Genomic DNA, 42,165 nt, shown 5'->3' on the forward strand with positions numbered 1-42,165 from the left:
ATGTGGAGCAGAGTGCGCAAAGCACTCAGCGGGTGACCTGCGGAAATGGGAGCGCCCCCGACGGTTGGTCGTCGGGGGCGCTCGCTGCTTCTGCTGTCAGGTCAGTGTGACGTGCCACTTCCCGCGAGCGAGGAACGTAGCGCCGTCCGGGCGGATGAACACGCGGGCGCCACGCACCGGCAGCTCGCCTTCGTTGAGCCAGTAGGTGCGGCACTCGTCGAGCGCATCCCACAGCCGCCGCGGCCCGCCTTGGTGGACGGTAGGCCGATCGCTGCCGATCGCGGTTGCGCGAGCCCAGGAGCCGTCAGCGTGCGCCATGAGCGCCGTGCGCTGGTCGCCGTCCTCGCGGTACTCGTGCGCGATCCCAGGGACGGTCAGCTCCAGCATGGATGCGAGGTCCCAGGCGTCGACGACGCTGACGACCGGGTACGGGCCTCGGCTCACGTCGTCGCCGTCGTGCACGGCGGCCTTGTTGAGCAGGGCTCGCGCGTCGTCGGAGTAGCCGCCGCTGCTGTGGCGTGTGGGCATGAACCCGGCCCGGTCCCACTCCACGCGACCTGTGGCGCCCCCATCGGCGGTCTTCTCGGCCGTGATGATCAGCGACGTGCCCGCGAGCGTGGTTACGAGCCGGCCGCCGAGGCACAGCGCCCGTAGCCACGCGGAGGGGATCGGGCGCACACCGACCGTGGCGACCACTCGATCGATCGATCCGGCCTCCACGGGCAGCGGGCCGGTAGCGTCAGCCTCGATCAGTGCAGGTTCGAGGCCGATACTTGCGAGCCGGTCGCGCGCGGCCTTGATCAGATACGCGTCCACATCGACGCTCGTTACCTGCTCAGGGGAGAGGCGGCGGGCGAGTAGCGCGGTCCCGTATCCGCTGCCTGTGCCCACGTCGAGCACGTTGTCGCAGTCCTCAATCTGGGCGTGCTGGAACATGCGCACCAGCAGCGAGGGCAGCGTCGCCGACGAGGTGGGGGCGCCGTACGGGCGGTCGACGGTGGTTGCGCGGTCGGCATGCCGCCCCTCGACGCTGGTCACGAGGGAGATATCTCGGTAGGCGGCAGCCTGCCACGCCTCTGGGTCGGTGGGCCCGTCGTGCAGTTCCCAGCCGTCGACGCCGCGGTCCCACCATCGGGGCACGAACTGGTGCCGGGGCACTGTGGCGACGGGGTGGGCCCATCGCGAGGCGCGGTGGGTGACGTGGTCTGCGAGAGCTTCCGCAGGTGTCTTCCAGTTCACGCGGTGACTCCGAGCGTGAGAGCGGGGCGCATTGCCCCTCCGATGCTGTCGTAGGCGGGGGGACACGCCTCTGTGTTGGCCGGGTCGCAGTCCCCGGAGTCATCCGGTGGGCAGCCGTCGGCGCGGGGTAGGGGAACCTCCGCGGATAGGTCTGCCCAACGTGCGCTGTGCAGAATCTCGGCGAGGCGCTGCTCGCGGACGTTGCCGGCGACCATGAATCGGGACAGGATGCAGCCGGACACATCGCCGTCGGGGGAGACGCTGACGCGCTGCCGGAAGCATCGCCCGCACAGCTCGCCGACGGCGGGTTCGGTGGCTGCCTGCTCGGCGGCGCGGCCGACTTTCCGAGTGCGGTCGATCTGGATGCGCTGCACGCCGAGGTGGCGCAGCTCGGCGGCGGCCTGGTCGACGCGCTGCCTGTCGATGACCTCGACGATTCCGGCTCGCATGGGGATGCCGCGCCGCACTGCCTCGGCGATATTGGCCCGGATGCGGTCGAGGCTGCCGCGGGTGCGCGTGATGGTGTCGTGCTGCTCGGGGTCGTCGGTGTAGAACGACGTTGCCAGGCACACCGCTTGGCGCTCGAACCGGTCCCACAACGAGGGCCGAATGTGAGTGAGGTTCGAGTACACCTCGATGCCGAGCTCGGCGTCGGCGGCGTAGTCGATGAGCTGGGGCAGATAGGGGTTCAGGGTGGGTTCACCGCCGATGAACTGCACCATCGGGATACCAAGCTCGGCGATGTCTGAGATGACTCGCTGCCAGTCGTCGCGGGTCATGCTGCCCTGCGGCGTGCGGGGGCTGCTGCTGGTGCAGCAGTGCAGGCACGCCGCGTTGCAGGTTCCTGTGATCTCCAGCTCAACGGACCGGATACCGGCGAGCGCTGTTTCGGGCATGCGCGTTCCCTTCGTCGGTGTGGATGTGCGGTGCGACCCTCACCCGTCGGTCGCCTGGGTGGTGCGATGGTGTGCCCCCGGCCGGCGGCGGTTTACGTCAGGAACCCGCCGTCGGCCGGAGGCTGCCCGCCCGTGCCGGGCACGCTGGGGTGTCTCTCCGGCGCGGGCGGGAGTCAGGAGGGGCCGCGAAGGGCGGCAGCGATGACGAAGCCGGTGCCGAAACCGATCGCGAGCAGTAGGAAGGGTCCGGCGATTCCGCAGGTGGTCATGACGCGGTGGCGAAGTGTGTGCATCACAGGGTGTGCTCCTTTCGCTCGTTCCACAGGCGCGTGACCTCCGCCGCGAGCTCTGGCGGAGCGTGGCGGGTGTTGGCGTACTGGCTCGCGTGGAAGAGGCACATGCGCAGGCCGTGCGGCGGTCCCGAGCCGCGTTCGATGACCGCCACTTGCACGGTGTCGTCGCGGTCGGCCTCGCAGTAGGCGCACCAGCCGCGCAGGGCGCTCAGCGCGGCACGTCTCACCGTCGGGCCCCCTCGGCGCGGTCGCGCGTCGCGCCGTTGGCGGCGATGCCGGCCGCGTGGCGCTCGGCCTCCGTGGCAAGTCGTGCGGCGCTGGGCGGGCAGTCCCATTCGGTGCCGCCGCATGGTCGGCGCAGTAGGAGGTAGGGCCCGTTGTTGCCCATGACGCGGCCGAGCTCGCCTTTGCGCCGGTCGATGACGTACGCGCCGATGCGGTAGCTCATAGAGGTACCTCTTCGTGTCGTTCGAGATCACGGCGGTGGGCCGTGGTCGAAATTGACCGCCCGCGGCGTGCGTCAACGCCCGTACTGACGAGACGAGTTGTGGCGCCGGGGTTCCCTCAGCTTCCGCCTGCGAGCGAGAATCTGCAAGCTTTCATTTGAAGAATTCGCGCCGGATTCTCGAATGAGTGAGATGCATTGCGAATGTGGATCGGCAATGCTTTCATTTTGAGTGCCAGAGATGCCTCATTATGAGGCGAGGGAGGGGTAACGGTGGCGGAGCGCCCGACCGGCTCGACGGTCCCTAGACGGCAACTAGGGCGATACCTACGTGAACTGCGCAACCAAGCACGTCTAACAGCAAAGGCGGCAGCGAAAGCTCTCGAATGGTCCGACGCGAAGCTCTGGCGGATCGAGACCGGGCAAACCTCGCTCCGTAGTCTCGACGCAGAGGCCATGTGCCGGATCTATGGCGCCTCGCCAGACATGACAGAGGCACTGATGGGGCTGGCCAAGGAGACCAAAGCGCGCGGGTGGTGGCACAGCTACGGCGACGTGATCCCCGAGCGATTCGACATCTTCATCGGTCTGGAAGAGGCAGCGTCCCGCATCGACTGGTACGAGACAGATCTCGTGCCGGGACTGCTGCAAACCGAGGCGTACGCACGGGAGATCATCAGTGCGGCGCATGAAGACGAGGAGGAGGTGGAGCAGCGAGTCCAACTACGGATCGCCCGACAAGGGCTGTTGACCCGTACGACAGAACCTCCAACGCTGCGCGTAGCGCTCAATGAAGCAGTTCTACGGCACTCGGTGGGTGGCAGCGCGGTCATGGGAGGCCAGCTACAGCACATGGCCGAACTGTCCACGCTAGCCAATGTCAAGCTGCGTGTCATCCCCTTCAGCGCGGGGCTGCATCAGGGCGTACTCTCAGGGCAGTTCGGCGTCCTACGCTTCCCCGCTTACGGCGAGCGGGAGCCGGAGCCGCCGACGGTCTACGCCGACGGATACACCGGAGACCTCTACCTCGATAAGCCGGCCGAAGTCGCACGCTACGACGCAGCGTTCGCGAACATCTGGGAATCAGCACTCACGGAGGAGGCATCGCGACGCCTTCTCGTCGAGATGGCAGGGAGTCATGAATAGGACGTGTGAACCGACCCGCGACGAGTGGGTCAAGTCCAGCTACAGCAATGCGAACAGCGCGTGTGTCGAGCTACGCATCAGCCGGTCGACGGTCGGCATGCGGGACAGCAAGCAGCAGGGCGGCCCTGTGCTCACTGTCGGGGCTGCTGCGATGCGTGCGTTTCTAGGGGCTGTCGCCGACGGCCAGCTCGGCCGGTAGCCCAACGACAGAAGCCCCCCGCCCCGGCAGCGCGCCGGGACGGGGGGCGTTCCACTGCGCCTACGGTTCGAGTGTGTCGCGGATACGGGCGGCCACCTCGGCATGCCCTTCCGCCTCCAGCTCGGCGGCGAGGTCGAGCGCACGGCGTACCGTCGCCTCGGCCTGCTCGGCACGGTCGGCCTCCCGCGTGGCCATCTCCCACGCGACGGACCGCTCGCGGCGTAGCGCGGTGATCTCCGGATCGCGTACGAACATGCCGCGCCCCGCGATGACCGTTACCGCGTCAGCGGCGCGCAGCTCGGCGAGTCCAGCCCGGACGGTGGGCCGTGTGACGCCGAACTCGTCGGCGAGGGCGTCCTCGGACGGGAGCGCTGTACCGGGCGGGTACGTGCCGTCGGCGATACGGGCCCTGATGGTGCTCTCAATGGCGCGGTACTTCGGCGTTGTCACAGGAGCAGGATGCCACGCCACTCGGGCCGAGGGGGCGGTCACTGTGCGGCCGTATACAGGGACACGAGCAGGCCAGCGATGGCGACGAGCGCGGCCACGCTCGGCAGCGGCCACCGGGACCGCTCCAACTGACTGAGTCGCTGCTCGTGATCCTTGAGCGCTTCGTCTGTCTGGTCGCTGCGCTGCACCAGCAGCGCGAGGGCGCCGTCGGTCTTCGCGAACCCGACCTCGACCGACCGCCGTAGTCGTTCGAGCTCAAGGGTGACCGCGGCAGGGTCGGACGGGGTCGGAGCGGTCATCGGGTGCTGTCGCCTCCCTGCTCGACGATGCCGAGGCCGACGCGGTCGAGCAGCTGCTCGACGGACGGCAAGGCCATCACGCGGGACAGGCCGCCCGCGACGGCGAGCGCGCCGGCCACCCACGGCAGAGACTCGGGGATGCCGGACGCGTCGACGATGGCAGGCATCGCGACGGCGAACGCCACCACACCCTGAATGACGGTGCGCACGGTGCGCTTCGCGGCGTCGGTCATGAGTCAGTCCTCCGGGGTCGTGAGTTTGCGGCCGAGTCTGTCGAGCGCGGTCTGGGCGCCAGCCTCGGCCGCGGCGCGGATCTCGGCCGCCGTGAGTCCACCGCCGCCGAGGGCGTCGGCGAGCTTTTCGATCGTGGCGGCCTGTGCGCCGAGCTGGGCGAGAATCGCGGTGCTGTTGTCGGCAGCGATGTGCGCGTACGCGTAGCCGGACCCGAGCGCGGTACGGACGGAAATCTCGCCGTCCTGCAAACCGACCTGCTCGGGGAATGCCTTGGGTACCCACTCGTTGAGCTCTACGGCGTCATCGAGCTTCATCTCGTCGTCCTCCTGGTGCTGGGCGCCGCCTGCCCACGCACGCAGCGCGGCACGGTCGGCGAACTGGCCGATGTTGGTGTCGATGGGGTTGCTTGTGTACTGGTGGAACAGCCATTTCGCGCGCACGCTCGGCGATCCGGGGCGGCCGTTGTACTGGGCAATCCACAGCGCGTCACCCGCGTTGCTGGTGGTGTCGCGGCGCGTCCAGTAGTCGACGTTGCAGTACAGGCCGACTCGGTGAGTGCCGCCGCGGAGCCGCTTGACCTCGGCGAGGAAGCGGTCTTTGTCCGCGCAGCTCACGCGCGGGTCTTCCCAGTCGGCCCACAGCGGATCGCCCTCAACGCTGGCGGCCTGCTCGACGAAGTACCGCGCTTGCGCGGTCATCGAGCCGGGGCGCAAGAAGTGATAGAAGCCCACAACGAGGCCCGCGTCGCGGGCCCGCTGCGCCTGCGCTCGCATCTTGGGGTTCGTGTAGCTGGTGCCCTCGGTGGCCTTGACGAACACGAAGTCGAGGCCGCGGGTGCTGTAGGTGCTCGACTGGTACGAAGCCACGTCGACGCCCTTGACGGTCATGTGTGGGTGCCTCCTGGGCATGAAAAAGCGCCCGGCGCGGTGCGCGGGGCGTGCGAGGTGCGGTGGGGTCAGTGCTCGTCGTCGTACGGCGACAGAACGGGCGAGGTGGTGTCGTCGCCGATGTCTGCGGCGGCCTCGCCCTTGACGCGGTTGCCCCAGCGGCGCACGCCCGAGACCGTGCTCGTGATGCTGATGGCGAAGACCGCGAGCGGGCTCGCCGGGCCCTTGGTGTACGAGTTGCCAGTCAGCGTCAGTCGGTTGATGCCGGACGTACAGCGGAAGCCGTAGCCGCTACCACCGGTACCGGCGCCCGTGACGGAGTTGTTCGACACGACGATGTTCGCGCCTCGCAGTGCATGAATGCCGTTGACCGCGCACGACGTGATCAGGTTCCCGTCGAGCAGCATGTCGGTGCCGTTGTCACACGAGATTCCCGATCCGCCAGTGTTATCGACCCGGTTCGAGGCGACAACGCCGTCGGCGATCCACTCTTGCGAGATCCCCGTGTTGCCGATGGACGACAGCACGTTGCCAGTCACGGCGTACCGGGATACGTACTCCAGCCTGACGCCGTTCTCACTCCCGCCGCTGCCGTCGATGGTGTTGCCGGTGATCGCGAGGCTGTACCAGCGGCCGGAATCCTCGCCCTGCACATAGACGGGCTCGCTGTAGCTGCCACCGTCCGTGAACACGTTGTCGGCGATCACCAGACCGGTGGAGGGTTGCGACGACCCGCGGTCGACCCCGTCGGCGTCGGTGCGGTCGGCGGTCTTGCTGCTGTCGAGCGTGCGCGCCCACACACCGCCGCCGCACTGCGTGAAGGTGTTGCCGGTGATCGTCGACTCTTCCCAGATGTACGGCTTCACCGCGTACTGCGAGCACTGCTCGAACGTGTTGTTGGTGACCTTGATGCGGCGATGCCAGCGGCCCCAGGTCGCCGAGTGCGAGCCGACACCCGACGGCCACGCCACCGTGCCCGCCGTGCCGGACGGGCCGACGTAGCAGTCACGCATGACGAGGTCTTCCGTCGGCGTCGAGTCGTACGGGCCGAAGCCACCGAAGACGGACGCGCGGAACGCGCCGTCGACCTGTACCGCCTCGGAGAACGACCGGCCCCCGGTGTCGACGTAGCCGCGGAACGAGCAGCCAGAGACGGTCGCGCCCTTCGTGCTGTTGAGCTCGATCGCGTGATAGCCGGCCACGTCCCGGATCTCCAGATCCCGGATGGTCACATTGCGGGCGTGGCCGATGCTGATGCACATGTCCGGGTCGGTCGGGAACGCGGGTGCCTGCATGTCCCACAGCCCACCCTCGATGATCAGGTCACCGTGCCCGGAGTACCCGCCGTACGCCTGGCTGGCGTCCCCGTTGAGGAGAAACGTTTCCGGGGCGCCCCGCAGGAACGACGCGCCCGGGGCGAGCGTGAGCCGCGTACGGCGGTAGATGCGCAGTGGCAGCGTGGCGCACCGGTACGTGCCGGGCGGGACGATGATCCAGCCGCCGCCCCCGTCGCGCGCGGCATCGAGGGCGGCCTGGAGCGCGGGGGCGTCGTCGGTCGTACCGTCGCCCGTGGCGCCGTACTCGGGCGCGGTCGGGTCGATGACGGGCAGTTCGGCAGTCCCCAGCGGCGGAAGCTGCGCGGCGGGCACTTTCCCGCCCGTGTCGAGCTCGGCGACGCCGGACGGGGCGCCCTTCTCCGAGACAGCGACGGCGCCCACATCGGCGGCGCTGTAGGTCGGCCGCTGCGCGGCGGGGAGTACGCCCGCGTCGTCGAGCTGAGCGACCCCGCCCGGTGAGCCCGGGGCGGTGTCCGGCACGGCGCCCACGTCGGCCGCGTCGAGGATGATGTCGGGCCCCAGATCACCATTCACGGAGTTGACCGAACCGTCGCCCGGGTCACCCTTGGGCCCCTGCGGGCCGACCGGTCCGGGCTCACCCTGCGGCCCAGCCGGGCCGACGGGACCCTCGGGCCCAGCCGGGCCGATGAGCGAGTCGAGCCACTGCACGGGCGTGCCGACGAAACCCTCGGCGACGGCGATCTCGTATGCCGAGGCGCCGCGGACGTAGTTCGGATTCGCGGGGTCGGTCGGGGCCACGTCGGCGAGGTCGACCTCCGGGTCGTTGAGGGGGAGCAGGAGAGAGTACGAGCGGTTACTCGCCACGCCTGCGAGTGCTTCCGTCACGGTGTACGACCAGCCGACCGGGTCCATACCGGGGGCGTCCGTGGCAGGCAGCACCACGGCAATCGCGCCGGATGCGTCGAGCTGGGCCTCGACCGGCCCGTCGAGCATTACGTCGGCTGCTCCGAAGGTGAGCAGCGCGGGGGCCCGGAAGATCACCCGACCCTTGAGCGGGGTGCCGTCCGGCCGCAGGTAGCGGGCGGTGACTCGGACTGTGGGGATGGACTCGGGCAGCGTGGCCAAGGGGGTGCTCCTTACGGGGCGGGGATGGTGGGCGCTTCGTCAGCGCTGAAGGTGTTGCGGGTGAACGCTGCGATCACGTCGGTTTCGACGCTGCCGGCACCCTTGGTGCGGTGGTCGATTCGCCAGTTCACGTAATCGAGGTAGTCGAGACCGTCGAGCGGATACGTGATCGTCCGCGAGGTCGAGGTGTCTGCGGCGGCGTCGTACTCGGCGAGTACGCGTTCGACGCCGCCGGGCAGGGTCATCACGACGCGCACTTGCCCGCCGCCCGCGCCCGCGTAGGTGATCAGCCGCAGGTATGCGACGGCGTTGTGCACGGGCCCAGCACCGCGCCAGCCGATCAGATAGCCGGCGGAGCTAGTGACTTGGGCGCTCGTGGGGTACAGCGGGACGGGCATCCAAGGGCGGCCGAGCCAGCGGTCGGCGTACGCGTCGTCGGAGACGATGATGCGTCCGTCGCGGCTGAACATGCGGATCATCTGGCCGGATGCCTGGCTCTCGTCGCCTACGGTCAGTGCGCGCGAGCCGTCCTCGCGGCCGAGACCGATGCCCCAATCGCCCTCCGCTGTCTGTCCGACGACGAACGTGCGCACGTCGTCGGGGGTCTGTGCGACGAGTTGCCCGCCGCGGCCGATCACCACATCGCCACCGAGTACGGAGTCGAGTGCGGGCCGGATCTGTGACCGACCGCGCAGCGTGCGCACCTCGCGTTCGAGCTTGGCGAGACGGTCGAGGATGTCGCGAGGGACGTGCGCCATCACGGCACCTCCAGATACAGGCGTGCCGTCTCGGGGCGGCCACGCGCGGGCGGGGAGACGGACATGCCGACGACACGGAACCGTTCGTCGAGCGGTCGGGGGTGCCACAGATCGCGGATTCGGACGCGCACGGTCGCGCCGATCAGCGCGGGGCTGACCAGCCCACCGAGAAGTACCTCGATCTCGGGTATCTCGACGGGGCGGCGTGCGGCGGCAAGGTCGGCGCGTGCGTGCCCGTCGAGTACGTCCTGGCGCTCAACCGTGCTGTAGTCACTGGTGCCGTCGAGCCGCGGCCACCCGTTCGCGAGGTCATCCTCGGCGGTCAACAGTGGCGAGGTGAGTGGCGCCGAGTCCTCTGTCTGGTTGCGGTTGATGGACGCGCCGCGTGACTGCCAGGCGGTAGCCATCTCGGTGGCGTCGGACGGCCACGAGTACGACACGATCGGCCCGGGGTGGTCGAGCACCGCATCGGCCGCGCCCGTTCGCAGCGTCGGGTGCCCGAGCTGGAGCCGCCGCGCCCGGGTGCGGTCATCGCGTCGATACGAAGCAATGCGCCACTCGAACCCCTGCTCTGCCTCGGCGAGCTGGTCGAGCAGGTCACCGATGCTGTGCAGGTCGTACCGGCTGTACTCGCGGTCACGCAGCACACCAGATAGACCCGGGTCGGCCTCGATACCGAGGTCACCCCCGGGCGTCGCCTGCACGTAGGCGAGCAAGTCGCGCACGATGTCGAACTGATCGCGGGCGGTCGCGGCGTAGTCGTCGACCAGCAACCGGCGGTAGAGGTAGGACTCCCAGCCGCCAGCTTGAATCTCCGCGCCGAGATTCCCGCGGTCGTCCATCCCAGGTTTACGGGTCCACAGGATGCCGCCCCACCAGATATCCGGGCCACGCTCGACCCACAGACCGGTGCGGCCCGGGGTGAGCGCCCGGCGCGCTCGCTGCGCAACCTCAGCGTTCGGAGTGGGCACAACGCCGCGCAAGCTCCCGGTTTTGCCGATGTAGTCGTCAAGGGCGAGGCCCTGTACGGGAAGAGAGTCGACGAGCCGGTCGGTCAGCAGGTCCGTAAGTAGCACGCGGTAGGTCGTTGAGGGGGTCGGGATCACGGCACCCCCTCGGGATCACTGCACGTAGGTGGCGCTGATGCGGAGGTTGTGACCCTTTTCGAGGACGATGCCGGGCGACCACGTCCGCAACGTGACCTGTCCGTCGGGATCGCACCGTGCGCTGCCGTCGCCGTAGCCGTCCGTCGCCACCGCCTCGTAGGCGAACAGCGGCGCCCAACCGTCAGGCAGGGAGCCGACGAACGAGTCGGGCAGGTTGGAGGAGTCGGACAGGTTGCCGCCCGTGCGGGACAGGTACACCGACCACGTCACCGTGCCGTTCCGGCGCCGGGCGTTGAACGTGTTCACTGACCAACCGGTGCCCGCCAGAAACCCGGTGGTGACGGACTCGGCGGGGATCTCCGGCGGCCGGTACGGGCGCCACGCGTCGCCCGCAGCGTCCCACCGCTCCAGCACCCCGCCACGGTCGCGGTACGCGCCGTCGTACGCGCCCTCGTCGTCCGTGGCACCGCGGGGGACGATGCCACCCATGCCCACGGTGTACCGGCGCCGGTCCGTGAGCGCGCTCGCCCAGTCGACACCGCCCGTCGAGGCCGCCGCGCCCGCGCGCACCCGCACGTCCCACAGCGGCAGCGACGCGGGCGGCAGCGCGGGCGGTGTCGGGGCGCCCGCGGGCTCCCCCTGCACCAGCTCGACCACGGCCGCCGTCTGTCCCTCGGTGTCGTACATACCGTCGAGCACGCGCACGATCACGGTGTCGATGCGGTCGAGGGCGTCGCCGGGGGCGATGTCGACCAGCTCGGGCGCGTCGATGACGACCGGGTACGGGCCCTGCGCGGCGGTGCCCTGCACCACGGCGCGGCCGACGCCGATCTGTAGCGTCATCGCGCCGGCCGGGGCGGCGAGCAGCGGTGCCCCGCCCGGGATGACGCCGCCACGGCTGGTGAGCTCGCCCTCGGGCGTCACCGTGCCGACGGGGGCTACGCGGGTGTCCTCGCGGGTCTGCCCCTGGGGCAGCAGCCATGCAGCGCGCACGGTCATGCGGTCGTACTCCTTACCAGAAGGCCGAGCGGTACCGGACGGTCACGGACGCGCCGGGGGTGCCGGTCGCGCGCAGGACGAGAGCCGTCTCGCCGGGGGGAAAGGTGAATGTCTGCTCGGGCACCGAGCGCGCCGTCGCGGCGTACAGTCGCGAGGCGGTGCCGTTGAGGGTGGCCGTGCCCGCGAGGGTGTCGACGACGAGCAGGTCATCGGCTCCGAGCGGGAGGTCGTATTCGAGGGTGTCGCCGTTGCCGATGTTCGTCAGCGCGGGCCGGTCCATCGGCCCCCGGAACTCGATCACGGGGTGCGTGGCGGCGTCGCCGCGGTTGTGGACGGTCATCGTGCCGGACTCGCCGGGCTGTCCGAAGTCCAGCGGCCACACCAGCGGCCAGCCGAGGCCCGGTTCGCGCGCGGGCAGTCCAGCGCTCGCGGTCTGCTCGGCCAGCGCGTACCGACGCGGGTCTGTCGCCTCGAACTCGATCGCGGCTCCCGTGATGGTGCCAACGCGGTACCCGAGTCCGGCCGGGATCGCGCGCCGCACTGCGCGCGCGTAGGAGAGCAGCGGCCCCCGCTCATCCAGCCACACGATGAGCGGCAGTTCGTCGACGACGGGCACCGTGCTGCGGTTGAGCGCGGCGACCGCGGCGCCGATGGTTGCCCGCGGGGCGCGCACGGTCAGCCCGTCGAGGCCGATCGTGCGCGCCTGCGCGAGCAGGGTTCCCGGAATCGCGCCGTGCGCATCCGGGCGTGAGACGGTGCCCGAGTCGAGCGCGGGCAGTTCCTCCCATCCGGTGATCTGCCGCCACCGGTACGGGGTGCCGGGGCCGAGCAGCAGCTCGCCGTACTGCACGTGCCCCGGGCGGGTCACCAGATCGCCGAGCGCCACGGTCACCCCCTTGCCTTCGCGAGCCAGGCGAGCGCGCGGGCGTTGTCGTCGGGTGAACCGTGCTCGGCGGCGTGCCAGTGTTCGACCGCGACCAGCGGCCCGCCAGCTCCAGCCACGCCGAGGGAACCGGCTGCCCCGAAGGGGCCGGCTCCCGCGAGCGCGGGCGAGAGCTGGGGGACAGGGGGCGGAGTAACGAGGGTGCGCATGGTGCGCGCGACCGCTCCCGCCCCGCCCTCGATGCCCTGCACGATGCCCGCCGGAATCCAGCGGCCGATGTCGCGCGCCATGACGCGGCTCGGGGAGGAGATCCCGAGCGCCTTTGCGACCGGACCCGGGATCATGTTCTTCGCGAAGCTCATGAGCTTGCTCTTGAGCCAGCCGCCCATGGACTTCACGCCGCGCAACAAGCCGCGCACAACGTCCTTGCCCTTGCCGACCAACAGGTCTTTCAGGTTGCCGACGGCGCGGGCGAGTTTGCCGGGAAGATCATTCGCCCACGCGATCGCGTCTCGGCCCTTCTGAACCAGGCCATCCTTGAACTTCCGCATGGCTTCGACCGCTCGGTCGCGGAGCTTCCCGGCGAGCGGGCGCACCGCGTCGAACGCGCGTCCCGGCAGCCCTGTGAGCCAGCGGACAGCCGCAGCGATGCCCTTGCCGACGAGGGAGGCGAGTTTCGACGCGGCCTTGCCGACCAGCTCGGCCGCGTTCCCGGCCGCCTGCTTGGCCAGTTGCCATGCCTTGCTGAAGTCGCCATGCAGCAGCGCGACGATGGCCTCGATGGCCGGTACGACCACATCGGTTACCGCAGCAGCGAGGCCACCCGAGAGCGTTCCGGCCAGCTTCCCGATCAGCTCGATCAGCGGCTCGATGATCGGCATGAGTGCGTTCAGGGCGCCGATCAGCAGCTCGCCGACGGCAACGATCAGCGGGGCCAGTGCGACCAGCAGTTCGGCGAAGGTTTGGCCGAGTGTGGCCAGGGACGGTGAGAGCGCGACGATCAGGTCTGCCAGGATCGGCAGGATCGTTTCGGCAAGATCAGCGAGCACCGTAGCTATCGGCTCGATCACGCTCGGCAGTACGGACAGCACTGGTTCGAGGGCGTCCGCGAGTGCGGCTACGAGCAGCATGACCACCGGGGCGGCGGCCTCGATGATCGTCTTTACCGCGTTAATGATCGGAATCAGGGCGGGCAGGACAGAGGCGGCCAATTTGCCTATAACAGGCAAGACCGGCGAAAGGGCATCAATTAGGACACCGAACGCGTCCGCGGCGGCGTCCAGGACTGGGCCCAGCTCCTCAACGATCGGCATCAGCGCTTCGCCGAGCCTGCCGACCAGTCGCGCCAGCGGCGGCCCGAGCTTCGCCAGCGCCGGACCCAGCGCACCGGCCAAGCTCGCCACCAGCGGCCCCAGGGCTGAGACGAGCGCCGAGAGAACCGGCCCGCCCGCCTCAGCGAGTACCCCGACAAGCTGACCGACGGCGGGCAGGATGTCGCCTACCGCGCCGAGTAGGCCGCCCAGACCCTCAGCGGCGCCACCGGCGCCCGCGGCTACGCCCTCGAAGAAGCCGCCGACACCATCACCGACCGCGGCGAGCCCGGTAGACAGGGCATCGATCACCGGCCGGGCGGCCTCGACCGCGGTGACGAGCCCAGGCATGGCGCCCTTGGCGAGGCCGCCGATCCCATCGACGAGCGGTTCGATCAGCGGGGCGACGCCCTCGAAGAGCTGCCCAATCTGCGGGGCGAGGTCGTCGAAGATCCCCTGTAGCTGTCCAGCCGCCGCGACGAAGGGTTTCACCAGCGGCTTTGCGAGCTCGGCCGTCTGCTCCTTGACGTGCTCGGCCATGTCGCCGAACGCGTCTTTGACCTGCTCGTTCTCCTTGAGCGCCAGGGCGCCCAAACCGACGACAGCGAGCGGCACAGCGGCGAGCGCGCCCGCAGCCACCACCGCTGAGGCCGACAGTGCGAGGGCGGCCGTCTTTGTGGTGCCAAGCAGCGGCCCGATGCCCGCGAGACTGCGCTCTGCCCGCTCCGCTCCGCCCCCGATGCCGTCGCCGAGCGAGGCGCCCATGTCGGCGCCGGCCGCGGCGAACCTGCCGCGTAGGTCCCGCAGTCGGCCGTCGGCGTCCCGCTGGAGCCCTGCGAGGTCGGCCTCGGTCCGGGCCACGCCACGGCGGGCGCCGGAGTCGTCGAGGTCGATGAAGCCGACGAGTTCGCCGATGGTGAGGGCCATTGGGCACCCCCCATCGGCGCCCGTCGGGGCGCGCTATTCAGTTGTGGTTGTTGATCATTGCCCGGTCAGCCGGGCGATTTCGACGGGGTCCGTCACCGTGCGGGGCGTGCGTGCCCATGCCTGCGCGAACCTGCTCTCGGCGGGTAGACCGCCGAGCAGCACCAGCAGCCGGCGCGTTGAGACCGTGGCGAGCTGTTGTGGGGTGGTTCCGTACTCGCGGGCGAGGTCAGCCTCGACCGCCGCCCAGTTGGTCAGGACCGCGCGCCAGAAGTCGGCCGCTTCGCCGTGCTCTTCTTCGGGCGCGCCTTGGCTTTTCCCTTCGCGGCGTCACGCCGCTGCCGTTCGGCGTCAGCCTCGGCGACGGTCATGGAACCGGGCTTGCGGATGTTCTCGGTCGCCCACAGCAGCAGCGTCCCGAACTGTGGGTCGTCCATACCATGTGCGACGAACGTGTCGAGCGCGTCACGGCCGAACAGGTAACCGACCAGCGTGCGCACGTCCTCGGGGTTCTTGGATGCCTGCAACCGCTGCACCAGGAGGGCGAACATGCCGCCGAGCTCGCGGGGGAGCCGCCACTCGCGCCCGTATAGGCGGAACGGCATGCCGGTGCGCACGGGCTCGGGCTGCTCGGCGAAGAACGCGTCAAAGTCCGCGAACTGCTCGGGCGACTCGTCCGGCTCGGCCTGCTCGTTGTCGAGCTGGTCGTCGGTTGTCACTTGGTGCCGCCCTTCGTGTCAGCCGCGGCGAGCGTCTTGTCGCCCTGCGTATCGGTCGCGGCCAGTGTGGTGAACCCGGCCGGGACGGTGACGGCGGCAGATGTGGGCGCACCACAGCGGGTGAACGTAGCCGCCCAACTTGTCTTGTCGTTGGTCTCGCCGCCGGCCTCGCCCGGCGTGACGGTGCACTCCCACACCGCCCACGTCGTTTGCGAGGTGTGCCGGTAGCGCATCCGGCCGCGCGACTCCTCGCCGAGCCGGTACGCCCACACGTCGTCGATGTACGCCTGCCCGGGGTCCTGCGTTCCGGACGTGGCCGCGTACAACCCTTCGAGAGACAGCGTGGCGCCACGCTGCATCACGTCCTGCTCATAGTGCCCCTCGCTGTCGAACGTCGTGGTGTCGGCCGTCTCCTCGTTCTCACCCGGGTTGACGTTCCAGCTCTTGAGCTTGCCGATACGCAGCCACGTGTCGGGGGCCGCGTGATCCTCGACCTCGAAAATCCAGCCGCGGGCGTCGATGGGCCTGCCTGCCATGGGCGCCCCTCCTTTCAGATTCGGTGCTTGGTGGGGGCCGACACGCTGATGTCGTAGTTGCAGACGTGTTCGTGTCGGCCGGATGAGTCCGGGCCCATGGGGGCGGGGGTGCCGCGCGCGGCGGCGAGGATGAGCCACGTGCCGTCGGGCAGCTCGACGCCCGCCAATCCGTGCAGCTCGCTGTAAATCGCCTCGGCGCGGCGGCGGGACACACGCGGGTCGGGCCCCCCGCGGGTGCGCACCTGCAACCTGCGGTCGTCGAAGTCGTTGCGGGCGTCCTGCTCGCCACCGTCGTACAGCCACAGCGCGACCGCCTCGGCCGGTTCCGGGGGCATGGTCTCGACGAACAGGTCGCCGCTCGTGCCGGTTGGGTCGTAGATGCCGTGGCCGGTGGCAGCCAGATAGCGGGCGAGCCCGTCGAGCAGGTCAGCCACGGAGCGACCTCCGCAACTGCGCGGCGATGATCTGCGCGACCGCCGCGGCCTCTTCCGTCAACGGCCCTTCGAGGTACTTCGCCGTGCGCCCCGCGTCGTGCCGCCATGTCAACTCTTCGTGTTGGCGGACGGCATACACGGTGTCGTACGACACGGCGGCCGTGAGCTGCTGCTCGTCGACGGTGGCAACGCCGGAGCGTTCGAGGGTGGCCTCTTCGATCGGGACGCGGGCCCGCGAGACGGTGAGGACATGTTCGGCGCCCAGGCGCAGGCCGCGGAGGGCGCCGGCGCGGGTGCCGCGTAGTGCGGCGTCGCCGTTCCAGCGCAGACGCGTGCGCATCATTCCGCGCTCACCTCCACTGATTCGGGCACCGGGAGTCCTGGCGCGGTGTGGTGCGCGACGTTCAGCGCCCGCGTGATCCGGCCGGACGGCAGGGTGATGCGCGACTCGGCCGGGCAGTCGAGATCCGGCTCGGCGATGATCTGTGCCGTGCTGGTGACTTCGCGGCCTTCCTTGTCCCGAACGGTCTTGACGGTTTCGGCGACCAGGGCGCGCACCGCGACCGCGGGCCCGTACGTGGGCCCGTACGCGGAGTCGCCGCGGTACGGCTCGACCGTGATGCGGTGGCGCAGCAGCCAGCCGGGGACGTTCACCAGATCACCCCCGGCAGCAGTCCGGCGCGGCGCAGCGCGCGGTGCGCGCGCGGGGCGAGGCCGACATCGCCCGCGGCTGTCGGTCCGTCCTTGCGGCCGGACAGGGATACGGGCCCGATGCTGACCGAGTCCCACCGGCCGGCCGCGCCGGTGCCGTCGTCACCGGTCGCCAGTTGGTACTCGACCTGTGCACACGTGGCGTCGGCAAGGGCCTGCACTGTGTCGGGGTGCGTCGGCATGCCCGCGGCGTCCGTGGCGTACAGGGCGGCGAGTAGGGCGTCGTCGACATCCTCGGACGCGCGGGCGAGCAGTCGTTCGGCGCCGGGCGGGGCCGGTTGGCCGGTCCACGCGCTGAGCTGTTCGGGGGTGGCGTAGACGCGGCCCACAGGTCACCCCCTCGGCTTGCGCGGGCGCCCCGTGGCCTTCCTGTCCGACGGGGCGCTCGCAGACTTGGACGCGTCGTCCGACGTGGTGTCGGACGCGCCGTGGTGGTAGCGGCGGAGCATCATCACGCGGCCCCAGTGGCGAGCGTGCCGACGCAGACGCCCTTGTCGTCGAGCCGCTTCACCGCGTAGTGCATGTTCGTCGTGATCACGTTGGTGCGCTTGAGAATGTCGCGGTCGTGCTCGACGATCGGCCGCCGCTTGTAGAGCAGGCCGAGGCTGTTCTGCTTGAGCAGCAGGAACGTTCCTGCGGTAACGCGGTCGGTCACGATGACCGGCATACCGGCGATGGCGCCGATCGTGCCCGTGGTGACCGGGATCGAGGTCCCCAGCTTGGCGGCGTCGGTGAACTGCGCGTCGTCCCACACCTGCGTGCGCTGCGCGGAGTTGATGAACAGTCCGGCGAACTCGGACGGGTCGAACTCGTCACCGAACAGGGCGGCGGCGTGGTTGATCACGCCCCATGAAAGGGCGGTCTCGGTGGCGGTGTACCGGTAGGGGTTGCCGCCGCCCTGGGCGGTCTCGTCGGCCGCAGCCTGCCCGATGAGGTCCGCGTCGACCTTCCGGGCGGCGAGGATGCCGAACTGCCGCTGCGCCTCCGACCGGGGGTCGCCGAGCGCGTTCAGCATGGCGTTGTCGCTGATCTCGACGGCCTTGCCGGCCTCCTTGATGGTGGCCTTGCTGCTGGTCTGCCCCATGACGGCGGTGGACATGGCGACGGCCTCGGTCAGCTCGTCGAGCTCGCCGAGCGCCCCCCACTTGGGGAAGTTGATGCTGTCGCCGGGCTGGCCGACGAGCGTGCTGTCGACCATGACGGCGGACGAGCCACCGACGCGCACGGCGCCGGCGAACTTCGCCTGCGCCATGTCGGCCCACACCTCGGGAACGATCAGGTTCGCGGCCTTGGTCTCGGCCATGACGGGTGCTCCTTCTCTCCGGCGCGGTGCCGGGCGGTTGGGGATGCCCGGCGGTGGGCGCCGGGGTCAGGAACCGGCCAGGCGCCGGTATGTGTCGGGGTCGGACTGGTACAGCTCGGCACGCTGGGCGTAGTCCATGGCGGCGAACTGCTGGGCGGTGACCCCCTGCGACGGGGGCCCGGAGAACTCGGCACCGGAGCGCGGCGGCCCTGCGGGCTGCTGGACGGCGAGCTTCGGATTCGCTGTCACCGCGGCCTCGACCGCGGCCTTAACGGCGGCGGTGTCGGTCGGGTCGAGCTCGGCGACAGCGGCGGCGAATGATCGGCTGTCGAGCAGCGCATCGGGGTCGCCCCCGGCCTCCCGCGCGGTGCGGTAGACGGCGAGCTCGACGGCGGTCTGTCGGGCCTGTTCCTGCGCGGCAGTGAGCTGCTGCGTCAGTTCCTCCGGGGTGGCCTGCTCTCCGGCCTTGGACGGGTCGAGGATGCCGAGCAGCTGCTGTGTGAGCTCGGCGCGTGCGTCGTCGGCAGCTTTCTGCTTCGCCGTGACGCGGGTCTTACCGGCCTCTTTGCGGGCGTCAGCGAGCTCGGTCTCAAGCCGTGCGATCTGCGCGGCGGTGTCCTCGCCCTGCTGCTGTCCCTCCCCGGTTGGCGGTGCCGCGGGCGGGGTCGGCTTCGGCGCGGTGCCGGTCGGGTCCTGCCCGCCCTCGCCTGCCGGTGCGCCCTGCTGCTGGCCGCCGGGGGTGCCGTTGTCGTCGCTCATGGGGTGCCCTCCTGGGGCTGGTGGGCCCGCTCCTGGCGGGCGTGTGGTCATAGCAGTGAGGGCCCGCACCTGGCGGGCCCTCGGGGTCGTGCTGTCAGGGGTGGTACTACTCGGCGCGGTCGCGCGTGGCGAGCGGCCGGGTCTCGGCGTAGCCGCGAATCCATGCGGTGCGCAGCAGGGAGTCACGGGGGTGTGGGCAGGCGGTCGGGCGGTCGCCGCGGCGGCCTGCCTCTCGGCCGGCGGTCACGGCCCGGACGATGTCCTCACGCGTACCCATCGGCGCTACCTCCGCTGCTGGTGTTCGGCCTCATTCTGCCGAGCCCGCTCGGCGGCTGCCGACCGTATGCCGGTGGCCTGCTCGATGAACTCGGCCTGCGTCATACGGCCGTGCTCAGCCCACCATGCCTTGAGTTCGTCGGACGCGCGCGCGTAGGCGATGCGCGCGGGACCGCTGAACAGACTGATCGGGTCGACGCCAGCCATCTCGGCGCGCTTGTTCAGCAGGTAGCCGCGGCAATCTTCCTCGGCCGCGAGGTACTGCGCGTACACGTACTCGTCGTACAGCTCCCGCGCCTCACGGCGCGTGATACGCCGCTCCTCCTGCTCGTCGTCGGACGTGTCCGACGCGTCATGCGTTGTGCTGTCGGACGTGGACGGCTCGGCGTCGGACGCCCACGCACCCCACTCATCCGGGCCGGGCGCGGGCGCCATGACTTCGGCGAGTGCGTCACGGTTGGCGAGCAGGTCGGCGACCGCGTCGGACGTGTCCGACGGGGCCGGGAGCGGCACGCCGTCGCGGCGGTCCATCTCGGCGGCGATGCGGGCGAGCTCGTCGGCGGTGGCGTACTGCATACACCATGCGAGCTCATCGTCGGACACGTCGACCAGCTCGGCGAGCAGGTGTCCGCCGGGAAACAACCGGGCGAGGGCGTCGCGTCGGGCGGCCTCGGCGGCGAGCAGCGCCAGCGTTGCCGGGTCGGCGTTGCGGGCGCGGGCGGCCAGCTGCGCGTCGGACAGTCCGACCAGTTCGGGCCGGACGCCGGGGAGGCTGGCGGCGCGGTCGCGCTGGTCCATCTCCGTCATGACGCGCAACGCGTCGGCGTCGGACAGGTGCCCGTACGCGCGGGCGAGCTCTTCGTCGCTGAGCGCGGCGAGGTCACCGTCGGCCAGGGCGGCGCGGGTGCGGGCGAGCAGTTCCTCGCGGTCGCGTCGGTCGGACTCGGCCTCGACGCGGGCGAGGGCCCGCTCGTCGAGCAGGTTCGAGCGTGCTGCGGCGGCGAGCTGGTCGTCGCTCATTTCCCGCGCGCTCTGCTCGTCGCCCGACCACAAGCGGGCGGCTTCGACCTGCTCGGCCGTGGCTTCGGTTCGCTTCGGCGGGAGGTTCGAGGCGCCGGGCTGCTCGCGGCGCCGCAGGCGGCGCAAGTCGGGGTGCGCGGTGAGGTGGTTGCGCATGGCGCCCTGCCACTGTCTGACCTTCGCCTCGGCGGCCTTCTTCGCTTCCGGGGTGACGGCTGCGGCGGCGCGGCGCTTGTATTTGCGGATGTGCCGCTCGATCTCGCGCTGACGCTGCCCGGCCTCGTAGCCGCTCGGGTCGCTGACGGCCTGCTCGGTGCGCGTGATACCGGGCGCGTACGCGCTCACGCTGTGGCGGCAGTTGGGATGCTGCAAGCCTGCGAGGCGCGCCTCGTCGAGCGCTCCGGCCACCTTCACGGGCACCATGCGCCCGTCCTCGATGGCGTGCTCGACCGTGCGCTTGCCGGTCGGTCCGTTGATGGCCAGTACGCGGCCCTCCCACGGGCGGCAGAGAGGGCACTCGCGCGGCGCGTCCGAGACGATGACCAGGTCGATACCGGCGTCGGACAGGGTCCGCATGTGGGCCTCTGTCGCGGCGCGCGCAACGGACGTACGGACGGCCATTTCCGCGTAGCTGGTGAGCTGCCATCGGCGGCCGGCCTTGTCGACGAACGCCCGGATTCCCTCGTCGGCGAACCGGCGCATGGCGTCCTGTGTGGCCTGTCGACGGGTGCCGGTGCCCAGTAGGGGCGTGGCGGTGACCTCGGCGACGATCGCCCGGAACCGGTCGACGACTGCCCGCAGAATCGAGCGGTGCGTCGAGGTCACCACGTCGACCGCTTCCTGTGCGAGGCGGTCGACGGCCTGAGCGTTCGGGGTCACGTCGTCGACCAGGGCGCGGGCGTCGTCGGACAGGGCGCCCAGTTCGGCGACCGCGGCGCGGTGCCCCGTGTTGTACGCCTCGGCGACCACGTCGAAAACCTCAAGGGTCACGGCCTTGCCCAGTTCATCGACCACGCCCTGTGAGGCGCGGCGCAGCTGGGCAATGGCGGCGAGCTTGCGCTCGGCCCACCCTGGGGCGTCGAGGCCGGCGGCGAGCTGCCGAGCGATGATGCCGAGTAGGCGTTCCTCGGCCCCGGCGTACAGGTCGCGCGTGCCGGCGGCGAGGTCTTCGACCATGCCGGGGTGAATGGGCATCTGTCACCCCCTCGCGTGATGATGGGGCCATGGCCTATCGCCCGTATCCCAACGTCGAACGCGCTCGCCGGCACATCGGGGGTGACTACGACGCGCCCGTGCCGGGCCGGCCGCATGACTGGCAACGGCCGGCCGACGGGTACGGGCGGGTCTGCACGCAGTGCCGCATGGCCCGTAAGTTCTGGGCGGGCGGTGCCTGCCCTGGTGTCCCTCTCGGGTCGGGTCAGTACGTCTGACCGATCACGCGGCCATGGGGAAGTTTCCGACGGGGTCGGGCGCGCCCGCGCCGGTCTCGGCGAGGATCGCGTCGACCTCGGCCTGTACATCGCTGTCGTCCCACTCCGGATGCAGCACCTTGACCTTGGTCTTGGTGGAGACAGCGCCTGCACGGTTGAGCAGGTCGAGCGTTGTGGCGGTCTGCTGCTCGGACTCGGCGACACCGTCTCCGAACTCGACGTTGGGGCGTTCGGGGGTGATGCGCTGCCCGAACTGCACCGCGTCGAGCTGCAACATGACGTGCAGCATGTCGGCCAACGGATGCCTGACGTACCCGGCCTTCTTCTTCCGGGTCACCATGCTCCGGGCGTCCCGACTGTCCGACTCCGTCGCGGTGATGGGCTGCCCGCCGCCATCGAGGCCGAAGGACTGGGCGCTGTAGCCGGCGGACTGGGCGGCCTGCCGCATGAGCGCTTCGGCGGTGCGCTGGTGCTCCTCGACGCGGATCTCGAACTGAGCGAGCGTGATGCCGTTGCCCTCGGTCGGGGGCATGCGCAGACTCGTCCACACTTCGCGGTCCTCGTCGAAGCTCGCGCCTTCTCCGGGGCCGTTGTCGCGCAGGTAGCCGTCCGGAACGATCAGCCGGGCGCGGGCGAGCCTGATGTCGCGCATCCAGCTCGACCACGTCTCGTCGAGGCTGGCGAACTGGTCGTAGATCGGCGCGGCGTAGTCGCTGCGCCCGAGCGGGGCGCCGCGGTGCCTGCGGTTGGGCAGCATGTTCGGCACGTAAGCGGCCGTGAGGTTGCGAATGCCGGTGCTGATGGACTGCCCGTCGCCGTCGGTGTCGAGGCTGTCGACCAGCTCGGCCGTGTCCGGGTGCTCCGTGAGCGGCACGGGCCGGCCGACGGTGTCGGCGGTGCCCTCGTACAGCGCGTGCGTGATGCGGCCCGGCTCATGCCGCTCGAAGTGGCGCAGCACGGTGTGCGCGTCGTCGGTCGTGAGCTCGCGCCAGAACGTGACGGCGCGCAGCATCCCATATCGAAACTCGGGCAGGGCTGCGTCGGGTTGCACCACGTCGAGTATCGGCCGGTCGACCAGCTCGCGGTCCCACGTTGCGCGCAGGTAGACGCTGCTGAGCGCGGCGGCCTGCTCGGCGCCAGAGATGAGCGTCTGCTGTACGCGGCCCTCGTCGAGCAGCACATCGAGCCGCGCTTGCGTGTTGGTATCTGTGACGGTGATTGCGGGCATGTCGGCGAACAGCAGGTCGGCTGACGTGCTGGCGATATCGCCGGGCAGGGGAACGTGCAGCCGGTTGTCTCGGCGCGGGTGGTGGTCGAGGGACTTGCGGCCCCACAGGCGGCGACGCTCGGCCGGGCGCGGGTGGGGCTCGTAGATGCGGGCGAGACGGCGCCGGTCACCGGAGTACCAGGCGTCGTCGAGGGCGATCTCGCGGTACACCTCTGCCCACTGCGGGGGCGGCCACGGGGCGCCGGTCTCAGGGAGTGGCATCCGGGGTCACCTCCTGGTCGTTGAGGATGTCGGCGGCGGCGCGGAGGAATCCGGCGACTGCGGGGCGCAGGGGCTCGCCGGGTTCGAGGGTGAGCTCTCCCGCGTCGACCGTGTGGTCGCCGACGGTGAGTCGTATGGGGAGGGTGAGTGGTGCGGTTGCGGCCATGGGGCGGCTCCTTACGCGGCGAGGCTGAGCAGGTGCCGCCATTCGTGAGCGGTGGAGTGGAGGGCGTACCGCAGCGCGTCGCATGAGTGGTCGTCCACCTTGAGCGGCTTGTCCTCGCCCTTTTCGGTGGCGGCGGGGTCCCAGCAGTAGCCGGCCATCTCACCGAGCAGGCCCTCACAGGAGCGGTGTACGAGCAGGCGGCCGGACGCGAGCAGTGCGGCCACGGACCGGATGCCGTCGGTCACGTCGTTCTGCGCGCGGGCGATACCCGGGAAGCCGTCGGCCCACATCTGCGTGATGAAGCTCGCGGCGCTGGGGTCGATGAACGTCCACTCGGGCGTCACGCCCGCAGGCGCGTCGGGGGCCGCGTCCGGATGACGCCACGTGGCGAGCCAGTTTCGCACGGCGGCGCTGTACTGGGCGTCGGTCATCTGCCGGTGCACGCGGCGGGAGTCGTGCCGCCACTCGCTACACACGTATAGGCGGCCGTCGACGCCCTCGCCGAGCAGCAGCGCGGCAAACGCGTTCGTGGTGCCGTAGTCGGTGCCGGCCCAGTAGCGGCGCATCTGCGGCAGCTCGTCGACGACGTGCTGTCCCTCGTCCCACATGTCGTAGATGGCGCCCTCGGCGACGACCCATGCGCCGTCGATCATGCGGCGTCGCCAGAGGCCGACGTACTCGGCGGCGAGCGCGTCGACGTAGGCGCGGGACAAGCTCGGGTTGTCGCGCAGCTTGAAGTGCCACGCGCGCATGTCGAGCTCGTGCGACCGGTCGAGGTAGCCGGTCTTGAGCCAGTGGCGGGGCGAGTCCGGGTTCGTGGTCGCGTACAGCCTCGCCCCGGGTACGGAGAGCCGGGCGAGTAGCTGCGTCCAAAAGCCCTCGGGCATGAGGGTGGCCTCGTCGACGTACGCGAGTTGCGCCGTCAACCCTCTGAGCCTGCCCTCGGCGCGGGCGTCTGCCGCGCCGATCAGGTGGACGGTGCGGCCGAGGATGGTGGCAGTGGTGGCGCCGCGGGTGTGCTGCACGTGCCGGGCGAGCGGCCCGAAGAGTGCCACGTCTTGCAGGGGGTCGAGGCAGTTGCGTTCGATCGTCTGGAGCGACCGGCCACAGATGATGATGAGCCCGGACGGGCCGGCGGTGGCGACGGCGATCACGAATGCGAGCAGGCTCGCGATGGTCTTGCCGCTGCGCACGCTGCCGTGCCAGAGGTTGATGCGGGCGCGGGCCTGCCCGATGCTGCGCAACTGCTTACGAGACAGGGGCAGAGAGTCGAGGTCGAGCACTGCGGCTCACCTCCTACTCGGCGCCCCCGTCGTCCGCGTCGTCATCGGCTGCGCGGGTCAGTGCCTCGCCGAGCGCGCCGAGCATGCTGCGCACCTGGTCGGCTCCCTCGCCTCCCTCGGCGGGGGCCAACTTGAGTGACTGCTGGATGGCGGTGCCGGTCGCGGCGATGATCTGCCGTTGGTCGGCGAATCGCGGTTTGTCGAGGTGCACCTCGTGCCATTCGCCATCGCGGCCGGCGAACTCGCCGTAGGTGGACGGCTCCCACAGTTGGGCGCGGAGTCGTTCGGCGTCCTGGTGCAGCGTTTCGGCGAGCTGGGCGCGGCGGGCGGCGAGGTCGATGCGGCGTGCCTCGGTGGCGGCGATGACCTCGGGTCCGCGGTCGAATGTGAGGTCGAGCTCGCGGGCGATCTTCGACACGGTCGAGGGGGAACGTTTCAGCTCGCGGGCGATCTCGTTGCGCGCCTTGCCCTGCGCGTGGAGGCGGCGCACCTGCTCGCGGTCGTCGTCTGTGATTGGGCGCGGCATGGGTGGTCACCTCCTCGCGCGGGCATGCGAAACGCCCCGCCACTCGGGGGTGTGGCGGGGCGCTGGTGTCTGTTTCCGGGCATGCCGGAGACGGCCCGATTAGATCACAGTCCGATAACGGCCTGCAAGGTCAGTAGCGCGGGGGCGGCTGCTGGCCGGGGTACGGGGCCTGCTGCTGGGGCTGGCCCCACGCGTACGGCTGCTGCGGCTGTGCGTACTGCTGAGGCGGTGCGGGTGCCGGCCCGGCTGGCGGGGCGTAGTAGCCGGGCGCGCCCTGGGCGCCGGGCACGGGACCGGAGTATCCGGGGGGTACGTCCATGACTGTGAGACGGCGTCGACGTGCGGCAAGGAAGATCGGTGTCCACAGGCCGACGGTGAAGAGCATCATCGTCCAGTGGAAGCCGATGGCCACCCACCCCATTTTCCGGCGCTGCTTGATTCTGGGCATGGTCCCCTCCCGTGACGACCGCGTGTGTGTGATGTGACTTTCTGGTGTGCCTGATGGTTGTACGGGCTGGGAGGGGAACGGCGGGTGCGGCTACTGGTGTTCGAGGGCGGCGCGCAGTGCGGTAACGCTCTCGTACGCGATCTCGGTGTTCATGTACTCGTGGTCGGCGTGCACGAGCCACGGGCCCCGGAGAGTGATCGTGTCGTTGTCGCGCTCGACGGTCCACTCTCCGGGGGGTGTCGGTGCGGACCCGTCCGGCGGGAGCAGCCACTCGGGGTCGAGGGGCGCGGGATTGGACTTCTGCCACTCCTGCCATGCCCGGTGACCGGTCACTTGGGCGAGGGTGGCGAGCAGGGCGGCCCGGTCGGCGCTGGGCAGGGTGACGGCGTACCGGTCGACGCGGTGGACGACTCCGTGTGCGTCGTTGTTGGCGCGGTTGAGGTAGAAGGACTCGCGTCGTACCTCGGTGCTGTACGGGCCCATCTCTGGGGTGGGCTGCTGGATCGCTCCCATGGCTGGTGCTCCTCTCGGTGGTGGTCAGCGTAGGGCGGGCGCTTCACGCGTTGCGCGGTTTCTGCGGGTGTGTGAGCGCCTGCCGTGCTGGCGTCTCGGCGACGCGGGGGTAGGCGGTGTGCGCCGGGTTGGGCACCTGTTCGGGCGTCCCGTCGGACAGTGCGTAGCGCACGCCGATGATGTGGGGCGCGGTGCCGCCGGGCGCCTCCTGGTGGTCCCATGCGCGGCGGTAGGCGTTGGCGAGCAGGTGCACGGCCAGGCGCACGGGGTCGGCCGCGTTGCCGTGGGCGCGCATGAGTACGGCGAGGTCGTCGCGCATGTCCTCGTCGAGCACGCGGACGGAGACGGCGCGGCCGACGGCGGGCGGGGTGGCGGTGCGGCGGCGGTTAGGGTTGGTGTCAGCCATGGCGGGGGTTGCTCCCGGTGTGGTGAGTCGGGCCCGTCCGGTGGTGGAGTCACCGTGTGCGGGCCCGCGCTGATTTCGGGCTCTCTACTTGCTGTCGTCCTGCTGCGCCTGGTGCCTGGCGACCGCCCCGCGCAGCGTTTCGAGGTACTGCTCGACGGCCTCGCGGTCCTGCTCGGGCACGTCTCCGAGCGCAGCGGAGTAGCGGGCGAGAGTTTTGCGCGGGTCGCCCCCTGCGTCCGCCTCGGCCTTGACGGCGTACTCGCACAGCTCCTTGACGCGCTTCTGTCGCTCCTCGCGGAGAATTTGGTACACGCGTGACTGCGTGAGGCCGAGCTCGTCGGCGATCCGCGCCGGCTTCATGCCGCGGTCCGCCTCGGCCATGACCACGCGGGGCGTGACGGCTTGGGCGGCTTCCCCGGCGAGGCGGAGCGACCGCACGTCGTCGAGGGTGAGCTGATCGGCGAGGCGGTCGAGGTAGTCGTCGAGGGTGTCGGCGGCGTCGGCGCTGTAGGCGGCTGCGATGTCCTTGACGTATTCGAGGGGGTCGGCGTCGGTCGGGTTGGGGTCGCCTGCCAGGGCGCGCGCTGCCACCGTCTTACGCTCGTACTCGTCGAACAGGGCGTACATGCGGGCCATCAGTTGAGCGCTGGGGGAGGTCTCCACGGGGATGCCTTCGGCGTTGAGCTGGGCGGCGATCCGCTCGTACCTGCGCCGGTTGTGGGCGGCGCTGGCCGGCCGGTCCTCGGGGAGCAACCCGCGGGCGGCGAGGTAGCGCTCGGCTTCGGCGCGCTGCTCGGGTTCCGTGGCTGGGTGCTCGGATGCGTCCGGGCCGGTCGGCTGGTCGTTGGTGTCCATGCGGTGCTGCTCCTGTCGATGGGCGAGGCCCGCCCCGGGCGGGGCGGGCCGGTGGGTGGCTACTGGGGCCGGTGGGCGAAGACGCACTGCGAGCTGCGGAGCATCGTCTCGACAGTCCAGCCGCGGCGGCGCAAGCGGTCGGCAAGGCAGTCGAGGGCCGGGCCGTGCGGCATCTGGTCGCGGCGGATGATCCGGCCTCCCTCCAGCCAGTAGACCGCGACGCGGTCGCCTTCGCGGGGGTCGACCATGTATCCGCGTACGTCGGTCTCGGCCTCGGTCGGCTCGGTCACGTCGTGGTGGTCCGTGAGTCGGGCGGCCTTGAGTCCGTCGAGGGCGGCGCGTGCGGCGCGCACGTTCGGGTGGGTGGAGTCGGCCGGGAGACTGCCCTCGGCGGTGCCGTCGTGCTCGACGATGACGCCCTCGACGACGCGGCGCTCGGCGGCCTGCTCGGTGCGGACGCCCGGGGCGAACAGCGCTCCCTGTTCGGCGTCCTGCTCGACGGTGAACAGCGCGTCGTCGGCCTGCTGCTCGCCGATCCACTCGCCGCGCCACGTGCCCGCTGCGGCGTCGGCCTGCTCAACGGCGGCGACCGTGTCGGCGAGTTCGGTGTCGACCGTGGCCCGGCGGATGAGGGTGGGAGCCTCAGCGGGCGCCGGGTCGCAGGTCTCCCATGGGGTGTCGATAGCGAGGTTCACGATCGGGCCCTCGTGGTCCTTGTAGATGGCGCACGCGGTGCAGCCGCATGCCGGGTTGTACGGCGCGGGGGCGGCGGTGTAGGGCTCGGCGTGGTACAGGGCGTGTGGCTCGGTGGCGGTGTCGGCGGTGAGATCATCGCCGAAGCAGGCGAGTACGGTGTCGCCGGGGCGCACCTCGTCGGCCCGCACGATGACCGGGGCCTCGACGGGGTCGGGCTGGCGGTCGGCGGGGAGGGCGTACCCGTGCTCGCGGGCGATGCGCTCGGCCGCCTCGACGCTCGCGGTGTACTTCCCGTCGTCAAGGGTGCGCGGGTCGCCGTCGACGCTGTGCAGTTCGCCGCGCTCGGTGGTGACGGCGGCGGGCCACGCGCGGTACAGGATCGCGACGACCTGCTCGGACTCGATGACCAGCACGTCGCCGTCGCGGATGTCGTCGCGGTTCTGCGAGGCGTCGTACGCCTTGCCGGTGGTCTCGAACCGGTGCGTGAGGATTGCTGGGGCGTGACCAGCGCGCTTGATCCACAGACGGGCGGCGGCGATCTGGGCGCGGCTGTAGGCGCCCCGAATGCTGAGGATGTGCTCGGCGTGGCGGCTGATGATGTGCAGTGGGCGGGTGCTGGTGGGCTCGATGACTAGCGTCCGGCCGCGCCCGCGGCGGGCGGCGTCGAGGGCTGCGGCGGTCTCGTCGTCGCCGATGTACTGGGCGGCGAGGTGGTCGGCGAGTGCGCCGGGGATCGTGACCGTGCGGCCGGTCCGGGGGGTGTCGTCGGTCCGCTCGGATGCTTCCTGCTCCTGGCCCTCCGGGGCGCAGGGGATCACGGCGGCGACCTTGAATCCCCGCTTTTCGGCCTCGCTGGCGCCCTTGCGGGCGTTGACCTCGCTGCCGGACCAGCGGTAGGCGAAGGTGCCGTTGCCGGTGGTGCTTGCGGCGATGACTACGTGTGTGTAGGTGCGGGTCTTGCTGGTGCGGGTGAAGGTCTGGCCGTCGTGGTGGGCGACGAACTTCGTTGCCATGGGGGTTGCTCCCTTGGGTTGTGGGTGCCGGGTGGAGTCCGGCGCCGCCGGGTGGAGTCCGGCGGGGGAGCCCCACTGTAGGCACTTGTGGAGTCGCTTGACAAGTGGCTACACAAGCGACTTCACGACAAGGGGGTGCCGGGCAACGTCGGCGCCCCCGTGGCCTGTTGGTACCTGTACCTGCTACTCCTCGGCGCGGCGGTCGGCGGCGTCGAGGGCGGCGTACAGGCCGACCAGCTCGGCGCCACGCCACACGCGCCGGCGCCGGAAGTCGAGCAGCACGGGCGCCCCGCACGCCTCGCCCGTCGCGCACGTGACCATGGGCGTACCTCCCGCTTGCGTGCGGCCGGTCAGCTCGCCACCGCACCACGGGCACGGCCGGTCAAGGGTGGTCGTGCGTCCGTCGCGGCCGAGGGCCCGCTCGACCCGCTCGCGGCAGCGGCGCGCCACGGCGGCGGCCTCATCGAGCAGGCGCAGCGGCATCGGGGCGAACAGGTCGCCCGACGGCTCGTCGAGTGCGCGGCCCTCGATCCAGACGGCGGCCCAGTGCAGCCCGTACGCCCGGGAGCCGGGATCGGTGGCTGAGGCGTAGTGCCAGCGGGCGGGGTCGTTGCGGTCGGCTCCGTCGACGACGGCCACCGTGCGGCCGGGGCCGGTCGGTTTCGGAGTGCGGCGTACGGGGCGCTGCACCTGCTCGGCGATCTGGTCGGCGAGGTCGAACAGATCGCGTTCGACAGCGAGGGTGGCGTCGAGGGCGTCGAGATTCACGGGCGCGGGGTGCTCGCGGAGTACGAGCGGGGCACGGCCGATCGTGGCAGTGGCCGGCACCTGGTCGAGCTCGGCGTCGCGGGCGGCGAGCTGGTGGAGGAAACCTTTCTGCTCGCGGGGCGGCCACTCGGCGGCCGGGGGGCGCTCGACCGCGAGCAGCAGGTCGCCCCACTGCTCGCGTATGGCGGCGAGGTCGACGGCGGCCCGGCGGGCCGGGGCGCTGGTGTCAAGGGCGGTCGTCATGGGCTGCTCCCTACTTGCGGCGGGTGTGGGCGGGTCCGTGTGGGGACTGCCAGGCGGGGCGGTCGCGCGGGGTGGCGGGCGGCGGGGCGAGGGCGTAGTCGTCGCGCCGGGCGGTGCGGGCGGTCTCGGCGGCGCGGGCGGCGGCGTGCAGGGCGGGCGTGATGGCCTCGACGTAGGCGCGCATGACGGCGCGCATCTGCTCGACGGCGACGCGCACGGCCTCGGGGTCGACGCGGGGCGGCGAGGGCTGCTCGGTCATGGGCGCGACTCCGGGGTCTCGTCGACGTGGCACGGGCCGTCGGTGCGGTGGGTCACGTCTGGGGTGCTGGGCTCCCCGCAGCAGCAGGGCGCGGCGGGTGGCTCAAATCCACGGCAGGGGCACGCGCCTCCGCGGCTGATGCAGCCGTGACTGTCGGTGTGCCAGCCGCGTAGGTGCTCGCAATCGGGGTTGCTGCACGGCTCGTCGTCGATGGCGTGCTCGATCTCGTCGGCGGTGAGGGTGGGGCCGTGGCGTCGTGCGGTCTCGCGTACGCGGTCGACGGCGGCCTCGGCCTGCTCGGCGCGCTGCTGCCACTCCGAGCGCTGTGCGGTCACGGCGCGGTAGGCCCTGAGCTGTTCCTCGGCGTCGACGGCGCGCTGTACGGCGCGGTCGGCGGCGCGGAGCTCGGTCTCGACGTGGGCGCGGAGTAGTCCGGCCTCGCTGGGCGTGAGGACTCCTCGCTGTGCGCGGGAGAGGAGCACGAGCAGGCTGTCGCGGCGGGCCTGCCGCTCCTCTGCGGTGAGCGCTGTCACTGCTGCTCCGGGGTCTCTTTGGGGCCGAGGACCTGCTCGCCGCGCGCGTCGAGGCGGGCGGCGCGGGCGAGGATGCTCGCGCGGTCGGGGCCTTCGGGCAGTGCGTCGGCGAGCTCGCGTGCGAGGGCGGCGAACAGCTCGGCGGCGTAGCCCGGGGCGAGGTGGCGAGGCGTGCCGGTCTCCTCGTACAGCTCGACCAGCCGCAGCAGGGGGTTTCCCGATGATGCCTCGGCGGTGCGCTGTGCGTCCGGCTGGTCGACGGGGGCCCACACGGTGTGTGCCTGCTCGACGTGGCCCGTGGCGTCGCCTCCTGAGCGGCGCATGTAGCTGCGCCAGAAGGACAGGCGCCCGCGGGCGTGGCCGGCCTTGCTGTAGGGGCCCTCGTACTCGGTCCACTGCTCGCCCGAGCGGCCGGTGAGAGTGAGGACGGCGCGGTACACGGTGCGGCCGTCGGCTCCGATGTTGCGGGCCATCAGTGGGCCCTCGCGGTCTTCTTGCAGCCGGGGCAGAAGTCGCCGTCAGCAGTGCACGACCAGCCCTCGTTGCGGCGTAGGTGGTCGCGGGCGACTTCGAGGCGGTCGCCCTTGGTCATCTGGTCGGTGACTATGTAGTCGCCGCGGTGCGTGATGCCGCACTGGTCGCAGAACACGGCGATGCCGCATGGGAACTTCTGGCCGGTCGGCTGCTCGCTGGCCGGGTAGGGGATCGGCTCGTCGCCCTCGGCCGAGGCGGCGGCGTCGAACTGGTCGGCGATGCTGCGAAGCGCGTAGGCGGTCGCGGCCTTGGACATGCCGCGTGCCGCTGCGTCGACGGTGATGTGTTCGGCGTCGTCGGTCTCGCCCGCGGGCCGGATGATGACGTACGCGAGGGCGTCGCGGCCGTCGACGAACGCGAGGCCGGTCTCGGCGTGGTCGGGGCACGGCTTCCCTGTGGCGGCGGCTCGACCGCAGGCGGGCGGCTGCTCCTGGTGCTCCTCGACGGGGCGCCACGCGGGGACGCTGCGCTCGTACTGCTCGACCTCGACCGCCTCGACCGTGCGGGCGTAGTCCCACGCGTCGGTGTCGTCCTGGTGCTCCGTGAGGCCCTGCTCGTAGGTAACGCGGTACGCCTTGCCGTCGTCGGGGGCGCGGAACACCAGCTCGTGCACGGACACCCATCGGCGGGTGTCGACCTGCTCGCGGTGCAATTCGACGGCGGCCTCGGGAAAGTCTGCGGCAGTGGTCTCGGTGGCGAGATCGTCGGGCAAGCCGAGAGTGTCGAGCTGTTCCCGGGTGAACGTGCGAGTGCGTGCCATGAGGCGGTGCTCCTATCTCGGTGGAGTCGAGGGGGTCGCGCGCGCGGCGCGGGCTGCGTCCGGACTCGGCGCCCGGTGGCGGTGGGTTAGAACGGGGGCTCGTCGCTGTATCCGCGGGGCTGCTGGTTGGCCCAGGGGTCGCCCTGCGGGGCGCCGTATCCGCTCTGCTGCTGGTTCCAGCCGCTTCCCTGCTGCGGTGCGTTCTGGCGCTGGCCGGTGGTCTTGGTGACTGCGGCGGTGGCATTGCGCAGGCTCGGGGCGACTTCCTCGGCGGTGATCTCGTAGGACGACCGCTTGTTGCCCTCGCGGTCTTCGTACTGGCGCTGCTGGAGTCGGCCGACGACAACGACGCGGGCGCCCTTCTGGATGGACTCGGCGACGTTCTCGCCGAGCTGGCGCCATGCGGAGACGCCAAGGAACAGCGGCTCGCCGTCTTTCCACTCGTTCGACTGCTTGTCGTAGTGGCGCGGGGTGCTGGCGATGCGGAAGTTCGCGACCGCGGCGCCGGACGGCGTGAAGCGAAGCTCGGGGTCGGCAACGACGTTGCCAATGACGGTGATCGTGGTCTCGCCGGACATCAGGCGGCCTGCCTCTCGGGGTTGGTGGTGCGGGTGCGAATGGGTGCGACGGTGGCGAGTTGCTGCTCGCGGGCTGCGGCGCGGGCGGCGCGGGCCTTCTCGCGCTTGCAGGCGCGGCACTTCCGGGTGCCGTTCGGGGCGCGGTAGGTGTTCGCCGCGTCGTAGGCGTGGCCGGCCGGGCAGGCGCGTACGGCGGCGCGGCGGGCGACGTGGTTCGAGCTGGCGAGCACGTTTTCGCGGTGGGTGATGGCGCGGAGGTGTGAGCGACGGACGCATGCGCGGTTGCGGCACTGGTGGTCGACGTCGAGGCCGTTGGGTACCGGCTGGCCGTCGGCGAGTTCTACGGCGTACCGGTGGGCCTTGACGGTGCGGCCGTCGGCCCAAAACGTGCCGTAGCCCTTCTCGTTGGTGGCGCCGGTCCAGATCCAGCACCGGCCGTGCACGTCGCGTACGAGTGGCGTGGGGCCGCCGCGGTCGACGTTTTGCTCGAACCGCTCGGCGGGTGTCGGGCGAGCCATCGCGTGCACCTCCGGATGTTCGGGGCCGGCTGGATGTGTCGTGCGTGAGCGATGCTGTTTCGCTCGTGCGTGGAACGTATCACGGAGGGGCGCCCCTTGGGGGTTGCTGTGGGGGCGCCCCTGCTGGGGGGCTATGCGGCGGTGGTGGTCGGCTGTGTGGCCGTCTGCGGGCCGCTCGGGGGGCTGGTCGGCTCGATGGTCCACCCGGCGGATTCGAGCGCGTGTGCGATGCGCTGGGAGGCTGCGCCGGGGCGGTTGAGCAGTTCGAGGGTGGTCGTGTCCTCAAGCGCGGCGCGGATGACGGCGAGGGCGGCGGGGCGGTCATCGCTGCGCCCCGGTGATGTGGCGGGCACGCTGGCGGTGTTCGGGCCGGACGATGGCAGGCGGCTGCATGAGCGCGCGGGCATGGGTGCTGGCTTCGGCGGCGAGGCGGTGCTGGCGGCGCTGCTCGGCCGCGGCCTGCTGGGCGCGCTGCTCGGCCTCCTGGCGGGCGCGTTCGGCTGCCTCGGCGGCGGCCTGCTCGGCGGCCTGCCGCTCGGCGAGCAGCGCGGGCCCGTCGAGTTCGTACAGGGTCCGCCACTCGAACCCGCGGGCGGCCTGCACGATGACGTACGCGCCCTGCTGGGCGAACGTGTCGGCCAGGCGGCGGGCGGCGGCACGGTCGGGAGTGGTTCGGATCGCCGGGCGGTTGGGACGGGAGTCCCAACTGGCCTCGACGCGGAACAGTTTGCTGTTTCGGGTGCGGTCGCCACTGGTGGGCTTGCGGCGGTGCGGACGCTCGGGGTGCTTGCGGCGGTTCACGATGCCTCCTGGCGAGTGGTGTGGACGGCGAGGGCGTCGTCGAGGCGGGAGGGGTGCGGGGTAGTGCGCTGCTTGGCGCGGTTCTTGCCCATGCGGCACGGTTGGCCGACACGGGCCCGGCAGTAGCCGCACGGCACGTCGAGCGGGTCGGGCTGTCCGTGAGCGGCAAGGGACTCGCGTTCGGCGCGAACGGGCCGGTACGGGGCGAGCTGGGCGGCGGCCTCGGCCGGAATGCTGCGGCCGATGGCGGCCAGACGTTCGGCAACCTCCGGCGCGGGACCGCCCGTCAGCGCGGGCGGCGCGGTACCTGGGGCGCGGCCGACGGCCTGCGTCGCGGTCTGCGGGGCGATACGCCCGTCGGCCACGGCGCGCGTGAGGGCGCGACGGCGAGCGAGGTACTGCACGGGTGTCTCATCCGGGTGGCCGTCGTCAACGACGTTCGCCCGCTCGACACGCTCGGCCCGGATCTTCGCGCGCTGGGCCCGAACGTGCGCAGGGGTGAGCCATCGGTCGGTTTCGGCGTAGTGCCGGCCGACGGCGTCGCGGGCGTCCTGATCGAGCGGCATCGCGTGCAGTGCGGCAGCCCACGCGCGGGCGTCGGCCTCGCCGACGGTGCGCCGGTCGAACGCGGCGGCGAGGGTCAGCAGCTCGGCGGCGTCGGCGGGGGTCACTGGGCAGCCTCCTGGGCGCGGAGGCGGGCGGCGAGGTCCATTCCTGCGGCGACGCGCTGATCTGTGGTGGAGGGGCGGGCGCCGCGGTCGAGGGGGATCACATCGGCGCCGGGCGCGGTCTGCCAGGTACGCGGGTCGGCCCAGACCTTGAGCCAGTAGCGGGCTGGTTTCGGGTCGTCGCCCGGGGCGGTTCGGCGGGTGACGACCTCGGCGAGGGCGTCCGCGCCGTGTGTCTTCACCAGCTGGTGCACGTCGCGCTGTTCGCCGAGTCCGAGCGACCAGCGCACGCCGCACCCTGCGGCGGCGAGGGCGTCGGCGAGCGGGTGCAGTTCGGGTACCAGCCCGGACCGCTCGCGCGCGTGCTGCTGCTGTTGTACTTCCGAAGGAAGTACAAGGGGTCGGGTCGGGTCGGGTCGGGGGGACCGTGACGGGCCCGTACCGTCACGGTGTGACGACTCCTTCTGACCTGCAATGTCGTCCGGAAACTCGATCTGATTCGCGGACGGTTCGCGATTTTCGCCCGACGAATCGTCGTCGATTCGCGGACGATTCGCCGACGAATCCGGCGGATTACGCTCTTGGTTCCGCTGCTCGGCGGATCTCTCGCGGGCTCGCTGCTGGCGCTCGGCGGCGGCGGCGCGCTTCTGCTCGGTCTTCTCGCGCGTCGGGTTGTAGGTCAAAAAGTCGTGCATCTGGTAGTCGCCGGGGGCTGGCTGCGGGCAGCGCGGGCAGGTGTGGCCGTGCTCGTGCCAGAGGCCGGCGGTGACCAGCTTCCGGGCCTGCGGGGCGGTGCCGTAGAGCTGGGCGACGACGCCCGGTACGGCGCCTTCTGTGAGGTGCTGGGCGCAGTAGGCACCGACGCGCATCCAAAGGCCGAGGGCGGCGTTACCGGCCTTGAGCAGCTTGGGGTGCGCGTGCGCAGTGTCGTCAACCTTGAACCAAGGCAAGGGGGGTGCTCCTGTCTGGGGGCGCCGGGGGCGAGGGGCGCGGCGGCTCTCCCTCGCCCCCGGACGCGTCACGGGGTGGTGCGGTAGGGGTGGGTGCGGGCGGGCTGGTGCTCGGCGCACCGGTAGCCGCACGGGTACGGGCGCACGGGGACGGCTCCGCACCGGGGGTTGCCGTGCTCGCAGCGGGGCGGCTCGGCGTCGACGGCGAGCTGTCCGGGCACGGTCGGCGGGGGCGGGCCGTCGAGCAGACGGCGCGTGGCGTCGAGGCCGCTCACGGTGGCGCTCATCCGAGGGCCTGCGCGCGGTACTCGGCTGTCCGTACGGCGTCGATGTGGTCGAGCTCGGGCGCGATAGGGACTCCCGCGTGTTCGAGCTCGTACATCAGGTCGGACATCGACCAGTCGTCGCCTTCGTTGGCGTCGTAGACGACGCGGGCGACGGTTTGACGCGTGGTGGCGAGGTCGGTCTCGACGGCGAGGAGACGACGCAGCAGCGCCCCAACAGTGCGGCTCGGGAGGCGCACCTCGTCCGCGGTGCCGAGCTGGTCGGCGGTGGTGAGCACCAGCTCGGGCGCGGCCGGGTGGACGGTGCCGAGCTTGGCGGCGAGGGCGGCGAGTTGGTCGGGTGGTGTGCGCGTCACTGCTCGTCCTCCTCGCCCGCTGTGATGGCGGCGAGCTGTCCGGCGAGGGCGCCCGTGCGCCACGCGGCGGCCGTCGCGTTCTTCCCGCCCTTGCGCCACGTGATCCCGTGCGTGCGTGCGCGGGTGGGCTTGATCACGACGCCTGGCACGTCGAGCACTTCACCCGTGGTCTTGTCGACGACCTTCGTCGCGCCCGCGGCCTGCATCTCGCCGAGCAGTTCGGCGAGCTTCCACGGCTTGACGGTGCGCACGATGCGGGTCTCGGTCCACTGCTCGGCGGGCCACTGCTCGCGGAGCCAGCGGGCGAGGGCTTCCTCGTCGGTGACGACCGGGCCCGTCTCGCCCTTGCGGAGCCCGATCGTGGCGACTGCCTCGCCGGTTGGGAGCTCGGCGGTGATCCGCTCGGTACCGTCGCGCTCGGCCGCAGCGTCCAACGCGGCTTGTGTCCGCTTGCGCACGTCCGCCTGCGCTTGCTTGACGCGCTCGGAGAGCAGTTTCAACACGGCGGCCTGCGTGGCGAGGTCCCGCAGGGATTCGGCCTGCTGCTCGACGGTCTGCGTGGTGGCGGCCGTCGCGGCGGCGGCGACGGCGAACGCCTGCTCGCGCTCGGTGCTGTCGGTGGCGCTCACGCGGCGGTTCCCTTCGCGGCGTCGAGCAGGTCGTCGCGCATCTCGCGGAGCTGGGCGACGGTCGCGGCGGCGGGCTGGCACTGGAACCGGGCGGTAAACGCCTCGTCGGTCTCCTCGGGCGAGGCGAGTCCGGCGTCGCGGGCGGCGTCGTACATCTCGCCGAGCGCGGCGGCGTGCTCCTGCTTCGCGGGTTCGCCCTGCCAACTCGTCTCGCCTGCGGCGTCGGTCACCTCGTCGACGGCGGTCGGCTGGTGGCCCTTCGTCCACTGCATCGCGCGGCGTGGCGTGTCGGCGACGGCGCCGCGCTGCTGGCGCGGTTTGGCGCCGGGCTTGCTCGCGCCGATCTCGGCGAGTGCGGCGAGGTAGTCGGCCGGGGCCCCCTCGTCCTTGGCCTGCTTGTGCAGCGCACGGACGGCGCTCACGTTGTCGGCGGCGCGCGCTTCGGCGAGGTAGTCGCGCGAGGGCCCGGTCGGCTGCTGCGGGGGCGGGTCCTGCTCCCACGGGCCCGGCTCGGCGCGGCGACCGCGGCGCGGCTGCTGCTCGGCCTGCTGCGGCGCCTCGTTCTCCGGGTGGTGGCGGTCGCCGTCGTCGATGCTGCGGCCGTCCACGGGAAGCATGAACAGCGTGAACAACAGGTACTTGAGCGCCGCGCTCTGTGCCTTGTTGGTGGCCTTGTCGGCGTAGTCGGACGCCTCCCCCGGTACGTCCGCGATCAGGCAGTCACCAGCCGGACCGTAGATGCGGTATCGCATCCGGATGACGGTGTGCGTCATCTTCTCGCCCCGGCGTTCCTGCCGGTGCGTAACGATGCTCGGCAGGATGAACACCCCGTGCTTCCGCAGGGGGCCCGCCATGGCGCTCATCACGTCGTCGATGCCGCGGAACTTGTAGTTCTGCTGCTGGTTCCGCTGGTTCTTCGCGACGGGCATCGCGTCGCCCATCACGGCGGCGAGGGCGGTGAACACCCGGGGTGCGTCGGCGGGTGCGCCCTCGGGTGCAGGCTCGTAGGTGGTGCCTGCGGGGCCGACGGGCAGGGGGGCGGCCTCGGCCGTCGGGGTGTCGGTGGCGGTCGTCATGCGTGGTGCTCCTGGTTGGCGAGGTGTGCGCGGGCGGCGCGGGCGGTGAGTTCGTCGGCGAGGGCGACGGCCTCGGCCGGGTCGATGACGTGGTCGAGGACGGCCGGGGGCGGCAGCTCGCCGTACAGCCCGTCGCGGGTGCCGTCGGCCTCGGCGGCGCGCATGGCGCGGTCGTAGTCCGTGGCGCACGGGTTGCACTGGGCGTCATCGGCTGCCTCGACGGCGTCGGCGTGCGCGGCCAGCAGCGCGGCGACCGTCTCGGGGTCGCGGGCGTAGGCGGCGGCGAGCTCGTCGAGCAGCACGTCGGGCCGGTCGTCGGCCAACCGGATGGCGAGGCCGTCAGCGGTGAGCTGCGGCCGGATCACAGCAGCTCCTCGGGCATCGTCGGCGCGTCGTCGGTGAGCTCGCCCGTGATGGCGTCGTAGACGTGCGGACGCGACCAGTCGGCGTCCGGGAGCATCCGGCGCAGCAGGCCACGGGCGGCGCGGTGCGCGGCCCGGTCGGCCTCGATCGGTTGGCCGAGCGCGTCGTCGAGGGACACCCACACCTTGCGGCGCTGCTCGCCATCGAGGACGGCCGTCACGGGGACGGTGCGAACGCGGGCGGTACCGGGGGCGATCTGGTCGAGCTGGCGGGCGATGATGCCCGCGAGGGTGCGGCGCTTCTCGGCGTCGGTCGCCGGGGCGTCGGTAGGCTGGTGCATGGTCACGGCCTGTTGCCTTTCGTCGGGTAGGTCGTGCGGGCCGCCCCAGGTCGGATCTGGGGCGGCCGTTTTGCTGCGGCTGGTCCGAGTCGGATTCGGGCCAGCCGTCACGCTGCGGCGCGGTGCGCCGGGGCCTGCTGGGCGCGCTGCTCGCGCTCCAAACGGCGGAGGATGAGCTCGACCTCAGGGTCGAGGCGTCCGGCGGCGCGGTCGGCGTCGCGGCGGGCGCGGGCCCGGTCGAGCACAGCGCGGGCGTTTGCGAACGCCTGTTCGCGGGGAATCACGTCATTTCGCACGGGGCTGCCTCCCGGATCTTCACGAGCTGGGTGGCGGGCACTCCGTAGTGGCGCTCGACGGCGGCGGCCACGGCGGCGCTCGGCGCGGTCTTGCCGGTCCACAGGCGCCACGCGGTGTTTCGTGCAACCTTCAACCGTCGTGCGGTGTCGGACGGTGTGACATCACCCACGCCACGGGCGGCGGTCACGAGTAGAGAACGGTCGTACATGGGCGGTCCTTCACTCCGTGGGCGAACTTGTTTCGTCCACGAGTGGAACGCTAGCACAAGGATGAGCCGCGCGTGAACGGAGCAAACGGACGCCAATCTGCACAGGTCATCCACGAATAGGGGCGAATCTTCACAGGGCATATGCGGTTGACACACGCGTGTAGCGAGCACAAAATCGGACCCGTGTTCGACTGGTCACGTGAGGTAGTGAGATGACTGCGGGTGCACATGAACTGTGCGCCTCTCTGGCTGATTCGCGCCCGTGCGGAGTGATTCCGCGCGCGGTATGTTCCACGCATGGAACACACCGACGCGCCAGACCAGCGCGCCCAATTCGCCGAATGGCTCCGAGACCAGATCATCCGGCGGGGATTCGCCCTCGACGCGAGGGGCGAGCAGGCTCGCTTTGCTCGTTACGCGGGCATCCCAGGCGGCACCCTCAGCCGACTACTTGCCGGCACCGCGACCCCCGACATCGTCACTCTGCGCCGCATCGCCACCGCGCTCGACATCTCGCTCGGGCTCGTGCTCCTCCGCGCAGGCATCGCCACCGAGGCCGACCTCACCGTCACCAGCCGCACAGATGAGCCACCCCTCACACCCGAGAAGGCAGCCGACGAACTGGGCATCCATGAACCCGCTGCGCGCAGGGCTTTCATTGCCAGTGTCGAGGCGCTACGCACACCGCCCGCAGACGAGAGCGGGTGACTGATCTTTGGAGCCGCCCCATGGCACGCGTAACCGTCGCAACCACCGCCGCCGCCCTCGCCGTCACTGCCGCAGCCCTCGCGCGGCAGACACGGCAACGCGTCACCCGCGACGCGTACCGGGCCGGCTACCTCGACGCGCTGCGCGACGTACGCCGCGGACTCCTCGACACCCACAGCGAGCCGGAGAACTGACCGCGCCACCGACCACGGGCGACGCGATCCCGCGCGCCCGACATCCCTCATCCACACACGGGAGGAGTAGGAGCACGTGACCACTACGCAGGCATGGCCTGCAACATTCGACGGCCCGGAGGCACGCGAGCCGTTCGTCGGGTACATACGTGTCAGCACGTGGAAGGAGGAGAAAATCAGTCCGGCGCTCCAGCGCACGGCAATCCTCGATTGGGCACGCCGCACCGGCCGACGCATCACACGATGGGTCGAAGACCTCGATGCCAGCGGCCGGAACTTCAAACGCAAGATCATGACCGCGATCGACTACGTGGAACGCGGACCCGAAAAGGGCATAGCCGTCTGGCGCTACAGCCGATTCGGCCGCGACCGCGCAGGCAACGCGATCAACCTCGCACGCGTCGAAAGCATCGGCGGCCTACTGGAGTCCGCAACCGAACCAGTTGACGCGTCGACCGCCATTGGCCGCTTCCAACGCGGCATGATCCTGGAGTTCGCGGCATTCGAGTCCGACCGCATCGGCGAAGCGTGGGCGGAGACCCACCAGCACCGACGGAGCGTCGGACTTCCAGCCACCGGACGCCCCCGCTTCGGGTACATCTGGCACCCGCGTTGGAACACCAGGACGCAGACCCTTCAAGAGGAACGCTACGAGCCAGACGAGAGCGACACCGGGCCCGTCATGGCAGAGGCGTACCGACGCTATGTCGAACACACCGGGTTTGCCTCCCTGTGCGGCTGGCTCAACAGCAGCGGCTACCGCACCACCCGCGGCACGCTGTGGACCACACAGACACTCACCCGCTACATGGACAGCGGCTTCCCCGCCGGCCTGCTCCGCCTGCATGACCCCTCGTGCAACTGCGCCGGAAGGAAGACCAACGGCGGATGCCCAAACCACCTCCTTGTGCAGGGGGCACACGAAGAGATCATCGAATGGGATCTGTGGCAGGCGTACCAGCAGCGTCGGAAGGAGGTACGTGCCACCCCGCCCCGCGCGCGCAATGCCCTCTACGAGCTCACCGGCCTGAACCGGTGTGGGCAGTGCCGCGGTGGCACATCTGTGACAACGACTCTCAGGTCAGAAGACGGAAAGCCCGTCAACGTAAACGGCTGGGCGTACCGCTGTTCGCAGCGGGCAGTGTCCGGCGGTGCGAAGTGTGAGGGGGTGTGGATTCCGCGGCACGTGGTTGAAAGGACGGTGCGTAACTGGCTCACGCGTGAAGCCGCCCCGGGTATCGACGCAGCACCAGCCACACCCCAGCAGGAACCACCGGCCGTAGACGAACGGGCGCGTGCCCGCGAGAGCCGCCGCAAGCTGCAAGCCGAGGCCGAGCAGTACGACGCCGCTCTGCGTCGCCTTGCTGTCGACAACGCCATGAACCCTGAGAAGTACCCCGACGGCGTGTTCGAGGCCGCGAGGGACGAACTCCAGCAGAAGCGGGCCCGCGTCGACAAGGCCCTCGAACAGCTCGTCGAGGTTGAGGAGACCCCGCACCGGGCCGACTTCGTGCGGCTGGTCGTCGGCGCCGCCGAGGAGTGGCCGACCCTGAACACGGCAGAACGCAACCGCCTCTTGAAACAGCTCATCCGGCGTATCGCACTGGTCAGGCGCAGAGACCAGTACGGAGAGCCCATACCCGGTCAGGCCGGCGTCGAGGTGCAGATACACCCTGTGTGGGAGCCGGACCCGTGGGCCGAGGTACAGACGGATTCATGGGAAGAGGTGCCGTCGAGGTAGTGACATACCGCCGGGTATGCCCTGAGAATCGCGGCCATAGCTACCGCCGCGTAAGGGGAGGCCCCCAGTGCACAGCACAATGCAGGACGTCCCGCTACTGCTCTCGCGCATCCTGACTCACGGCGCGACAGTGCACGGCGGATCGCAGATCACCACATGGACAGGCGACGCGGAGCCGCACCGCACCACGTTCCGTGCGACCGGCGAGCGCGCCGCACAGCTCGCGCACGCCCTTGCTGACCTCGGAGTCGGCGAAGGGGATGTTTTGGGAACGTTGATGTGG

At 71.0% G+C, this 42,165-nt stretch carries 57 protein-coding genes and 1 pseudogene; 6 read left to right on the forward strand and 52 right to left on the reverse strand.

Annotation, left to right across the window (positions count from 1 at the left end; all coding sequences use genetic code 11):
• Positions 1–96: 96 nt before the first annotated feature.
• The 4 genes from ACQEU8_RS36480 to ACQEU8_RS36495 all read right to left on the reverse strand — a co-directional run bounded on the left by ACQEU8_RS36480 (position 97) and on the right by ACQEU8_RS36495 (position 2,876).
• Entirely contained in the window at positions 97–1,239 is a 1,143-nt protein-coding gene (locus ACQEU8_RS36480; RefSeq protein ID WP_433102008.1) for a methyltransferase domain-containing protein, read from the reverse strand.
• Positions 1,236–2,135 carry a radical SAM protein gene (locus ACQEU8_RS36485; RefSeq protein ID WP_433102010.1) on the reverse strand — a complete coding sequence of 300 codons (900 nt, stop codon included), beginning with the start codon at positions 2,133–2,135 and terminating at the stop codon, positions 1,236–1,238. The genes ACQEU8_RS36480 and ACQEU8_RS36485 overlap by 4 nt, the downstream gene beginning before the upstream one ends.
• A gap of 292 nt (positions 2,136–2,427) precedes the next feature.
• Positions 2,428–2,655, reverse strand: a complete 228-nt coding sequence (locus ACQEU8_RS36490) for a hypothetical protein (RefSeq protein ID WP_433102012.1) — start codon at positions 2,653–2,655, stop codon at positions 2,428–2,430.
• Entirely contained in the window at positions 2,652–2,876 is a 225-nt protein-coding gene (locus ACQEU8_RS36495; protein WP_433102014.1) for a hypothetical protein, read from the reverse strand. Before ACQEU8_RS36495 ends, ACQEU8_RS36490 begins: the two co-directional genes overlap by 4 nt.
• 270 nt (positions 2,877–3,146) lie before the next feature.
• Here ACQEU8_RS36495 and ACQEU8_RS36500 point away from each other — a divergent pair, with 270 nt between their 5' ends.
• Complete coding sequence (locus ACQEU8_RS36500; protein WP_433102016.1) at positions 3,147–4,019, forward strand: helix-turn-helix domain-containing protein; 873 nt, start codon at positions 3,147–3,149, stop codon at positions 4,017–4,019.
• Positions 4,012–4,218 carry a DUF397 domain-containing protein gene (locus tag ACQEU8_RS36505; protein WP_433102018.1) on the forward strand — a complete coding sequence of 69 codons (207 nt, stop codon included), beginning with the start codon at positions 4,012–4,014 and terminating at the stop codon, positions 4,216–4,218. Before ACQEU8_RS36500 ends, ACQEU8_RS36505 begins: the two co-directional genes overlap by 8 nt.
• 60 nt (positions 4,219–4,278) lie before the next feature.
• Here the strand turns inward: ACQEU8_RS36505 and ACQEU8_RS36510 are convergent, their stop codons facing one another.
• The 48 genes from ACQEU8_RS36510 to ACQEU8_RS36745 form a co-directional block, all read right to left on the reverse strand.
• A complete protein-coding gene (locus ACQEU8_RS36510) occupies positions 4,279–4,668 on the reverse strand; it encodes a GntR family transcriptional regulator (protein WP_433102020.1) in 390 nt (129 codons plus the stop codon).
• A 38-nt stretch (positions 4,669–4,706) separates the two neighbouring features.
• Positions 4,707–4,967 (reverse strand): hypothetical protein, encoded by a 261-nt coding sequence (locus tag ACQEU8_RS36515; RefSeq protein WP_433102022.1) that lies wholly within the window; start codon positions 4,965–4,967, stop codon positions 4,707–4,709.
• The gene (locus ACQEU8_RS36520) at positions 4,964–5,200 is read right to left on the reverse strand and encodes a hypothetical protein (RefSeq protein ID WP_433102024.1); all 237 of its coding nucleotides are present in this window, start codon (positions 5,198–5,200) and stop codon (positions 4,964–4,966) included. The genes ACQEU8_RS36515 and ACQEU8_RS36520 overlap by 4 nt, the downstream gene beginning before the upstream one ends.
• A gap of 3 nt (positions 5,201–5,203) precedes the next feature.
• Complete coding sequence (locus ACQEU8_RS36525) at positions 5,204–6,088, reverse strand: glycoside hydrolase family 25 protein (protein WP_433102026.1); 885 nt, start codon at positions 6,086–6,088, stop codon at positions 5,204–5,206.
• Between the two features lie 68 nt (positions 6,089–6,156).
• Positions 6,157–8,511, reverse strand: a complete 2,355-nt coding sequence (locus ACQEU8_RS36530; protein ID WP_433102028.1) for a right-handed parallel beta-helix repeat-containing protein — start codon at positions 8,509–8,511, stop codon at positions 6,157–6,159.
• A gap of 11 nt (positions 8,512–8,522) precedes the next feature.
• Positions 8,523–9,269 carry a hypothetical protein gene (locus tag ACQEU8_RS36535; protein WP_433102030.1) on the reverse strand — a complete coding sequence of 249 codons (747 nt, stop codon included), beginning with the start codon at positions 9,267–9,269 and terminating at the stop codon, positions 8,523–8,525.
• Positions 9,269–10,375, reverse strand: a complete 1,107-nt coding sequence (locus ACQEU8_RS36540; protein ID WP_433102032.1) for a hypothetical protein — start codon at positions 10,373–10,375, stop codon at positions 9,269–9,271. The genes ACQEU8_RS36535 and ACQEU8_RS36540 overlap by 1 nt, the downstream gene beginning before the upstream one ends.
• A gap of 15 nt (positions 10,376–10,390) precedes the next feature.
• Positions 10,391–11,374, reverse strand: coding sequence for a hypothetical protein (locus tag ACQEU8_RS36545; RefSeq protein WP_433102034.1), 984 nt, complete (start codon positions 11,372–11,374; stop codon positions 10,391–10,393).
• Between the two features lie 13 nt (positions 11,375–11,387).
• Positions 11,388–12,260 carry a phage distal tail protein gene (locus ACQEU8_RS36550; protein ID WP_433102036.1) on the reverse strand — a complete coding sequence of 291 codons (873 nt, stop codon included), beginning with the start codon at positions 12,258–12,260 and terminating at the stop codon, positions 11,388–11,390.
• Positions 12,261–12,262: 2 nt separating this feature from the next.
• Positions 12,263–14,494, reverse strand: coding sequence for a phage tail protein (locus tag ACQEU8_RS36555; RefSeq protein WP_433102038.1), 2,232 nt, complete (start codon positions 14,492–14,494; stop codon positions 12,263–12,265).
• A 251-nt stretch (positions 14,495–14,745) separates the two neighbouring features.
• On the reverse strand, positions 14,746–15,210 hold the full coding sequence (locus ACQEU8_RS36560; RefSeq protein ID WP_433102040.1) for a hypothetical protein: 465 nt from the start codon (positions 15,208–15,210) through the stop codon (positions 14,746–14,748).
• On the reverse strand, positions 15,207–15,746 hold the full coding sequence (locus ACQEU8_RS36565; protein WP_433102042.1) for a phage tail tube protein: 540 nt from the start codon (positions 15,744–15,746) through the stop codon (positions 15,207–15,209). The genes ACQEU8_RS36560 and ACQEU8_RS36565 overlap by 4 nt, the downstream gene beginning before the upstream one ends.
• 14 nt (positions 15,747–15,760) lie before the next feature.
• Positions 15,761–16,180, reverse strand: coding sequence for a minor capsid protein (locus ACQEU8_RS36570; protein WP_433102044.1), 420 nt, complete (start codon positions 16,178–16,180; stop codon positions 15,761–15,763).
• Positions 16,173–16,523, reverse strand: coding sequence for a hypothetical protein (locus ACQEU8_RS36575; RefSeq protein ID WP_433102046.1), 351 nt, complete (start codon positions 16,521–16,523; stop codon positions 16,173–16,175). The genes ACQEU8_RS36570 and ACQEU8_RS36575 overlap by 8 nt, the downstream gene beginning before the upstream one ends.
• Positions 16,520–16,834, reverse strand: a complete 315-nt coding sequence (locus tag ACQEU8_RS36580) for a hypothetical protein (RefSeq protein WP_433102048.1) — start codon at positions 16,832–16,834, stop codon at positions 16,520–16,522. Before ACQEU8_RS36580 ends, ACQEU8_RS36575 begins: the two co-directional genes overlap by 4 nt.
• On the reverse strand, positions 16,831–17,220 hold the full coding sequence (locus tag ACQEU8_RS36585; RefSeq protein ID WP_433102050.1) for a hypothetical protein: 390 nt from the start codon (positions 17,218–17,220) through the stop codon (positions 16,831–16,833). Before ACQEU8_RS36585 ends, ACQEU8_RS36580 begins: the two co-directional genes overlap by 4 nt.
• A 122-nt stretch (positions 17,221–17,342) precedes the next feature.
• On the reverse strand, positions 17,343–18,194 hold the full coding sequence (locus ACQEU8_RS36590) for a N4-gp56 family major capsid protein (RefSeq protein ID WP_433102052.1): 852 nt from the start codon (positions 18,192–18,194) through the stop codon (positions 17,343–17,345).
• A 66-nt stretch (positions 18,195–18,260) separates the two neighbouring features.
• On the reverse strand, positions 18,261–18,953 hold the full coding sequence (locus ACQEU8_RS36595; protein WP_433102054.1) for a hypothetical protein: 693 nt from the start codon (positions 18,951–18,953) through the stop codon (positions 18,261–18,263).
• 106 nt (positions 18,954–19,059) lie between these two features.
• Positions 19,060–19,230, reverse strand: coding sequence for an Rmf/CrpP fold protein (locus ACQEU8_RS36600; RefSeq protein WP_382930531.1), 171 nt, complete (start codon positions 19,228–19,230; stop codon positions 19,060–19,062).
• 5 nt (positions 19,231–19,235) lie between these two features.
• The gene (locus ACQEU8_RS36605; protein ID WP_433102056.1) at positions 19,236–21,443 is read right to left on the reverse strand and encodes a phage minor capsid protein; all 2,208 of its coding nucleotides are present in this window, start codon (positions 21,441–21,443) and stop codon (positions 19,236–19,238) included.
• Between the two features lie 240 nt (positions 21,444–21,683).
• Complete coding sequence (locus ACQEU8_RS36610) at positions 21,684–23,168, reverse strand: phage portal protein (RefSeq protein WP_433102058.1); 1,485 nt, start codon at positions 23,166–23,168, stop codon at positions 21,684–21,686.
• A complete protein-coding gene (locus tag ACQEU8_RS36615) occupies positions 23,155–23,334 on the reverse strand; it encodes a hypothetical protein (RefSeq protein WP_433102060.1) in 180 nt (59 codons plus the stop codon). The genes ACQEU8_RS36610 and ACQEU8_RS36615 overlap by 14 nt, the downstream gene beginning before the upstream one ends.
• Before the next feature lie 11 nt (positions 23,335–23,345).
• Positions 23,346–24,617: a PBSX family phage terminase large subunit gene (locus tag ACQEU8_RS36620; protein WP_433108564.1), complete on the reverse strand. Its 1,272-nt coding sequence runs from the start codon at positions 24,615–24,617 to the stop codon at positions 23,346–23,348.
• 13 nt (positions 24,618–24,630) lie between these two features.
• A complete protein-coding gene (locus ACQEU8_RS36625; RefSeq protein ID WP_433108561.1) occupies positions 24,631–25,143 on the reverse strand; it encodes a helix-turn-helix domain-containing protein in 513 nt (170 codons plus the stop codon).
• A gap of 130 nt (positions 25,144–25,273) precedes the next feature.
• On the reverse strand, positions 25,274–25,591 hold the full coding sequence (locus ACQEU8_RS36630) for a hypothetical protein (RefSeq protein ID WP_433108559.1): 318 nt from the start codon (positions 25,589–25,591) through the stop codon (positions 25,274–25,276).
• Between the two features lie 90 nt (positions 25,592–25,681).
• Entirely contained in the window at positions 25,682–26,104 is a 423-nt protein-coding gene (locus ACQEU8_RS36635) for a hypothetical protein (RefSeq protein ID WP_433108557.1), read from the reverse strand.
• 43 nt (positions 26,105–26,147) lie between these two features.
• Positions 26,148–26,510: a hypothetical protein gene (locus ACQEU8_RS36640; RefSeq protein ID WP_433108555.1), complete on the reverse strand. Its 363-nt coding sequence runs from the start codon at positions 26,508–26,510 to the stop codon at positions 26,148–26,150.
• A gap of 84 nt (positions 26,511–26,594) precedes the next feature.
• Entirely contained in the window at positions 26,595–27,365 is a 771-nt protein-coding gene (locus ACQEU8_RS36645) for a hypothetical protein (protein WP_433108553.1), read from the reverse strand.
• 59 nt (positions 27,366–27,424) lie between these two features.
• Positions 27,425–29,074: a hypothetical protein gene (locus tag ACQEU8_RS36650; RefSeq protein ID WP_433108551.1), complete on the reverse strand. Its 1,650-nt coding sequence runs from the start codon at positions 29,072–29,074 to the stop codon at positions 27,425–27,427.
• A gap of 183 nt (positions 29,075–29,257) precedes the next feature.
• Positions 29,258–30,085 (reverse strand): hypothetical protein, encoded by an 828-nt coding sequence (locus ACQEU8_RS36655; protein WP_433108549.1) that lies wholly within the window; start codon positions 30,083–30,085, stop codon positions 29,258–29,260.
• Between the two features lie 10 nt (positions 30,086–30,095).
• Complete coding sequence (locus ACQEU8_RS36660) at positions 30,096–30,344, reverse strand: hypothetical protein (protein ID WP_433108547.1); 249 nt, start codon at positions 30,342–30,344, stop codon at positions 30,096–30,098.
• Complete coding sequence (locus ACQEU8_RS36665) at positions 30,341–30,877, reverse strand: hypothetical protein (protein WP_433108545.1); 537 nt, start codon at positions 30,875–30,877, stop codon at positions 30,341–30,343. The genes ACQEU8_RS36660 and ACQEU8_RS36665 overlap by 4 nt, the downstream gene beginning before the upstream one ends.
• Positions 30,874–31,350 (reverse strand): hypothetical protein, encoded by a 477-nt coding sequence (locus ACQEU8_RS36670; protein WP_433108543.1) that lies wholly within the window; start codon positions 31,348–31,350, stop codon positions 30,874–30,876. Before ACQEU8_RS36670 ends, ACQEU8_RS36665 begins: the two co-directional genes overlap by 4 nt.
• Positions 31,350–32,171, reverse strand: a complete 822-nt coding sequence (locus tag ACQEU8_RS36675; protein WP_433108541.1) for a hypothetical protein — start codon at positions 32,169–32,171, stop codon at positions 31,350–31,352. The genes ACQEU8_RS36670 and ACQEU8_RS36675 overlap by 1 nt, the downstream gene beginning before the upstream one ends.
• An 86-nt stretch (positions 32,172–32,257) precedes the next feature.
• A complete protein-coding gene (locus ACQEU8_RS36680) occupies positions 32,258–32,749 on the reverse strand; it encodes a single-stranded DNA-binding protein (protein ID WP_433108539.1) in 492 nt (163 codons plus the stop codon).
• A complete protein-coding gene (locus ACQEU8_RS36685) occupies positions 32,749–33,267 on the reverse strand; it encodes an HNH endonuclease signature motif containing protein (protein ID WP_433108537.1) in 519 nt (172 codons plus the stop codon). The genes ACQEU8_RS36680 and ACQEU8_RS36685 overlap by 1 nt, the downstream gene beginning before the upstream one ends.
• Positions 33,268–33,398: 131 nt before the next feature.
• Positions 33,399–33,620 (reverse strand): hypothetical protein, encoded by a 222-nt coding sequence (locus ACQEU8_RS36690; RefSeq protein ID WP_433109280.1) that lies wholly within the window; start codon positions 33,618–33,620, stop codon positions 33,399–33,401.
• Positions 33,589–34,068 carry a hypothetical protein gene (locus ACQEU8_RS36695; RefSeq protein ID WP_433108535.1) on the reverse strand — a complete coding sequence of 160 codons (480 nt, stop codon included), beginning with the start codon at positions 34,066–34,068 and terminating at the stop codon, positions 33,589–33,591. Before ACQEU8_RS36695 ends, ACQEU8_RS36690 begins: the two co-directional genes overlap by 32 nt.
• Complete coding sequence (locus ACQEU8_RS36700) at positions 34,065–34,739, reverse strand: zinc finger domain-containing protein (protein ID WP_433108533.1); 675 nt, start codon at positions 34,737–34,739, stop codon at positions 34,065–34,067. Before ACQEU8_RS36700 ends, ACQEU8_RS36695 begins: the two co-directional genes overlap by 4 nt.
• Positions 34,736–35,686, reverse strand: a complete 951-nt coding sequence (locus ACQEU8_RS36705) for a mucin-2 (RefSeq protein WP_433108531.1) — start codon at positions 35,684–35,686, stop codon at positions 34,736–34,738. The genes ACQEU8_RS36700 and ACQEU8_RS36705 overlap by 4 nt, the downstream gene beginning before the upstream one ends.
• A 68-nt stretch (positions 35,687–35,754) precedes the next feature.
• The gene (locus ACQEU8_RS36710) at positions 35,755–35,973 is read right to left on the reverse strand and encodes an aromatic ring-opening dioxygenase LigA (protein WP_433108529.1); all 219 of its coding nucleotides are present in this window, start codon (positions 35,971–35,973) and stop codon (positions 35,755–35,757) included.
• Positions 35,970–36,326 (reverse strand): hypothetical protein, encoded by a 357-nt coding sequence (locus ACQEU8_RS36715; RefSeq protein WP_433108527.1) that lies wholly within the window; start codon positions 36,324–36,326, stop codon positions 35,970–35,972. The genes ACQEU8_RS36710 and ACQEU8_RS36715 overlap by 4 nt, the downstream gene beginning before the upstream one ends.
• Positions 36,323–36,955 carry a hypothetical protein gene (locus ACQEU8_RS36720; protein WP_433108525.1) on the reverse strand — a complete coding sequence of 211 codons (633 nt, stop codon included), beginning with the start codon at positions 36,953–36,955 and terminating at the stop codon, positions 36,323–36,325. The genes ACQEU8_RS36715 and ACQEU8_RS36720 overlap by 4 nt, the downstream gene beginning before the upstream one ends.
• A complete protein-coding gene (locus tag ACQEU8_RS36725) occupies positions 36,952–38,031 on the reverse strand; it encodes an ERF family protein (RefSeq protein WP_433108523.1) in 1,080 nt (359 codons plus the stop codon). The genes ACQEU8_RS36720 and ACQEU8_RS36725 overlap by 4 nt, the downstream gene beginning before the upstream one ends.
• Positions 38,028–38,396 (reverse strand): hypothetical protein, encoded by a 369-nt coding sequence (locus tag ACQEU8_RS36730; RefSeq protein ID WP_383130339.1) that lies wholly within the window; start codon positions 38,394–38,396, stop codon positions 38,028–38,030. The genes ACQEU8_RS36725 and ACQEU8_RS36730 overlap by 4 nt, the downstream gene beginning before the upstream one ends.
• Entirely contained in the window at positions 38,393–38,734 is a 342-nt protein-coding gene (locus ACQEU8_RS36735) for a hypothetical protein (protein ID WP_433108521.1), read from the reverse strand. The genes ACQEU8_RS36730 and ACQEU8_RS36735 overlap by 4 nt, the downstream gene beginning before the upstream one ends.
• A 107-nt stretch (positions 38,735–38,841) precedes the next feature.
• Positions 38,842–39,030 carry a hypothetical protein gene (locus ACQEU8_RS36740; protein WP_382930484.1) on the reverse strand — a complete coding sequence of 63 codons (189 nt, stop codon included), beginning with the start codon at positions 39,028–39,030 and terminating at the stop codon, positions 38,842–38,844.
• Positions 39,015–39,239 carry an XRE family transcriptional regulator gene (locus ACQEU8_RS36745; protein WP_382930483.1) on the reverse strand — a complete coding sequence of 75 codons (225 nt, stop codon included), beginning with the start codon at positions 39,237–39,239 and terminating at the stop codon, positions 39,015–39,017. The genes ACQEU8_RS36740 and ACQEU8_RS36745 overlap by 16 nt, the downstream gene beginning before the upstream one ends.
• A 297-nt stretch (positions 39,240–39,536) precedes the next feature.
• Between ACQEU8_RS36745 and ACQEU8_RS36750 the strand changes: the two genes are divergently transcribed.
• From ACQEU8_RS36750 to ACQEU8_RS36765, 4 genes and pseudogenes are all read left to right on the forward strand, one after another.
• Positions 39,537–39,947 carry a helix-turn-helix domain-containing protein gene (locus tag ACQEU8_RS36750; protein WP_433108518.1) on the forward strand — a complete coding sequence of 137 codons (411 nt, stop codon included), beginning with the start codon at positions 39,537–39,539 and terminating at the stop codon, positions 39,945–39,947.
• A 20-nt stretch (positions 39,948–39,967) separates the two neighbouring features.
• Complete coding sequence (locus ACQEU8_RS36755) at positions 39,968–40,141, forward strand: hypothetical protein (protein ID WP_382930479.1); 174 nt, start codon at positions 39,968–39,970, stop codon at positions 40,139–40,141.
• A 76-nt stretch (positions 40,142–40,217) separates the two neighbouring features.
• Positions 40,218–41,882 (forward strand): recombinase family protein, encoded by a 1,665-nt coding sequence (locus ACQEU8_RS36760; RefSeq protein ID WP_433108516.1) that lies wholly within the window; start codon positions 40,218–40,220, stop codon positions 41,880–41,882.
• 67 nt (positions 41,883–41,949) lie between these two features.
• Positions 41,950–42,165: pseudogene (locus ACQEU8_RS36765) on the forward strand (fatty acid--CoA ligase); the annotation flags it as partial.

This window comes from Streptomyces sp. CA-250714, from assembly GCF_050936705.1.
Taxonomy (GTDB): Bacteria; Actinomycetota; Actinomycetes; order Streptomycetales; family Streptomycetaceae; genus Streptomyces.

Coding starts and splice junctions, on each gene's coding strand:
- ACQEU8_RS36655 (WP_433108549.1), bottom strand. CDS start 30,085: ATGACGACCGCCCTTGACACCAGCGCCCCGGCCCGCCGGGCCGCCGTC.
- ACQEU8_RS36635 (WP_433108557.1), bottom strand. CDS start 26,104: ATGGGAGCGATCCAGCAGCCCACCCCAGAGATGGGCCCGTACAGCACC.
- ACQEU8_RS36505 (WP_433102018.1), top strand. CDS start 4,012: ATGAATAGGACGTGTGAACCGACCCGCGACGAGTGGGTCAAGTCCAGC.
- ACQEU8_RS36630 (WP_433108559.1), bottom strand. CDS start 25,591: ATGCCCAGAATCAAGCAGCGCCGGAAAATGGGGTGGGTGGCCATCGGC.
- ACQEU8_RS36525 (WP_433102026.1), bottom strand. CDS start 6,088: ATGACCGTCAAGGGCGTCGACGTGGCTTCGTACCAGTCGAGCACCTAC.
- ACQEU8_RS36685 (WP_433108537.1), bottom strand. CDS start 33,267: ATGGCTCGCCCGACACCCGCCGAGCGGTTCGAGCAAAACGTCGACCGC.
- ACQEU8_RS36515 (WP_433102022.1), bottom strand. CDS start 4,967: ATGACCGCTCCGACCCCGTCCGACCCTGCCGCGGTCACCCTTGAGCTC.
- ACQEU8_RS36725 (WP_433108523.1), bottom strand. CDS start 38,031: ATGACGACCGCCACCGACACCCCGACGGCCGAGGCCGCCCCCCTGCCC.
- ACQEU8_RS36610 (WP_433102058.1), bottom strand. CDS start 23,168: ATGCCACTCCCTGAGACCGGCGCCCCGTGGCCGCCCCCGCAGTGGGCA.
- ACQEU8_RS36750 (WP_433108518.1), top strand. CDS start 39,537: ATGGAACACACCGACGCGCCAGACCAGCGCGCCCAATTCGCCGAATGG.
- ACQEU8_RS36645 (WP_433108553.1), bottom strand. CDS start 27,365: ATGGACACCAACGACCAGCCGACCGGCCCGGACGCATCCGAGCACCCA.
- ACQEU8_RS36495 (WP_433102014.1), bottom strand. CDS start 2,876: ATGAGCTACCGCATCGGCGCGTACGTCATCGACCGGCGCAAAGGCGAG.
- ACQEU8_RS36680 (WP_433108539.1), bottom strand. CDS start 32,749: ATGTCCGGCGAGACCACGATCACCGTCATTGGCAACGTCGTTGCCGAC.
- ACQEU8_RS36710 (WP_433108529.1), bottom strand. CDS start 35,973: ATGAGCGCCACCGTGAGCGGCCTCGACGCCACGCGCCGTCTGCTCGAC.
- ACQEU8_RS36735 (WP_433108521.1), bottom strand. CDS start 38,734: ATGCACCAGCCTACCGACGCCCCGGCGACCGACGCCGAGAAGCGCCGC.
- ACQEU8_RS36595 (WP_433102054.1), bottom strand. CDS start 18,953: ATGAGCGACGACAACGGCACCCCCGGCGGCCAGCAGCAGGGCGCACCG.
- ACQEU8_RS36755 (WP_382930479.1), top strand. CDS start 39,968: ATGGCACGCGTAACCGTCGCAACCACCGCCGCCGCCCTCGCCGTCACT.
- ACQEU8_RS36605 (WP_433102056.1), bottom strand. CDS start 21,443: ATGCCCATTCACCCCGGCATGGTCGAAGACCTCGCCGCCGGCACGCGC.
- ACQEU8_RS36555 (WP_433102038.1), bottom strand. CDS start 14,494: ATGGCCCTCACCATCGGCGAACTCGTCGGCTTCATCGACCTCGACGAC.
- ACQEU8_RS36675 (WP_433108541.1), bottom strand. CDS start 32,171: ATGGCACGCACTCGCACGTTCACCCGGGAACAGCTCGACACTCTCGGC.
- ACQEU8_RS36625 (WP_433108561.1), bottom strand. CDS start 25,143: ATGCCGCGCCCAATCACAGACGACGACCGCGAGCAGGTGCGCCGCCTC.
- ACQEU8_RS36640 (WP_433108555.1), bottom strand. CDS start 26,510: ATGGCTGACACCAACCCTAACCGCCGCCGCACCGCCACCCCGCCCGCC.
- ACQEU8_RS36670 (WP_433108543.1), bottom strand. CDS start 31,350: ATGGCCCGCAACATCGGAGCCGACGGCCGCACCGTGTACCGCGCCGTC.
- ACQEU8_RS36575 (WP_433102046.1), bottom strand. CDS start 16,523: ATGATGCGCACGCGTCTGCGCTGGAACGGCGACGCCGCACTACGCGGC.
- ACQEU8_RS36650 (WP_433108551.1), bottom strand. CDS start 29,074: ATGGCAACGAAGTTCGTCGCCCACCACGACGGCCAGACCTTCACCCGC.
- ACQEU8_RS36660 (WP_433108547.1), bottom strand. CDS start 30,344: ATGACCGAGCAGCCCTCGCCGCCCCGCGTCGACCCCGAGGCCGTGCGC.
- ACQEU8_RS36545 (WP_433102034.1), bottom strand. CDS start 11,374: ATGACCGTGCGCGCTGCATGGCTGCTGCCCCAGGGGCAGACCCGCGAG.
- ACQEU8_RS36535 (WP_433102030.1), bottom strand. CDS start 9,269: ATGGCGCACGTCCCTCGCGACATCCTCGACCGTCTCGCCAAGCTCGAA.
- ACQEU8_RS36520 (WP_433102024.1), bottom strand. CDS start 5,200: ATGACCGACGCCGCGAAGCGCACCGTGCGCACCGTCATTCAGGGTGTG.
- ACQEU8_RS36615 (WP_433102060.1), bottom strand. CDS start 23,334: ATGGCCGCAACCGCACCACTCACCCTCCCCATACGACTCACCGTCGGC.
- ACQEU8_RS36745 (WP_382930483.1), bottom strand. CDS start 39,239: ATGTACGACCGTTCTCTACTCGTGACCGCCGCCCGTGGCGTGGGTGAT.
- ACQEU8_RS36565 (WP_433102042.1), bottom strand. CDS start 15,746: ATGGCAGGCAGGCCCATCGACGCCCGCGGCTGGATTTTCGAGGTCGAG.
- ACQEU8_RS36600 (WP_382930531.1), bottom strand. CDS start 19,230: ATGGGTACGCGTGAGGACATCGTCCGGGCCGTGACCGCCGGCCGAGAG.
- ACQEU8_RS36485 (WP_433102010.1), bottom strand. CDS start 2,135: ATGCCCGAAACAGCGCTCGCCGGTATCCGGTCCGTTGAGCTGGAGATC.
- ACQEU8_RS36590 (WP_433102052.1), bottom strand. CDS start 18,194: ATGGCCGAGACCAAGGCCGCGAACCTGATCGTTCCCGAGGTGTGGGCC.